The 57,671-nt window shown below is 40.9% G+C and carries 38 protein-coding genes (2 of these 38 cut by a window edge); 19 read left to right on the top strand and 19 right to left on the bottom strand.

Annotation, left to right across the window (positions count from 1 at the left end):
* The 3 genes from pnp to AACH28_RS12320 form a co-directional block, all read right to left on the bottom strand.
* Positions 1–105: the 5' portion of a polyribonucleotide nucleotidyltransferase gene (gene pnp, locus AACH28_RS12310; protein WP_075991035.1), read on the bottom strand. It extends 2,082 nt beyond the left edge of the window; the window shows 105 of its 2,187 coding nt (coding positions 1–105); its start codon is at positions 103–105; its stop codon lies off the left edge, out of view.
* Between the two features lie 625 nt (positions 106–730).
* Entirely contained in the window at positions 731–1,009 is a 279-nt protein-coding gene (rpsO, locus tag AACH28_RS12315; RefSeq protein WP_046674145.1) for a 30S ribosomal protein S15, read from the bottom strand.
* A gap of 105 nt (positions 1,010–1,114) precedes the next feature.
* Complete coding sequence (locus AACH28_RS12320; protein WP_312350820.1) at positions 1,115–2,326, bottom strand: heparan-alpha-glucosaminide N-acetyltransferase domain-containing protein; 1,212 nt, start codon at positions 2,324–2,326, stop codon at positions 1,115–1,117.
* Between the two features lie 228 nt (positions 2,327–2,554).
* Here AACH28_RS12320 and AACH28_RS12325 point away from each other — a divergent pair, with 228 nt between their 5' ends.
* The 8 genes from AACH28_RS12325 (at position 2,555) to AACH28_RS12360 (ending at position 17,887) form a co-directional block, all read left to right on the top strand.
* Positions 2,555–3,718 (top strand): ROK family transcriptional regulator, encoded by a 1,164-nt coding sequence (locus AACH28_RS12325; RefSeq protein ID WP_312350819.1) that lies wholly within the window; start codon positions 2,555–2,557, stop codon positions 3,716–3,718.
* Between the two features lie 53 nt (positions 3,719–3,771).
* On the top strand, positions 3,772–6,996 hold the full coding sequence (locus AACH28_RS12330) for a SusC/RagA family TonB-linked outer membrane protein (protein ID WP_312350818.1): 3,225 nt from the start codon (positions 3,772–3,774) through the stop codon (positions 6,994–6,996).
* Between the two features lie 11 nt (positions 6,997–7,007).
* On the top strand, positions 7,008–8,588 hold the full coding sequence (locus AACH28_RS12335) for a SusD/RagB family nutrient-binding outer membrane lipoprotein (protein ID WP_312350817.1): 1,581 nt from the start codon (positions 7,008–7,010) through the stop codon (positions 8,586–8,588).
* A gap of 485 nt (positions 8,589–9,073) precedes the next feature.
* Entirely contained in the window at positions 9,074–10,237 is a 1,164-nt protein-coding gene (locus AACH28_RS12340) for an ROK family protein (RefSeq protein WP_120333534.1), read from the top strand.
* A 23-nt stretch (positions 10,238–10,260) separates the two neighbouring features.
* Positions 10,261–13,581 (top strand): SusC/RagA family TonB-linked outer membrane protein, encoded by a 3,321-nt coding sequence (locus tag AACH28_RS12345; RefSeq protein ID WP_341833051.1) that lies wholly within the window; start codon positions 10,261–10,263, stop codon positions 13,579–13,581.
* Between the two features lie 4 nt (positions 13,582–13,585).
* A complete protein-coding gene (locus AACH28_RS12350; protein ID WP_120333536.1) occupies positions 13,586–15,178 on the top strand; it encodes a SusD/RagB family nutrient-binding outer membrane lipoprotein in 1,593 nt (530 codons plus the stop codon).
* 75 nt (positions 15,179–15,253) lie between these two features.
* The gene (locus AACH28_RS12355) at positions 15,254–16,690 is read left to right on the top strand and encodes an alpha-L-fucosidase (RefSeq protein WP_341833052.1); all 1,437 of its coding nucleotides are present in this window, start codon (positions 15,254–15,256) and stop codon (positions 16,688–16,690) included.
* A 162-nt stretch (positions 16,691–16,852) separates the two neighbouring features.
* Positions 16,853–17,887: a sialidase family protein gene (locus AACH28_RS12360; protein ID WP_341833053.1), complete on the top strand. Its 1,035-nt coding sequence runs from the start codon at positions 16,853–16,855 to the stop codon at positions 17,885–17,887.
* Between the two features lie 221 nt (positions 17,888–18,108).
* On the opposite strand, the gene AACH28_RS12365 is transcribed toward AACH28_RS12360, so the two are convergent.
* From AACH28_RS12365 to AACH28_RS12375, 3 genes are all read right to left on the bottom strand, one after another.
* Positions 18,109–20,472, bottom strand: a complete 2,364-nt coding sequence (locus AACH28_RS12365; RefSeq protein WP_341833054.1) for a glycoside hydrolase family 3 N-terminal domain-containing protein — start codon at positions 20,470–20,472, stop codon at positions 18,109–18,111.
* A gap of 406 nt (positions 20,473–20,878) precedes the next feature.
* On the bottom strand, positions 20,879–21,373 hold the full coding sequence (locus AACH28_RS12370) for a hypothetical protein (RefSeq protein ID WP_341833055.1): 495 nt from the start codon (positions 21,371–21,373) through the stop codon (positions 20,879–20,881).
* Between the two features lie 93 nt (positions 21,374–21,466).
* Entirely contained in the window at positions 21,467–21,691 is a 225-nt protein-coding gene (locus AACH28_RS12375) for a hypothetical protein (RefSeq protein ID WP_341833056.1), read from the bottom strand.
* A gap of 299 nt (positions 21,692–21,990) precedes the next feature.
* Here AACH28_RS12375 and AACH28_RS12380 point away from each other — a divergent pair, with 299 nt between their 5' ends.
* Both AACH28_RS12380 and AACH28_RS12385 read left to right on the top strand, forming a co-directional pair.
* Complete coding sequence (locus AACH28_RS12380) at positions 21,991–22,674, top strand: carboxypeptidase-like regulatory domain-containing protein (protein WP_341833057.1); 684 nt, start codon at positions 21,991–21,993, stop codon at positions 22,672–22,674.
* The gene (locus tag AACH28_RS12385) at positions 22,607–24,382 is read left to right on the top strand and encodes a TonB-dependent receptor (protein WP_341833058.1); all 1,776 of its coding nucleotides are present in this window, start codon (positions 22,607–22,609) and stop codon (positions 24,380–24,382) included. The genes AACH28_RS12380 and AACH28_RS12385 overlap by 68 nt, the downstream gene beginning before the upstream one ends.
* A gap of 144 nt (positions 24,383–24,526) precedes the next feature.
* On the opposite strand, the gene AACH28_RS12390 is transcribed toward AACH28_RS12385, so the two are convergent.
* Positions 24,527–25,219 carry an outer membrane beta-barrel protein gene (locus tag AACH28_RS12390; protein ID WP_341833059.1) on the bottom strand — a complete coding sequence of 231 codons (693 nt, stop codon included), beginning with the start codon at positions 25,217–25,219 and terminating at the stop codon, positions 24,527–24,529.
* A gap of 256 nt (positions 25,220–25,475) precedes the next feature.
* Between AACH28_RS12390 and AACH28_RS12395 the strand changes: the two genes are divergently transcribed.
* From AACH28_RS12395 to AACH28_RS12410, 4 genes are all read left to right on the top strand, one after another.
* Positions 25,476–28,676 (top strand): TonB-dependent receptor, encoded by a 3,201-nt coding sequence (locus AACH28_RS12395; RefSeq protein ID WP_341833060.1) that lies wholly within the window; start codon positions 25,476–25,478, stop codon positions 28,674–28,676.
* Positions 28,677–28,768: 92 nt separating this feature from the next.
* Positions 28,769–30,472 carry a RagB/SusD family nutrient uptake outer membrane protein gene (locus tag AACH28_RS12400; protein ID WP_341833061.1) on the top strand — a complete coding sequence of 568 codons (1,704 nt, stop codon included), beginning with the start codon at positions 28,769–28,771 and terminating at the stop codon, positions 30,470–30,472.
* Positions 30,473–30,474: 2 nt separating this feature from the next.
* Complete coding sequence (locus AACH28_RS12405) at positions 30,475–32,403, top strand: heparinase II/III family protein (RefSeq protein ID WP_341833062.1); 1,929 nt, start codon at positions 30,475–30,477, stop codon at positions 32,401–32,403.
* 45 nt (positions 32,404–32,448) lie between these two features.
* The gene (locus AACH28_RS12410; RefSeq protein WP_313671908.1) at positions 32,449–33,705 is read left to right on the top strand and encodes a glycoside hydrolase family 88 protein; all 1,257 of its coding nucleotides are present in this window, start codon (positions 32,449–32,451) and stop codon (positions 33,703–33,705) included.
* Between the two features lie 68 nt (positions 33,706–33,773).
* Here the strand turns inward: AACH28_RS12410 and AACH28_RS12415 are convergent, their stop codons facing one another.
* Together AACH28_RS12415 and AACH28_RS12420 are read right to left on the bottom strand one after the other, a co-directional pair.
* On the bottom strand, positions 33,774–35,876 hold the full coding sequence (locus tag AACH28_RS12415; protein WP_341833063.1) for a polysaccharide lyase 8 family protein: 2,103 nt from the start codon (positions 35,874–35,876) through the stop codon (positions 33,774–33,776).
* 84 nt (positions 35,877–35,960) lie between these two features.
* Positions 35,961–37,268 (bottom strand): sulfatase-like hydrolase/transferase, encoded by a 1,308-nt coding sequence (locus tag AACH28_RS12420; protein ID WP_341833064.1) that lies wholly within the window; start codon positions 37,266–37,268, stop codon positions 35,961–35,963.
* 149 nt (positions 37,269–37,417) lie between these two features.
* Between AACH28_RS12420 and AACH28_RS12425 the strand changes: the two genes are divergently transcribed.
* On the top strand, positions 37,418–38,065 hold the full coding sequence (locus AACH28_RS12425; RefSeq protein WP_341833065.1) for a hypothetical protein: 648 nt from the start codon (positions 37,418–37,420) through the stop codon (positions 38,063–38,065).
* Positions 38,066–38,081: 16 nt separating this feature from the next.
* A complete protein-coding gene (locus AACH28_RS12430; RefSeq protein ID WP_341833066.1) occupies positions 38,082–39,161 on the top strand; it encodes a Gfo/Idh/MocA family oxidoreductase in 1,080 nt (359 codons plus the stop codon).
* Positions 39,162–39,271: 110 nt separating this feature from the next.
* On the opposite strand, the gene AACH28_RS12435 is transcribed toward AACH28_RS12430, so the two are convergent.
* The 10 genes from AACH28_RS12435 to AACH28_RS12480 all read right to left on the bottom strand — a co-directional run bounded on the left by AACH28_RS12435 (position 39,272) and on the right by AACH28_RS12480 (position 53,871).
* Positions 39,272–40,516 carry a YdcF family protein gene (locus AACH28_RS12435; protein ID WP_341833067.1) on the bottom strand — a complete coding sequence of 415 codons (1,245 nt, stop codon included), beginning with the start codon at positions 40,514–40,516 and terminating at the stop codon, positions 39,272–39,274.
* Positions 40,517–40,533: 17 nt separating this feature from the next.
* Positions 40,534–42,054, bottom strand: coding sequence for a RagB/SusD family nutrient uptake outer membrane protein (locus AACH28_RS12440; RefSeq protein ID WP_341833068.1), 1,521 nt, complete (start codon positions 42,052–42,054; stop codon positions 40,534–40,536).
* 136 nt (positions 42,055–42,190) lie between these two features.
* Positions 42,191–45,442 carry a TonB-dependent receptor gene (locus tag AACH28_RS12445; RefSeq protein ID WP_341833069.1) on the bottom strand — a complete coding sequence of 1,084 codons (3,252 nt, stop codon included), beginning with the start codon at positions 45,440–45,442 and terminating at the stop codon, positions 42,191–42,193.
* Between the two features lie 138 nt (positions 45,443–45,580).
* The gene (locus AACH28_RS12450) at positions 45,581–45,901 is read right to left on the bottom strand and encodes a hypothetical protein (protein WP_341833070.1); all 321 of its coding nucleotides are present in this window, start codon (positions 45,899–45,901) and stop codon (positions 45,581–45,583) included.
* Positions 45,902–46,022: 121 nt separating this feature from the next.
* A complete protein-coding gene (locus AACH28_RS12455) occupies positions 46,023–46,397 on the bottom strand; it encodes a hypothetical protein (RefSeq protein WP_341833071.1) in 375 nt (124 codons plus the stop codon).
* Between the two features lie 124 nt (positions 46,398–46,521).
* A complete protein-coding gene (locus AACH28_RS12460) occupies positions 46,522–47,277 on the bottom strand; it encodes a hypothetical protein (protein ID WP_341833072.1) in 756 nt (251 codons plus the stop codon).
* A 14-nt stretch (positions 47,278–47,291) separates the two neighbouring features.
* A complete protein-coding gene (locus AACH28_RS12465; RefSeq protein WP_075991007.1) occupies positions 47,292–47,945 on the bottom strand; it encodes a hypothetical protein in 654 nt (217 codons plus the stop codon).
* Entirely contained in the window at positions 47,929–48,618 is a 690-nt protein-coding gene (locus AACH28_RS12470) for a hypothetical protein (protein WP_341833073.1), read from the bottom strand. Before AACH28_RS12470 ends, AACH28_RS12465 begins: the two co-directional genes overlap by 17 nt.
* Positions 48,619–48,634: 16 nt before the next feature.
* Positions 48,635–52,132: a DEAD/DEAH box helicase gene (locus AACH28_RS12475; protein ID WP_341833074.1), complete on the bottom strand. Its 3,498-nt coding sequence runs from the start codon at positions 52,130–52,132 to the stop codon at positions 48,635–48,637.
* Positions 52,129–53,871, bottom strand: a complete 1,743-nt coding sequence (locus AACH28_RS12480) for a hypothetical protein (protein WP_341833075.1) — start codon at positions 53,869–53,871, stop codon at positions 52,129–52,131. The genes AACH28_RS12475 and AACH28_RS12480 overlap by 4 nt, the downstream gene beginning before the upstream one ends.
* 575 nt (positions 53,872–54,446) lie before the next feature.
* Between AACH28_RS12480 and AACH28_RS12485 the strand changes: the two genes are divergently transcribed.
* The 3 genes from AACH28_RS12485 to AACH28_RS12495 form a co-directional block, all read left to right on the top strand.
* Complete coding sequence (locus AACH28_RS12485; RefSeq protein WP_341833076.1) at positions 54,447–55,526, top strand: S41 family peptidase; 1,080 nt, start codon at positions 54,447–54,449, stop codon at positions 55,524–55,526.
* A gap of 27 nt (positions 55,527–55,553) precedes the next feature.
* A complete protein-coding gene (locus AACH28_RS12490; RefSeq protein WP_341833077.1) occupies positions 55,554–56,645 on the top strand; it encodes a DKNYY domain-containing protein in 1,092 nt (363 codons plus the stop codon).
* A 367-nt stretch (positions 56,646–57,012) separates the two neighbouring features.
* On the top strand, positions 57,013–57,671 hold the beginning of the coding sequence (locus tag AACH28_RS12495; protein ID WP_341833078.1) for a hypothetical protein. Its footprint extends 805 nt past the window's final position; only the first 659 of its 1,464 coding nucleotides appear in the window; the start codon lies at positions 57,013–57,015; the stop codon falls past the right edge of the window.

The raw sequence follows: 57,671 nt of genomic DNA on the forward strand, positions 1-57,671 counted from the left end.
TAATACTACAGCCCCATCAGCCTGTTTTGCCAATTTCCCTGTAGACAATTCGATCTGGGTGCCATTACCCATATCGATGGTCGTTTTAATTTCGTTGTAATTCATTTAATCTTGTTTGCGACATGCTTTTCATCTTGTTGGCAGCATGCCAATATTTTAAATACATTAGATTTCAGCACAAAGGTAAATTAAAATATTAAGATTAATGCAATTCACAGCAGGCTAAATCATCAAACCCTCGGAATACGGTAGCAATTGCCCCAGTCTGTCAGCCAATGAATCGATTGAAGTCTTCTCAAGTTCTCTTACTTTTTCGAAAAAGGCCTCCAAAGGCCGATCATTTATAAAGAGGAATCTAGCCTATTGCGCAGTATAAAACAATATAAGACAAATATAAAACATGGCTATCATTTTCGGAGATTCCTCGGTGCTTCTTCGGTACTTGTTCGGAGCTTGTTCGGTACTTCTTCGGTTGGAAGCGAAGAAATAGCGAGCAAGCTCCGAGGAAAAAGCAATTAAATAAAGACTAAATAGTGAAACTGAAGTAAGGGATAAATAGGCCAATGTCGTCCGCTAACCTAAGAAAGTCCTGAACAACTACAAAAGGCCATGACGAACAGAAAAAGACCATGCTGACGCGAAAAATACAATAACAATTCGGGCACGATAAACACAATAAAAAAAGCCATCCAAAAATTGGATGGCTTTCTTAACACCTTTGTATTAAAGCTTATTTGATAATATCACGTAAACCTAGACCTTTAATGATCGCACGGTAACGGTTGATATCTTTTTTGTAAAGATAAGCTAATAATGAACGACGTTTACCTACTAACATTTGTAGGGCACGTTGTGTACCGAAATCTTTTCTGTTTTTTTTCAAGTGCTCAGTTAAGTGAGCAATTCTCTTAGTGAATAAAGCAACTTGACCTTCAGTAGATCCTGTGTTTGTAGCTGATCCAGCAAATTCTGCGAAGATATCAGCTTTGTACTCTTTACTTAAATACATTTCCTGAATAATATTAAAGCGTTAAAAATTTTATTAATTGGCTGCAAAGATAGCAAAAATCTTCGGTTGCCAAAAATAATTTAATAAGCAAAGGTTCAGCTACTACTAAACCTTTACGTAGATTTTCTTCTTGTCCAACCAATAGCAGATTACCCACATCAACGTTAAGAAACATAGCGAATAAACAAAAGAACCAACTTCTGGTATCCCAGGCACTTTCGCGCACACATATTTATAAAACCAGGCAAAAGCGTCGAGGTATTTTTGTGTACCATCTTCTTTTACACCATCAGGAATACGGAACAATCCTAAGAAGCGTGGTAGAATACCGCTCAATACAAAGATGAATAACGGATTTTTACCAAAAACATCAAAAAACTGTGTCAATTTATTTTTGACGCCCTGCACTTCAATAAACCAGATCATACCACCGAGTGTCATGGTTGCCAAACCTGTTGTATAGAGCACATAGGAACTCGTCCATATTTTTTTATTGATCGGAAAACCCAAGGCCCATATCCAAGCCAGTACGACCAAAATAAATCCGGTCACAAACATTCCCGCCAGCAATTTAAAATGAGGTTCACTTGAGGCCGGTACTTTGGACCACAGCCAATCCACCTGACCTTGCTTTTTAATAAATACACCAACTAAATAGCCAAAGACGACCTGAACAATTGTCGGCAAGGTACTCATCAGCCCTTCAGGATCAAATGGCACCCCCTCCCCTTTGTAAACATGCGGCAAACCTAGGATTGCTATATCATACTTTGTACCGAACCAGCCCTCCAAGCTATAGGGATCTGCTCCTCCGGCTATTGCACAGATTGCCCAATAGAACAACAGTATGATTGCTGAGATCCAGATGATGGTTTTTTCTTTAAAATAATAAGCTAAAATCGAAGCAAAACAATAAGCAACTGCGATGCGTTGGAGTACACCGAAAATCCGGATTCCCCGGCTCGGATCCGTTCCGTCTACCCATTGCTTAAAAACCAGCTCCGCACCATCCCATTTCACAAAAGGCCACCAATTGATGAAAAGTCCAATCGCAAAAATGAGGACCGTCCGTTTAATTACTTTTTGCCAAAATACTGCAGGTCCCGCCTCCTGTAAACGAGGTATAACAAAAGACATGGCATTACCTACTGCGAAAAGAAAAAAAGGAAAGACCAGGTCTGTAGGTGAACATCCATGCCATTCTGCATGTTTTAGCGGTGCAAACATATGAGCCCATGTCCCCGGATTATTCACCATAATCATCAGTGCCACAGTAGCCCCACGAAAGACATCCAAGGAGTAATAGCGTTGTTTCATAATCAGATTGTATAATTAAAAGGTAAATATAACGTATTTAACCTTCATTTTTATGCGCAATCCACAATTTAATGGCATAAACAGGAAGGCAGATTGTTAAAGAAAAAATAAAAAAAACAAAGCGTAGCGGCAACTTTTTAAAGTTTTTTAAAAAGTATTTTGATCTTATATACGATTTAACATATCTTTAACAAAAGTTTAATCAACTTTTAGAAACCACACAAACTGATGGAAAAAGAAATACTGAAAATCCTTTATTTTGATTCTGCGCTTTCTATTGCAGAGCTGGTCAAAAAACTCGCCAAGAGTACACCTTCCATCACAAAAATAATCAATCGTTTACTCGAAGAAAAGATAATTGTTGAATGTGGTTTTGCGGAATCCACTGGTGGAAGACGTCCTTTACAGTTCGCAATTAATCCAGCGCTGAATTTTTATATTTTAACGATTTCAGCCGATCAGCATTTCTCTACATTTACCATTACAGATCTCAATCAGCAAAAAATCATCGAACACCGCGATATTCCTTTAGAATTAAAGGCTAGCAATTCTTCTGATTTACTATTGGGTGAAATTGAATCGATTTTAGAACTGTCAGGAATCAATAGAAATAAAATAATTGGCATTGGTCTTAGCATACCAGGATTTGTAAACTCCGAGTTAGGTGTCAATGAATCTTATCCCCATAATCATCCGCTATATCGCATAAAAGATAGCATAGAAGCAAAATATCAGCTATCTACTGTCATAGAAAACGACTCCAGATGTATCGCTATAGCAGAGAAAGAATTTGGGGCGGCTAAAGGTATTGATCATTCGCTGATTATCAACTTAAATTGGGGTGTAGGATTGGGTATTATTATTAATGGCTCTGTTTTTAAAGGAGAGTCTGGTTTTGCGGGAGAATTTAGCCATATCCCACTTTCGGATGACAACACCTTATGTTCTTGCGGAAAAAGAGGGTGCCTTGAAGTGGAAGCGTCGTTGGATGCTGCCATTCGAAGAACGGAAGCTGATATCCAAAATAACGAATATTCAATTTACAGCACCTTTGTAAAAAGCAATCTCAACAAAATAGATGCTCTAATTGAGGCGTCGCATGTAGGGGATCAAATTGCGATCAATAATTTAGGAAAAATAGGTTACATGCTGGGTAAAGGCATATCAACACTCATCCATATTCTTAATCCAAAACAAATTATTGTCAGCGGAAGAGGTGCAGAATTAGGAAGGATTTTGAATCCGCAAATACAAATTGCCATCAATGAATTTTGTATCCCTGAGATTGCAAAAACAACGAATATCCAGATGTCAGCTTTAAACAAACACGCACAAATCAAAGGCACTGCAGCAATTGTAGTCGAAAACCATATCAATAAAATTTTAATTTAATAAATAACCACACTAATCATTTACTTATTGTAATTCATACTAATCATTAAAAAATGAGTCTATTTTACAAAAAAGCAACAGGTATAGCATTGTGTACGCTATTTAGCGCCACCTCGCTTTACGCACAACAAACCATTACTGGTACAGTAACAGACGCGAAAGGTCCTGTTTCAGGAGCGACAGTTTCTGTTAAGGGTACTACCAAAGGAACCCAAACAAATGCAAGTGGAGCCTTTACGATTCAAGCCGCTCCGGGAGAAGTATTACGTATTTCTATTGTCGGTTACCGCACGCAAGAAATTACGGTTACTTCTGCTAAATCGATTAAAGTCTCCTTAACTGAGGATGCTTCAGCATTAGATGAAGTTGTTGTAACTGCGATGGGTATCAAGCGCGACTCTAAAGCCCTAGGATATGCTGTAAGTACCATCAAAGCAGAGGAAATTACCAAAGCGGGAAATACAAATATAGGGTCAGCCTTATATGGTAAAGTGTCAGGAGTAAAAATAACAACGGCACCTGGCGGAGCATCAAGTGCTGTGAATGTTCAAATCCGTGGCATTAACTCCCTAAATTATCAACGTCAACCGCTATATGTTGTAGATGGTGTAATTATCCGTAATGATGAACAATATGGAACTAAAGGAGCCAACAACAACAACTATTGGGACGATCAACGTATTCGTGGTAATGGTATGTTAGATATTAATCCTGCGGATATTGAAAGCATGTCTATTTTAAAGGGGTCCGCTGCAAGTGCACTATATGGTTCTGATGCAGCAAGTGGGGTTATTGTCATCACAACAAAAAAAGGAATTAAAGGTAGAGGTTTAGGCATTGACTTTAACTACAACGGTTCTATCGAACGTGCCGCATTCTTACCTAGATTCCAAAATATTTACGGTCCTGGTTATGATGCTGCAACAAACATCGCTAATGGTGCCGATGCCGAAGGTTGGATAGCAGATAAAGATTCGCCCTCAGGAAGACGTCCATATTTCCGCTCATATGGAAACTTCGGACCTAAATTCACAGGTGAAGAAGTAAGATGGTGGGATGGTACGACCAAGAAATACGAAGCCCGCGAAAACAACTTCAAGGACATATTCGATTTAGGTTACAACTCGAACATCAACTTTGCCATTTCCAATCAAACTGACAAAGTGAACTATCGTCTGAGCGGTACGCGCATGGATTACAAAAGCACCAGCCCAGGTTCAAAACAAAGCAGAAACACATTCAACCTAAACAGTACGGTGAAGATGCACGAGAAATTATCACTAGATCTCGTCGCTAATTATACAAACACAAAAACACATAATCGCTCTGCCTTACTTGGACAAGTATTAGGCTCCTATGGGGGATTTTTCAGCCGCACAGAGGACATGTCGGTATTAAAGGAAAAGTATCAAACTTCCGATGGTTATAAATATTCGGCTGTTGGTACTGGAAGAGACGAAGATTTCAAATATTCCATTCGTCCTTACAATTTATTAGACTATTTCTGGTCGCAGAAGAAAAATAATTACGACGAGACAGAAAATCGTTTGTTAACAAGTGCTACATTGAATTGGAACGTAGTAGACCACCTTAAATTAAGAGGAAGAATTGGTAATGATTTTACTTCAGCAGCCATTACGAACCAACAATACAATGAGTATGCTACACGTTATAACTCGACATCCAATAGTTCTGGTGGGTTCTCAACATCAAAAGGACTTTATTCCATATTATATGGTGACGTGTTAGCCACCTACGCTAACAAAATTAATAGTGACTGGGATTATAGCGTAAGTGCCGGCTTCCAGTCACGGGAAGAAAATTATGATGACCAATCATCAACAACACAAGGTGGCCTTGTAAAAGAAAATTGGTTTAGTATCAGCAATAGTTACGCTCCCGCGACAACAACGAATGAACGAAAGAAAAAAATTAAATATGCTTACTTCGGAATGGCCAATATCGGTTATAAAGGCTTTGCATATTTGGATGGAACCTATCGCTCGGAGTATTCGTCAACCATGCCTCCTGGCAATAACAACTATAAATATGGTTCGGTTAGCGGAAGTTTCATTTTTAGCGATGCTTTAGGCTTAAAATCTCAGAATTTCAATTTTGGTAAATTACGTGTTTCCTATGGTATTGTCGGAAATGATGCTGGAATCTATGTTGCAAATGTAGCAAACAGCCAAAATGCTATTGCCACAATCAATGGTTCTGTCCCTTCTTTAACTTATAGTGGCAGCTATGGTAATTTGGGCCTTATGCCAGAAATGAAGTATGAATGGGAATATGGCTTGGAATTGAAATTCTTAAAAAACAGATTAGGTTTAGACGTCAGCTACTATGACAACTATATTGATGATCAAATTTTAAATCTAACAACTGAAGCATCTGCCGGTGCAACTTCTCAATGGACAAATGTTGGGCGTATTTCAAATAATGGTCTTGAAGTTTCGTTAACAGCAACACCTATTCAACGTGAGAATTTCAGCTGGAATACCCGTCTAAACTATTCTTTCAATCGCACAATGGTAGATAAATTAAATAGTGGGGGCGATATGTTAACGTTCTACAGTGCGGATGAAAACTCCCTTAAAGTGGTCGCTGAAGTCGGTAAAAAATTAGGTAATATCTATGCCTACGATATTGCCAAAGACGAACATGGAAATAACCTAATATCTGATGAAGGCTATTATGTTATTGACAAAACGAAGTACAAATATGTAGGGAATATTTTACCAAAAGCAATTGGTGGTATGACCAATACTTTCAATTACAAAAATTGGTCATTGGATTTTACAGTTGATTATCGTCTTGGAGGTAAAATGGTTTCTGAAAATCAAAAATATGCTATGGGTACTGGTGCCTATGAAAACACCCTGGAGTACAGAGAAACTGGAGTTACTTTGGATGGTGTGAATCAAAATACGGGTGCTAAAAATAACGTGCATTTGAGTGCAGCAGAATACTATATGAACACTTTCGGATGGGGAGCAGACTCGTGGACAGAAAAAGGAGCAGTATACGACAACTCGTTTGTCAAAATGCGAGAACTGTCTGTTAGCTACCGAATTCCATCCACTGTTACTCAAAAACTCAAATTAAATAACGTGAGAGTTTCTCTATTGGGTAGAAATCTATTCTACTTCTACAGAACTCTGAAAAATATTGATCCAGAATCACCAGTTGGAAATCAGTGGTGGTCACAAGGTGTAGACGTGGGTTCCAATACAGCAACAAGAAGTTTTGGTATATCATTGAATGCTAATTTTTAACCTTATTAATCATGAATAAGTCATTTTATATATTATTATTTTTAACGTTATCAACCCTTGGATTTACAGGTTGTAAATCCAAAATGGAAGATGCATTTAACAATCCCGATCAAACAACAGAGGCTAGCATTCCGGGGTTCTTTGCGGATTTGTTAAACAACGATAGAGTTCGCCCATCATATTGGCATTACAGAACATTTATTCTATCCAATCAAGCAATTTATACGCAAACCGTTTCATTTATACCGGGAAATACAATGTATCAACCTGGAGACAGCTATTCCTATGGTTATTGGACAGATTTTTATGCTCCCGGAGTACTTGGTGTCTATAGAAAAATGGAAGCTGCATACAATGCCTTAACACCAGAGAATAAAGCCAAAGAAGAAATTTTCCTTCAAGCAGGTAAAGTTGTTCTTTACGATGAAGCATCGAAACTAATCGATAATTTTGGAGATATACCATTTTCAGAAGCAGGGAGTTTACCATTAACGAGCATTGCTAAAAAAGCCAAATTTGATGATCAAAAAGAATTATATTATTCTTTTATAAATGATCTAAAAGCAATTAACACTTATTTTAGTCAAGCAGCTACTACTGGTGATTTTTCAAAATTCGATATTTTAAATAGTGGCGGGATTGACAAATGGAGACGTTACACGAACTCTTTACGTCTACGTTTGTTAATGCGAATTTCTAATGTAGATGAGAGTAAAGCTAGAACAGAAGTGTTAGAAATGTTGAACAATCCATCTACTTACCCTCTTGTAGACGGTGCCGCTAACGCAAATTACCTACCTGGAACAACAGACATTTTGCTTCAACCACTGACAACGAATACGACGACATTGCGTGATGCATTAACAGAAGGAAATAATCAATACGCAACGGATTATATGTTAAATAAAACAATGAAACCTGCTAATGATCCCCGTATACCTGTATTCTACGACAAATTTGGTGTAACTAAAGATAAAGTATTTACACCGAATAAGGACTATAATGCCATGCCTATCACCTTTACGGAGAACGATATCTTAACAAACTATCAAAAATATGCTGTATTAGATTCGGCCACTTTCTTTGATAATGCAAAACTACCTGGCATCGTTGCTACTGCCTCTGAAACAAACTTTGCAAAAGCGGAGGCATATCTGAGATGGGGAAGTGACACTGACGCAAAGGCGGCCTATAATCTGGCACTTAAACAGTCCGTTACGTTTTACTATTACTTGAACAAGCTAAATATTTCAGGTATAAAAACAGAAAATAAACCTAGTGACGCTACGATTACTAATTTCGTAGACAATTCAACAGCCACTTATAGCGGAACTTCAGCTGCGAAATTAGAATTGATTTTAACGCAAAAATGGGTTCATTATGGATTTTTACAAGCGCAACATGCTTGGTCAGAATATAGAAGAACAGGTTATCCTAAAATCACTGTTTTGACAGCTGGACTTGCTAACTATGCTACTCCGCCATTAAGACTTCTTTATCCGACTGGGGAAATTTCTGTAAATTCTGAAAACTACGAAGCTGTTCGTTCGAAAGACACAAGAACAACTAAAATCTTCTGGGACGTCAAATAAATAATCGCATATTAAACGAATAAAATCTCGCGACAATTGCCCTTAGATTTATGAAAGAGCCTGGTATTTCCAGGCTCTTTTATTTTACCAGTATATCAAACTATACGGACAGCAATAAGCGCTACATCACTAAAAAAACACCTATTTAACGAGATGATATTCGAAATTTTTCCCTAAAATATCATTTAAAATTATAGCAATTTCGTTACAATAGCCCACCAACCTTTCTTCTTTAGATAAAAAAAAGAGCCTTCTTTTGACCAAAAACTCATTATCATCAAATTCTTTTTAAAAATTTTAAAAAGAATTTTGAACTTAACACAAAGTGTATTTATCTTTAACATACAATGCTTATAAGAATCTAAACATATTGATCAACTATAAGCAAGTTACTATGAAAGACCAAGCCAGATGAAATGATTTTTATCGGCCATTATTAAACTTAGAGAAAACCAATATTTATACTAATACAATTGAACTAAATTATGGGCGGCGAAATTTTGAGAATTTTGTATTACAGACCGATGCAACCGATTGCAGATATTGCAAATTCTTTATCGAAAAGCATCCCCTCTGTCACCAAGCAGATCAATGATCTCTTGACAAGGAATGTTGTTGTCGAAAAAGGTTATGCAGCATCCACCGGTGGAAGAAAAGCCATACAATACATGCTTAATGAAAATTTACAGCAAAGTATTATTAGCGTGTCTATCGATCAATTTTATACATCCATATCTTCTTCAAATCTTAAGGCTGAAACAATTTCGTCGCAGAATAATATTCCTATTGACCTTAGAGATAAGGAGGCAACCGCGTCCATTCTGGAGGCATTAAACAATTTTATTATTTCCAACAACATTGACATTACGCAAGTAATCGGTATTGGAATAAGTATGCCCGGTTTTGTTGATTCGGAAACAGGTCTCAATGAATCATACAATGAGGATTCGCCCTTATATAACATTCGAAAACTATTTGAACAAAAATTTAAGGTTCCGGCCATCATTGACAATGATTCACGTTGTATCGCCTTAGCGGAACGAAAATTTGGTGAAGCAAAAGATTCATCTCACTCACTCGTGATCAATTTAAACTGGGGAGTAGGCTTAGGAATACTCATCAATGACGATATCTTCAAAGGAACCTCGGGTTATGCCGGTGAATTTAGTCATATTCCACTTTCAGACACATTAACCTTATGTTCATGTGGCAAGCGGGGCTGCCTTGAAGTGGAGGCATCCATTAGTGCGGCCATTCGAAATACCGAACGGGACATACAAAATGGGGAATATTCCATTTACGATAAACTAGCCCATGAACACATCAATAAAATCGACGCATTAATTGAAGCTGTCCAAATCGGAGATCAAGTAGCGATCAACAACATTGGAAAAGTCGGCTATTTGCTAGGTAAGGGAATTTCGACATTAATACACATTCTAAATCCCGATAAAATAATCATCAGTGGCCGTGGCGCAGAAATCGGGGATATTCTGGCACCTCATATTCAAGTGGCCATTAATGAATATAGTATTCCGAAAATTTCAAGGAAGACAACGTTGGCAATTTCCACACTGCATAAAAGGGCACAACAAAAGGGGACAACTGCCTTAGTCATCGAAAAATATATTACTAACATAATTAACTAACGTTTTTAACAAACACCTAAAACATGAGTCTATTTTACAAAAAAACTGCAGGATTGGCGCTATGTACACTTTTCAGTGCTACATCGCTCTATGCGCAGCAAAGCATTTCTGGAATAGTTTCAGATGCTAATGGACCAATTTCTGGCGCCACTGTCTCCGTAAAAGGAACCAGCAGGGGTACACAAACTGGCGGCAATGGATCTTTCACAATCCAAGCTTCAACTGGTGAAACTTTGCGTATCTCCATGGTGGGCTACAAATCTCAAGAAGTTGTGGTTGGTTCCAACAAAACAATTAATGTAAGCTTAACCAGTGATCAATCTAACCTTGAAGAAGTTGTTGTTACCGCCATGGGTATCAAAAAAGCACCTAGAGAGCTTGGTTATGCCATGAGTACGATTGATTCCAAAGAACTAACAAAAACCGGTTCACCAAACTTTGCGGGGGCACTGTATGGTAAAGCACCGGGCGTACGCATTACAACTGCTCCAGGTGGAGCGACCTCAGGGGTAAATATCAATATCCGTGGTATTAACTCTATCACAGGAGGTTCACAACCATTAGTCATTATTGATGGGGTACCTATGCGCCAAAATAAATTTGATAACTCCAATTATTGGGGCGACCAACGTGCTCGTGGTAATGGCCTTGAGGATTTAAACCCTGAGGATATCGAAACAGTATCCATTTTAAAAGGAGCCTCAGCTGCTGCATTATATGGATCTGAAGCAATGAATGGTGTTGTCCTTATCACAACAAAATCAAATAAGGGTGGTACAGGCTTTTCAATTGATTTTAATGCAAACTATACACATGATCAAATTGCTTACCTACCCAAATTCCAAAATGTACGTGGGCCAGGTTATAGCTTAGCTTATGCAAATGGAGGACAGGCAGAAGATAAATTTTTCTATTATGGTGCTGATCGGGCTGTAGATGGAGTTACAAGAGGGGTTTTACCTGCAACGGTAAACTTCGGACCTAAATTTGACGGTTTACCAACGGTGACCTGGGACGGTAAAGTGCGGCCTTATGAAGCTCAAAATGCTTATGGAAAGTTTTTCAATAATCCCAACAACACATCTCTTAATCTCGCCTTAGGCCACGCGACAGAAACGTCAAATGTTCGTTTCTCCCTTACTCGTCAAGATAATCAGATGACGTCGTTCGATTCGTATAACAAAAAGAACATCGTCAATTTTAACTCAACATTTAAATTGTGGAATAAACTAACAACCGATGTTGTGGTTAATTATATCAATCAGCATACGCATAACAGACCTTTTATGACGGACCGCTTGATTAACAATTTTACGGGGATGATTTCGACTTTTGACAACCCAGACTGGTATGCAGATCGGTATCAAACGAGTCTAGGATACAAATATGTAACAGGAACAAATCAAAGTCTTACCCCAGGTGAAAATCTAATCCACAACGGATATAAAGTCGATGTATTAGATTACTATTGGAATACGCGAGCTAAAACAAGTGACGAATATTCAAACCGCTTAATTGGTTCATTTACCAACACTTACCAAATAACAGACGACTTATCTGTTCGTGCTAGATTCTCTGCTGACGTTACATCAGCACGATTTGAAGACCGAAGCCCTAATCGCTTCCCATTACTTTACGGTTTTGACACCGAATCAGGATTTACGACAAAAAATCAAAATCAAAACATTTATTATACCGACCTCCTTGCGTCCTATAAAAAGCAAGTTAGTAAGGACATTAAGTTAGGAGCTGCAGTAGGCTATACCGCGACAAAAAATCAAGATTTTTCGGTTAGTGGCTGGACTAACGGTGGATTATCTCAACGCAATTGGTATGATCTATCAGCCTCTGTTAATGATTCCAGAAGCTCACAAGCTAGAATTTGGTCATTAAGAGATGCGACCTTTGGAACTTTAAATTTTAGTTTTAAAGATTATTGGTATGTAGAGGGCACATTACGCCGTGAGCTTATTTCACAGATGCACCCAGATAACAATGTTTTGTATTATCCATCCGTCAACTCAAGTTTAATCTTATCTGATGCGTTTAAACTTCCGGAAATCTTCGATTATGCGAAATTAAGAGGTTCATGGGGAATTGTCGGAAATTATCCCAATATTTTCCAAAGTGCCTTGAGCTTTTCACAAAAAACACTGGGCGATCAAGGAACAGGATCTGTGATTTATACACAGGTTCCAACATCCGGCTTCGGAAATGAGCGCATTAAACCTGAGACCAAGCATGAAATCGAATTTGGTTTAGAAACTAGATTGTTAAAAGGCCGATTAGGATTTGACATTACTTATTACAATGGCCAAATCAAAGACCAGATCCTAGATTTTTCTTTACCAATGACGACTGGCGCTAGCTCTATTGTTGCAAACGTAGGTACATTACGTAACAAAGGATGGGAATTTGTTGTTAACGGTACTCCAGTTCAAAGCGAAAACTTCAAGTGGAATACAACCGTCAACCTTGCTTTCAACAGAAACAACGTAGAGCAATTAGCGGGCGGTGCAACCGAATTAGAGCACCGATTTATTGATGGTGATGCGGCTAAGATTATTTCCAGAGTTGGAGAGCCGTTGGGTGATATTTACGCGCGGCCGGTAAAAACAGATGATCAAGGACGAATGGTTGTTGACGCAAATGGTTTATATCAATTGGATAATACAACGTATAAAAAAGTTGGTAATGCCATGCCTAAAGCAATTGGTGGCTTCATCAACTCCTTTAGTTACAAAAATTTCACTTTGGACGCTCTAATTGACTTCCGCTGGGGAGGACATATTATGCCTACCGGTATCAACTGGATGAAAAGTAGAGGTTTGCTAGAAGAAACCTTAGAGGGTATGGACGCTGAACATGGTGGATTGAGCTACTACTTGTCCGGAGGAAAAGGAATCGCTACCACTGGCTCCACTGGACCTAACGGAGAAACGGTTTATCATGATGGTATGTTATTGGATGGGGTTTTATTAGATGGTACTAAAAACGCGAACATCATCTCGCAAGCGACCTATTTCAATTCAACCTATAACTGGGGTGGCCCACAATATGGTGGAAACTCTCGTTATGAACTTTATGTAGAGAAAAACAACTATATCAAGATGCGTGAACTTTCGCTCGCATATAGGCTTCCGAAAGATTTCGCTCGCAAGTTAAAAGCGAAAAACATCAGTTTATCGGCCTTTGGAAGAAACTTGTTCTTCATCTACAGAACGGCTAAACACCTCGATCCTGAACAAATGACAGGTGGTTCACACTGGTCACAACAAATTACCAATGCTGGTTCAGGTCCAGCAACAAGAACTTATGGTTTAATGTTACGCGCAAGTTTCTAAAATTATGAAAATCAAAAAACACATCTTACTTGCTGGTCTATGTGCCGCGGGTATTACAGCAATAACCTCATGTAGTAAATCATCTTTTGATGAGTTATATAGAGATCCAGGAAAAATAAGTGAAGTGTCAGCCGACAAACAGTTTGCGGGAATTACCTATTCCTACAGAGAACTGGTTGTCCCAAGTTACTGGAATTACTTTGTTATCCTCCGATCGACTGCTAATCGCTATGTTCAGGCTACGGGATGGGCAAATGAAAATAATCAATTGATACCTGGAGGTGCTTCTACCCAGGATCGTTGGAATACTTATTATGCAGGTCTTGCACAATACAGAGAATTTGAAAAAGTATATACAGCACTGCCAGAAGCAGAGCGAACTCAGCTACGCATATTTTACCTTGCAGCGAAAATTTTCTTTTATGATCAAACGCAACAGGTTGTTGATTTACATGGAGATATCCCTTGGTCGCAGGCAGGCATGTTGAGTACCAATGGTGGAAATTATCCGAGCTCGTATGCTAAATATGATACTGCAGAAGATATTTATAAAACGATGCTGGATGACCTAAAAGCCATCAGTACCGAGCTTAATACGCTGCCAGCACTAACTTCAGGTGTTTCTACGTCTTTTAAAACACAAGATTTAATCAATAAAGGTGATATAACACTATGGAAAAAATATTGTAATTCCCTTCGCTTACGTATGTTGACTCGCGTAAGTGCTGCCTCAACATTTACAGCAAGAGCAAACCAAGAGTTGGCCGACATCATTGGAAATCAGTCAACCTATCCATTAACTCTCACCAATGCTGATAATATTGACATTAGTGTCTTCAATTCGGGATCCGATATCAATGCGAGAGGATTTAGAGATGGTTTAGAAAGCTGGAATGCCAATATTGCCGGGAAAGTGATGATTGACAACATGGTTTCAAAGGCAGATCCGAGGTTACCATTTATTTTTGAACCTGGACAAGGTGCAAATGGGGCCTATATTGGACTAGATCAGTCTTTAACGAGTGCAGAACAAACTGCTTTGATTTCCGGAACACCAGCTAATCCGAGTAAGATTGCCATCTATAATCGTTCTACTTACTCGAGAAATGAATATTTTCCAGGGTTACTGATCACGGCATCGGAAGTCAATTATTTACTGGCTGAGTATTACAACAGGACTGGAAATAATGCGGCTGCAAAATCAGCTTTCGAGCAGGGCATAAAACAATCCATTGCACTATTCCCTGCGATTAGGGCATTAAGCAAAGACAATACGACCACTGCCGCAGCGCAACCAACAGATGCTCAGATTAACACCTATATCTCAAATATTGGATGGGGAACAAATAATATTCAATTAATCGCTACTCAAAAATGGTTGCATTTCAACGTTATTCAACCTTTACAATCCTGGGCAGAAGTAAGAAGATTAAATTACCCAGTATTTACCTTTAGAACAGAGGTATCCGATATTCAAAAAACTGTACCAACGCGATGGAATATTCCAGCAACAGAAGTGAATTTAAATGGAACAAATTATGACGCTGTAAAAAGCAAAGATAAGCTTGATACCAAAATCTTCTGGGACGTTAATTAACGTAATTAATTACATCTATCTATAAGAAGGCCACCTAAGGTGGCCTTCTTTTTATCATTTTCACTATCTTTATCCATGCAAAAACTAAAAACCATTATATCTACTGCGCTGATCGCTTCAAGCGCAACACTAGCGTTTGGTCAAGCACACAACGTATCTAATGGCTATCAAAAACCGACAGATCCCTTAGTAACTGAAAACCTCGAACAATGGCAAGATATGAAGTTTGGTCTTTTCATGCACTGGGGTACCTATAGTCAATGGGGAATCGTTGAAAGCTGGAGTATCTGTCCTGAAGACGAAGGCTGGACCCAACGCAAACCCGAACATGGTAAAACTTATTTTGAATACCTCAAGAACTACGAAAATCTACAGACCACCTTTAACCCTACGGATTTCAATCCACAAAAATGGGCCGATGCCGCAAAAGCTGCCGGCATGAAATATGTTGTCTTTACAACAAAACATCACGATGGATTTGCCATGTTCGATACCAAAGAGTCGGATTATAAAATTACATCCTCCAAAACGCCATTTTCGACAAACCCAAAGGCAAATGTGACCAAAGAAATCTTCAATACTTTCCGCAATGACGGTTTTAAAATTGGGGCTTATTTCTCCAAACCGGACTGGCACTCGGATTACTACTGGTGGTCCTACTTTCCGCCAAAAGACAGAAATGTAAATTATGACCCTAAAAAATATCCGGATCGTTGGCAAAAATTCAAAGATTTCACCTACAATCAAATCAACGAACTGACCTCAGCATATGGCAAAGTTGACATTCTTTGGTTGGATGGTGGCCAGGTGCGCCCCTTAGAAACCGTTGACAAATCTGTTGACTGGCAACAGACCATCAAAATGGATCAGAATATTGACATGGACCGCATTGGTGGCATGGCAAGGAAAAATCAACCCGGCATTATCGTTGTCGACCGTACGGTACCTGGAAACTGGGAAAATTATGTCACACCTGAACAAGCGATTCCCGAACATCCCTTGGATATTCCATGGGAAAGTTGCATCACCATGGGAAATTCGTTCAGCTATGTGCCCAACGACCAATACAAACCGACCAAAAAGATTGTTGAAACATTGGTAAAAATCATTTCCCGCGGTGGAAACTACCTATTGAACATCGCCCCTGGTCCAACAGGAGATTACGATCAGGCAGCATACGATCGCTTGAACGAACTGGCAGCCTGGATGAAAATCAATCAAACCGCCGTTTTTGCAACACGTACGATTGCTCCATATCACCAAGGTGACTATTACTACACTAGAAGCAAAGACAATAAAGTGGTCAATGTATTCCATCTTTCTGAAGGCGATAATTACCAACAACCCAATGAATACGTCTTTCAAGTACCTGATAACTTTAACGTAAAGAAAATCGCTATTTTGGGTCATAAAGGTAAATTGGACTGGTCTCAACGTGGTAACCAAATTACCTTGAGAAGCCCTAGTACACGATTTAGCTATGCTACTGCAATTCAATTGCAAAGCAAATAATATAAAATTCCGTGGGATATAATCCAACGGAATTTTATCATTTAACGAGGTCATTTGTTTACCGATCACCGCCTGAACATCTCAATATTCCCAAAGCCTCTGCTCAGGAATAAGAAAATAAGACATCAACAAACTATGGGGTTTTTAAAACCTTAAATTCCAATGAAAAAAATCAACCTATTTCAACTATTTATCCTTCTTTTTCTATCCTCGTGTGCAACGTATAAACCGCAGATCCTGGTATCAGAGCAAATTTTTAAAACAGGCCAGGTTCCATTCCAACAATGCCATGCTTCCACGATTCAAGTCATCGGAAAAGACAGTTTATTGGCGGCCTGGTTTGGTGGTACGCACGAATCTAACCCCGATGTTGTTATCTGGAGCTCACTGTATAGCAACGGGCAGTGGCAGCGTCCTGTACAGATTGCAGATGGTATCCTTGCTGACAACCGCTTTCCAACATGGAATCCTGTCTTCTATCAATACCCGCACAGTGACACCCTATCTTTGTATTATAAAATAGGGCCCAATCCCAGAGAGTGGAAAGGCTATATGAAACATTCGCTGGATAAAGGAACGACCTGGTCTGCAGCGCAGCAGTTGCCTGAAGGTATATTGGGGCCTATCAAGAATAAACCGCTCACCTTGACAAACGGACTGCTTCTCTCCCCTTCCAGCACGGAGTCCAAAGAAGAAATCTGGAAAGCACACCTGGAAATCAGTCACGATCATGGTCGTTCCTGGTCCATCAGTACGATACGTCCCGATACCAGTATTCAGGTTATTCAGCCAAGTGTGATCCAACACGCGGATGGACGCATTCAGGCGCTCTGTAGAAGTAAAGAAAATAAGGTGATGGCCGCATTCTCAGCAGATGAAGGCCTTACCTGGGGGCCCTGGCAAGCCACAAACCTGCTCAATCCCAATTCAGCCACCGACGCCATCCGTTTAAATAATGGTTTATTTATGATTGTCTTCAATCCGGCCATCGCTGGCAACGACTGGTGGGAAGGACGCACAAAACTGCATGTCGCCATATCAAAGGATGGCTTACAGTGGAAAGATGTCCTAACCCTTGAAGATGGGGTAAAGAACGATGAGTATTCTTATCCGACAATTATTCAGGACACAAACGGTCTTATCCACATCACCTATACCTGGAATAGGAAAAGTATCAAGCATATTGTGCTCAGGTAACTTTCTTGAACAGAAACAGTGCCAATAGATCCGACTAAGACACCAAGCTATCGGTACAGCAAAAAAGAGATTGTCTGGCATTTAATATAAATCACTATGGATCTAATATTCGAAATAATACAGCAGTTTGAAATGGTACAGTAGGTGGTTTCAACTCGCAAGATATAAAATGGGGCGGTCCAAAAACATTGGACCGCCCCACTTTATATTTTTGTCTAGGATTAATAATCCTTTGTTAAAACCGTTTCTCCCTTCAACCGGATATCATCGGAAGATGCGCCGACCAAAAGTTTAAACCTGCCTTTTTCTGTCTTCCATTCGTTTCCTGCATTCCAAAGTTTGAGGTCCTCCTTGGTCAATTGAAAAGAATAACGTTCTTTCTTTCCTGCGGCAATGTTTTTACGCTCAAACCGCTTCAACTGCATCACCGGTGTCACCACCGAACTTACTTCGTCCACAACATACAGCTGAGTGACTTCATCGCCCGCCAATTTGCCATTATTTGCCACGTCGAAGGACACCGTACACGCAAAATCATTGTCAGCTTCCTTCAATGAGACCTGTAAATTGGAGTAATCAAAGCTACTGTAGCTCAACCCATAACCAAAAGCATACAATGGTTTGGCCGACATTTCCACATAATCGTGATGTTTAGGTTTTGTATGGTTGTAATGTACAGGAAGCTGGCCGACCGAACGAGGTACCGAAATCGGTAATCTTCCAGCCGGATTATAGTCACCGAACAATACATCGGCAATAGCCAAACCTCCCTCCTGTCCCGGATACCAGGCATTCACGATCGCAGGCACGTGTTCAGCCGCCCAATTTAAGTTCAATGGTCTTCCCATAATCGTAACAAGTACAACTGGTTTTCCCGTTGCCTGTATCGCTTTCAGCAACTTGATCTGATCGCCCATCATATCCAGGGAAACGCGATCAAATCCTTCTCCGCTCTCCATATCACTTACTGTATTGGGATCAACATTGGCTGCTCCAGTTGCTTGATACGACGTTTTAAAATCACGTGCACTCGAACCACCCAGAACTAAAACCACCGCATCGGCCTGCTTTGCAGCTGCGACGGCGGCAGCAATATCGGAATTGCTTGTATCACGGATTGCACAACCTTTCACATAATCGACCCTGGTACTGTTACCAACTGCCGCCCGTATTCCGGTCAACAGGGTCTGAACTTTCCCTTCAGCTTGTGGAGCCGTATAATCGCCCAGCTGATTATAGGCATTGTCGGCATTCGGTCCTATAACGGCTATGCGTTTCAACGATTTACTTAAGGGTAAGATATGCTGATCGTTTTTAAGCAAAACAATCGACTCGCGGGCCACCTGTCTTGCCACCGTTTTATTTTGTGCCGTAGCGACTTTTTGGGCTACCAACTTTTCATCCACATAAGGATGATCAAAAAGCCCCAGATTGAACTTCATTCGCAGTACATGGGCCACTGCTGTATCAAGAACAGCAGGTTCAACGAGCCCCTGTTGTACAGCCTTAAGCAGATTTGAACCATAACCAGTCCCGCTTAGATCGACATCCAATCCGGCATGTATACTTTGTGAAGCCGCTTCTTCTGCAGTCGCTGCTGTTGCATGCCCTCCATTGAGCCCTGATATACTCAATAGATCCGATACGACAAACCCCGTAAATCCCCAGTCTTTACGTAGAATGTCTTTTAGCAACCAGGGATTGGCAGAGCAGGGAATACCATCAATGCTATTGTATGCTGTCATAACCGACCCAGCTCCTGATTTTACAGCACGCTCAAAAGGCGGCAGGAAATATTGTCTGAGGCTTCGTTCTCCAAACGATACGGACTCACCATTGTGACCGCCATCTGGAGCAGCATAGGCTACAAAATGCTTTAAAGTTCCTATTATCTTATCACGCTCACCTAGCTTCTCACCCTGAAAACCACGGATCATTGCAGTTCCCATCTGACCGATCAGATAGGGATCCTCCCCATAGGTCTCTTCAGTACGCGACCAACGTGGATCTCGTGCTAAATCTAATACAGGACCGTAGCCGTTTTTACCGCCCACAGCATAAGTCTCCATGGCGATTGTTGATGCCATATCCTGAATCAACTGTGGGTTCCATGTACTCGCCTGTCCGATCGCAGTAGGGAACACTGTTGCACCAATCGCCATATGTCCGTGTGGCGCCTCCTCAGACAACAACAATGGAATCCCTAGTCGAGTACTATCCACCATATAGCGTTGGATTGCATTTGTAGCGCGCGCAGCTTCTACAGGGCTCAGGCCATTCAGCAAGGTTTTCTGTGTCCAAGGATCGGCACGTAAGGTTGCCCATAACAATCCGATATGCTGTTCTTTTACTGCCTTCCGCAATTTATTGCTGATTGTAACCTGCTTTCCGTTTTTGCTATACATTTCCCAGCCCAGCAATTTACTCAATTGCCCGACTTTCTCTTCCACAGTCATTCTTCCCAATAGATCACTTACCCGTTTTTCAATTGGTATTGTACTATTCTTATAGGGCAATTGCTGGGCTTGAAGTTGTGGGCAGAGCAATGTCGCCATTGCCGCCATAAGTAATATACGGACTTTCATAAGTGGATTATTATTTATCTAGTTTTCTTCATTAATTGGATCCGGTTTTATTATTTCACATTATCTATGCAACCGGTTTCCAAACCACTAAATTAACGATTTAGCCTAAATAATCAAGTTAAATTTTGATTCCCATTTCTTTTAATAATCATAGGGCGGCAGCATTGGTTTGAACAGCGTTCATCTAAACAACCTAACACAGGGTCTACTTTATGTATTGAAGTAGAGGAGAGCAAATGGCAAACATCCACGAAATTCATTCTTGCACGTTAGGCAACAACAAAACAGGTAGACAAAGAAAAAACTAATGTGAAAGATTCAATTGCAACTTCATCAAAACAGAATTGAACAAAAAAATAAAGACGGCAAGCCGTCTTTATTTTGAATGTTAAAGGAAATATACTACTTATTTTGTTGCAGCCGTTCGCTTACCTTGAAAATAATATTCAATTGGTAGTACGTATGCTGCAGGATTATTATCGCGCGAGATTAATATGAGCTGATCACCATCAAGCTGTACCTCATAACTTTGGTAAGGATCACTATCAGCAAACTTGATACTTTTCTTCTCTTTATCATAGGTAAATGCGCGATGCTGTCCTTCAGCAAAAATCAAACGTTCAAATGTCAACTTATCATCCTCACATAGTTCTTTACCACGATTGACAGTGAACTTATTCGCTGATTCAGAAAATGTAAACGTATACACATTATCCTTTTCACAATCTTTCGGTTTATACTTATGCTGCTCATTTGTTGTCCCTTTCGCAGACACGATAGGGCTCCATTCAAAACTTTCCAGCTGTTTTTGAACATCCATAGGTACGGTCACTTCATTTTCCTTACTGCAGCTCGTCAGTAAAAAGAGAATAGCAAAACTTCCAGTAAATAATTTATTCATTACGGTTTCCATTAGTTATATCTTGATGACGATCATTTTACCATTATCGCTACAATAAAATCAAGCATTTTTAACTAAACAGATAAAAATAGACTAAGAGCCGGAGAGCACTTCGCGCCACAAACTAGGGTGATCTGTTTGAATAGGACGTACAAAAGGATATTTCTCCAAAAAAGATCGATAAGCTTTCTTTCCCTCCTGTTCTACTTTGTCGTCATATTCCCCCAAACTATTCATCCAAAATAAATGTACTCTGCTATCTGAATACACCCAGCAGCCTGTTTGTAGAAAAGCATCCCAAAAATTGTTAATAAACATGTTAACTTTCTAGTATAGAACAGATCTTTTGTTAAAAACGTAGCGGACTTCCTATTTTTTTACAATTAGGCATTTAGGGCAAAATAGCCCAACCAAAATGTTAATAACAATGTTAATTAACTTGTAATCAACAACCTTTATGTTAACAACTACTTATCAGCAAAACCTATAAAATTTCATGTAATGACATGTGAACTTAAGTTGAATCATGCATATTCGCGGCGTGAAAAATAAAAAATTAGGTAAAAGCTAAGGGTAAATTGAAAGTCGGCTGTCATAAAGATAAAAACTAATCTTTTATGAAACTATCGCCAATCTTACTTATTGGATTATCGCTTCAAGCAGGGCTTACATTCGCCCAGCAACCAGCATCGCCAAAGCAAAAAAATCAGGTTGTGACCGAAACTGTCAAAGGAACCGTGATAGATAAAAATACCAGATTACCACTTACAGGTGCCACAATTGTTATTTCATCCAGTCATGGAACAAAGTCTGTAAGTACAGACGCACAGGGCATATTTCGGCTGCAGCAAGTTCCAGTTGGGCGTCAACAGCTTCAAGTTCGCATGGCCGGATATAAACCAGAAGAATTTACGGAATTACTGATCACCAGTGGTAGGGAGAATATGGTTAATGTGGAAATGGAGACACAAACTAATGCATTAGCTGAGGCTATCGTCTACGCCAATGCAGGGAAACAACCGCTCAATCAGATGGCAATGACGAGTGGACGTTCCTTTTCTCCTGAGGAAACAAATCGTTATGCAGGAGCTTTTTTTGATCCCGCCCGTATGGCACAGAGTTTTCCAGGTGTCGCTGCCGGCGGCGATGACAATGAAATTATTGTTCGCGGAAATTCCCCCAAAAGCTTACAATGGCGACTTGAAGGTATCGAAATTGTAAATCCCAATCATTTTGGGGCCGAAGGCGCTGCGGGCGGCGGAATCAGACTTTCCCAATACCATGGTATTGGGAAAGTCTGATTTCTATACCGGTGGACTTGCCGCGGAATACAGCAATGCAACGGCTGGTGTTTTTGATCTTAAGTTTCGTAAAGGAAATACCGACAAACGCGAATACACGTTTAACGTTGGAGTTCTGGGCGTAGGAGCAACGTTAGAAGGGCCTTTCAAAAAAGGAGGTGATGCCTCCTATTTGATTAGTTATCGCTATTCTTCCTTGAGCCTCCTTGAAAAAGTAGGTGTAAAAGTTTCAGACACAGGCGTCCCAAAATATCAGGATCTTTCTTTTAATTTTGTATTTCCCACAAAAAAGGTCGGAACTTTTTCCTTATTCGGCATAGGCGGCTTAGGAAAACTCCAACAAACTGCTGAACGTAATTACGAAAAATGGGAGGAACGGACAGATGCCCAGGATCTGGATGTAAAATTTAATGCCGGAAGTGCCGGAGTAAAACATCAGTACATTGCGAACGACAGATTATATTTTACAAACATTGTTTCCATGTCCCTTAGCCGTAATTCCAATAGCACCGATACATTAACACGGGACTATACTTCCAGCCTATATCACAAGGACAAATTTACGAATACGGCTCTTCGTTATGCAGGTACATTAAACTATCGTGCCAACAATAAAAACACAATTAGAGCGGGCTTAAATGCAAGTTTATTACATTATGACCTCTATGCGCTGTCCTACGACACCGAGCTAGCGGCATTGACAGAGCGGATTAATGAGACTGGAAATACAAGTACTTATGATGCTTTTGCACAGTTAAAAACAGTATTAAACGAAAAATTGACGCTCAACACCGGCGTACATACAAATTACTTTGCGCTGAGCAAGAGCTGGTCTATCGAGCCAAGATTTGGCCTTACCTGGCATGTTGCCACAGACCAAACGATTTCCTTTGGAGCCGGCTTATATAACCGACTGGAGCCCTTGGCTTATTATTTTGCCAAGAGTAGCGATCAAACAAGCCTTGAGCCAAACAAGCCTCTTTCGCCAACGAAATCTGCTCAGGCTGTTATTGGCTATGAAAAGAACCTAAGCAGAACACTCCGGTTTAAGACAGAAATCTATTATCAGCATCTGTATGATGTCCCAGTATCTACCGATTCCGACATCAACTTCTCCCTACTCAATGTATCGGATATTGCAGCCATTGGTACATCAAACTACCGTCAGCTTGTCAATAAAGGAACCGGCAAAAATTACGGCATTGAGCTCACGCTTGAGAAGTCTTTGAGCAAGGGCTATTACTTCATGGCAACGACCTCCCTTTTTGATTCGAAGTTCAAGGCGCTTAATGGTAAAGAGTACAATACCACATTCAACACACGTTATGTAGGAAATTTGCTGATGGGGAAAGAATGGACCGCGGGAAAGAATAAAAATAATCTGTTCGGTCTGAATGCCAAATTTATTTATGCCGGCGGAAGAAAATATTCCCCTGTTCTAGAAGAAGAATCGCTTCGTTTAGACGAAGAAGTTATTGACCAAGATCGCATCAATACCCTGACTGCCGATCCCTACGTACGTGTTGATTTCTCATCGAGCTATCGGGTTAACCGCAAAAAAGTAAGCCATCTGTTTATTTTGGATATTCAGAATCTACTTAATAGAGAGAACACGGTAGGCATGCACTATAATTTCAGCAAACGCATCATTGAACCCCAAAAATGGACTGGTATTATTCCAACCATTAACTACCGGATTGAATTCTAATTCGCAAGAGTAGCAAGTACAACGGAAAGATTTATTTCCAGTCGTTTGTCTCCAGACAGCAGGCGCTGAAGGCAAACGACTGGATTGATGAGACGAACTCATACTTCCAACAACGTCAACTAATTATTCGCCGTTTTCAAGTCACTAAAACCGATAGCCAACTGAAATACCCAAAGAGCGGTTACGTATAGCATTCCCGGATTTATAATCCCCCCATTTGGATTCTAAATTGGCAATTCCTTTCTGAAATTCTATGCAGACAAGATAATGTTCCCTAAAAAGATAGTTCACTTTTGCACGAGCGCCATAATCAAAAGGTCTCCCAAGATTATAGCTTCCATATTCACCTTCACTGGCGTCGTTCGTAAATTTAATATCGCCCTCCTCACCAATGGCAATATCACCTAAGTGGACAGGGCCTGAGGTTTTCCATTTCCCACCTAATCCATAACCGATATAAGGGCCTATACCGACCTCCAGTTTACCTGCACCAATCGTAGCATTAAAAACAACATCGATAGGCATTTCGATATAAGACGTATGTGCTTTAAAATCCTTACCCCAGCCTATAACATTTCCCTCATTTCGTTCAAATCCACGTTTAGCGAATATAAAGGCCGGTTCTAAAGAGAAATTATCGCTGAGGCGTAATGTGGGACCGAGTCCCAAATACAGGCCTCCGACCGCGGCCGTGCTGGCCTTATCGCCCGCTTTATTTTTAGCATCCACATTTGAAAAGGCGACTCCGGCTTTTACATTCCATTTTGTCTGTGCATAGCCTGCATATGCTCCAAGTGACAGACATAACAATAACGCGGTTTTTTTGATATTCATCATACGAAAAGAAATAGGTTTACATAATTTCCTTATTAAACGACAATCGCTTACAGACGCTACACTGACCTTTGAATTATTGATCCAAATACTCCCAGCAGGCATACCTTTCTAAACAGATATTAACCAAAAATCTTTCGATTTTTAGGCAGGCTGTTACGAAAACGATTGCGAGAAAACGTCCTTATTGTTCTCTATCAATACTGTAAATTCACTTCACAGAAAATTCATTTTTCAGACCAATTAAATCTAAAAGCCTATGATCAAGATCAAGAACACATCCGTTTCGACGAATCGTTGGATGTATCCGGCAATACCATTATCCTGCTTGTTGGTCGTATCTAGCCTGACAACACAAGCGACTCCATTTGCACCTGTTAAGACAAACAGCAAGCTTTCACTGGCCATGCAGCAGACAACCATTCGGGGTAAGGTTTTAGACAAAGATGGCAAAGGCATCGCCAATGTCACCGTTCAGATTAAAGGAACGAATCTAGCAACATCGACCAATGCAAGTGGTTCATTCGAAATCAAAAGTCAACAGAACGACGCAACATTGGTTTTCACGAGCATCGGTTATAAGAGTATCGAAACGAAGGCACAAGCTGGCAGCCCGCTTACGATCACCTTGGAGAATGAGTCCAAGGGACTCGACGAGGTTGTTGTTGTCGGTTTTGGTACACAGAAAAAAGAAAATGTAACCGGTTCGGTCTCTTCCATCCAGATGTCCGAGGTTGTGGAAAGCAGACCTGTAACCTCCTTGTCAGCTGGTCTAGCTGGACAGGCGCCGGGATTATATGTTAATCAGGGCTCAGGCAGACCGGGCAGTGATGGGGGAACACTACGTGTTCGCGGACAGGGAACACTCAATAATGCCAACCCACTTGTCGTGATCGACGGTGTTATTGGCGACATGAACCTGATCAACCCGCAAGATGTTGAAAGCATATCTGTTTTAAAAGATGCTGCTTCAGCGTCAATTTATGGTTCAAGAGCCGCAAATGGTGTTATCCTCATTACAACGAAAAAGGGTAAATCGGAGCAATTTAAAGTTATTTACAACAATTATTTCTCGAGTCAAAAACCATCCAATACCATTGGAATGGTTTCCAACTATGCCAACTATATGGAGCTGATCAATGAAGGCTATCGCAATGGCGATCCAAATGCTAAGCCCATATTTTCGCAGGAAAAAATCGACCTTTGGCGCCAGGACGCTGGACAGGATCCATTGAAATATCCCAATACGGACTGGGTTTCGGACCTTTTCCAGAACAAAATCAGCCAAAACCACAACCTTTCCTTTACCGGAGGTAGTGACAAAATCAAATTCTTTGGCTCCTATGGTCTCCTCAACAACCCTGGGATCATCGAACAGGCAACCTATAAACGTCATACCGGACGTATCAATCTAGAAGCGGATGTAAAACCCTGGTTAACGTTGGGAGCCAATATCAATGGTGTCGTTTCCAAAACAGATATTGGTACCAACATCATCGATGACGTATTTACTTTTGCCGCAGCAAGTACTCCAGGAATGGTACTGCGTGCGCCAGATGGAAGATTTGGTTCGCCAAACAATCCGGAAGATGACCCGCAGTCCAACAACGTACTTCACCGCCTTTATGCGCAGAAAGGTAACATCAACAAAAACCGCTTCGTGTCGCGCTTTTACGGAAAACTGAAACCCATCGAGGGACTTTCCATTGAAGGATCATACACCTATACCTATGACGATGATTTCGTCTATTCCCAACCCGTGTTCAATGACCGGTGGAACTTTTTGACAAATACAATTGCCTCAGCGGGTACAGGCCGTTCGTCGGTAACCAACGAATCGATCAAATCCTACCGCTATTACATGGATGGAATTGCCAAATATAAAAACAAGCTCTTTGAGAAACTGAACTATGAAGTCATGGTGGGCGCCAGCCAGGAGTATTTTAAAGATGGCTGGTTTGCGGCATCCAAACTCGATCTTGTAGATCCGTCGCTGACCGTTCTGAATGCGGCGACTATGGATGCCTCTGCTTCTGGCAATATCACCGATTGGGCGATGCGTTCGTTTTTTGGTCGGATCAACCTATCCTGGGATGACAAATATTTGTTGGAAGCCAATCTACGGACGGACGGTTCATCGCGTTTTATGAGCGGAAAAAGTCGATGGGGAACTTTCCCTTCAGCGTCCTTTGGCTGGAAGGTTTCTTCAGAAGATTTCTATGACATCAAATGGATGCCCAGCTTGAAATTCCGTGCATCGTATGGCGCCTTGGGTAACAATGGAACCTCCGATGAGTCTTTCCGCAAAAACGCCAACATCAACAATTATGAATATTTGGCGCTTTATAATCCCACAAACTATGTATTAAATAACCAGCTCTATGTGGGCTTTGCGCAAACAGTGCTGAGTAATCCTTTCTTGACCTGGGAAAATACCTATATCCTGAATGCTGGTTTGGATTTTGACCTCTTCAATTACAAACTGGGCGGCTCGATCGATGTCTTTAACAAAGTAACGGACAATATCTTAATCAATCTTCCCGCTCCGTTGGTTGTCGGAAATGCAACAATACCACGCACCAATGCGGCCAAAGTACGTAATAATGGTGTCGAGCTGAATTTAACTTACCGCGATAAAATTGGCGATAACTTTAAATTCAATATTGGCGGCAACTTTACCTTTATTGACAATAAAGTAGTCAAGTTTAAAGGCAATGACAAGTCTATCAGTGGTTCCAATTTGCTTCAAGAAGGTTATGCCATCAATACCCAATATATCCTGTTAACCGATCGCATATTACAGACGGATGCTGATATGCAGCTCGTACAGCAGATGATCGATAATGCGCCAATCGATCCGAATACCAATCAAAAAGTCAATCCATTCGCATCCTATGGTACACCTAAAAAAGGAGATCTTTTGTATAAAGACACCAATGGTGATGGCGTCATCAACGACAATGACAGGGTTCCGGTAGGCCATGGTACAGCGCCTCGCATGACCTATGGTTTTAACATGGGATTCGATTATAAAGGATTTGATTTCTCGGTCTTCTTGCAAGGTAACGCGGGCAACAAAGTGGTCTGGACGGATGGCTATTACACACCTACTGTTCGCTGGGGCTACCAGATCAATCAGGAAATTGCTGATGGCCGATGGACTGAAGGTGCTACAGATGCTAAATTCCCACGATTGCTGCCTTATACAGATACAAGAAATACCAAAAACAGCGATTTCTGGTTACAGAATAAGGCATTCGTCCGTGTAAAAAATATCCAGCTGGGCTATACAGTTCCAAACGATATTACGAAGCGGATACAGGTGCAAAATCTACGTGTTTTTGCATCGCTTGAAAATTTCTGGACCATAACCAAATATAAGGGTTTCGATCCGGAGGTTAGCGGCACCAACTATCCAACCATGAAACAGGCTGTTTTTGGTGTGAGTTTATCCTTTTAAGGAGAAAGGTGTGCGACAGAGGATATGTTCCCGACCTGTAACAGATAAATTATGAACAAAAGTTGAAAAGAGCTTTTAATTAATTAAACCTCATGAAAAAGATTTCACTACTCATAGCCGGATGCATTGCTTTATCATCTTGTTATAAGCTTGACACGACACCATATAGTCAGGTAAGTGCTAGCACATTCTGGCAAAATGAAGACCAGGCCTTAGCTGGCGTACTGGGCTGTTATAATGACTTAAAAAAAGAAGCCACCTTCGGCTTACAATTTTCTTACGATGGACTTACCGATATTGGCCTGGGCTATGATCCTCCGGGCTTGGGCGAGGTGATCAGCGGAACGTTCACCGACCGTTCATCTATTATTGTGGATAGATGGCAAGCAGCCTACGATCTGATCCAACGCTGTAATCATGCAATCGCGCATATCCAGCCCATGACCATAGACAAGGCCAAACAGGAGGGCTTTATTGCGGAAGCGAAGTTCTTACGTGCGCTGATGTACTTCCAGCTCACCAATCTCTATGGCGCCTTACCAATATACGATGAAACTGTCGACTTGAACAAAGATTTCGCTGATCTTAAAAATAGTCGCTCTTCTGTAGAAGATGTCAATAAGTTTATCCTCAATGACCTGAACTATGCAATTGAGAAATTGCCGGTAAGCTATGATGCCAAGTATTATGGCCGGGTCACCAAAGGAGCTGCGTATGCTTTGAGAGGAAAAGTAGCCCTTTACAATAAAGATTGGGCTGGAGCAATCCGGGATTTTGAAGAGATTGTTTACAACAAGACCAACACCTATGGTTACAGTTTAAATACAAGCTATTCCGCGTTATTCACCATGGATGGCGATCAATCGCCGGAGATGATTTTTGCCATTCAGAATATGGGCGGCACCGGTTTCCCGTATGGCATGCCAATGGCCTTCTATATGGGAACGCGCTCAACCTTTGGTAGTGACTGGAACAACTGTTTGCCGAGCACACGCCTTGCAGATCGTTACGAAAACCGTGATGGAAGCCCTTTTAACTGGAACGACTATTTCCCCAACTATACAACGGATAATGCGGTCAAAAAACAGGCGATGGAGTCGACACAATCAGGTGGAACGCTAACCAAAGTACCTGATACAGCAAAACTGCGTCAGATCTATGCCAATCGCGATCCTCGGATGAATCAAACCTTGATCGTACCTTATTCACATTACTTAGGATGGAATGCAAACAAAGAAAGAGATATGCAGCTGATATTGGCAACCGGTGTAAACGAAAACTTTGGTCAGATCCGCAACAATCGGGGTTGGTACACCTATCTATGGCGGAAATTTGTTCCTGAAGGGAACCTAAAAGGCGCCATTACCGATCGCGCACATACACCGATCAATTTCCCTATCATACGCTTGGGCGATGTACTTTTGATGCTTTCCGAAGCGTACAACGAGTCCAATCAATTGGACAAAGCGATTACTGAGCTTAACAAAGTACGTACCCGTTCAAAAATGCCGGCGCTAAATAGTGGCAGTTCATTTTTGGCAGTCGGTAGTAAAGCAGATATGAGTAAACGTATCCAGCACGAACGGGCCGTAGAACTAGCAGGTGAAGGATGGCGTTATTTTGATCTTAAGCGCTGGAACCTCTTAGAAAGCGTTTCCAAAGACTACATCGAAAAAAGTATTACCGGAGACAATCTCGTCACCCGGGGTTACCAAAGCCGTCATAAGCTTTGGCCAATACCAGGACAAGAGATTGAAATGAACCCGGCATTACTACCACAAAATCAAGATTGGTAATCATGAGAATGTATGTAATTCTATTTCTTTTCCTGAGCAGTTTTTCTTTCCAAAGACTGCTAGGAAAAGATCTGAACCTCCTGACGGGCGCCTTTAAGCAGGATAACTTGAAAGCGAGTCTAGGAAATGACAAATCGTGGGTCCCCTATCCGGCTTATTCGGATCGGGCGGCCTGGGATAAGCTGATGGCTCCTTTTAAAGACCGTATAATCAAAAAGGGAAATGAGGCCCTTAGCTACCAATGGCAAGTCGTTAAAGCAACAGATTATCTCGAATATGAGCGTTCAGGCAACCGCAGCATCATGGAAAAACCCATGAATGAAAATTGTACTGCACTGACCAACCTACTGTTGGCGGAGCTTGCAGAAGGACAGGGGCGCTTTGTTGACCAAATCCTAAACGGTAGTTGGCAATTGACAGAAATGGCAACATGGTCGCTCTCGGCACACCTTGGCGCCTTTCAGTCCACCAAACGGTCTCTACCGCAAGAACGAACACAAGTAGTCGACCTGATGGCCGGTGATGTAGGCTCCCTCCTCTCCTGGGTTCATTATTTCTTTCGCGATACATTCAATACAATAAACCCCGAAATCAGTATCCGTCTTAAACAACAGATTCAACAACGCATTATACAGCCCTACCTAGACCGCAACGATATGTGGTGGCAGGCATTTGAACTCAAGGAAACACAGCTGGTCAACAACTGGAATCCATGGTGTAACTTTAATGTCCTTACGGCCTTGCTTTTGATTGAAGACAATCCCGATATTCAACTGGCGGGGATTTATAAGACGATGTCTTCTGTGGATCGCTTTATCAACTATGTCAAAACAGACGGTGCCTGCGAAGAGGGCCCCTCCTATTGGGGACATGCTGCGGGTAAGCTGTACGATTATCTGAAAATACTTTCGCTGGCCACCCAGGGTAAGATCAATATTTTTGATAAACCTGTAATTCGCGATATGGGCGAGTACATCGCACAATCCTATATTGGCGGCGATAAATGGGTCGTTAATTTTGCCGATGCTTCGGCAAAAGGTGGCGGCGATCCGCTGTTGATCTACCGTTATGGACAGGATGTCAATAGTAGTGAGATGATGCAATTTGCCCGATATATGGAAAATACCGGCGACAAAACTGCAAATTTCAAACCTTCAAGGGATATTTTCCGTGCCTTCGAGGACCTGAGATGCTATCCGGAATTAGAGAACGTTACCGCTGCGCTCCCTCAAAATAATGCGAAGTGGTATCCGGAAACACAATTTATATATCTAAAAAAGGGTCCGTTTTTCTTTGCCGCCAAAGGTGGTTTCAATAATGAAAGTCACAACCATAACGATGTCGGGAGTTTTATCTTATACCAGGACCAACAACCACTGTTCATTGATGCCGGTGTTGGCACCTATACAAAGAAAACATTTAGCGATGACAGATACAGTATCTGGACGATGCAGAGTGCTTACCATAATGTTCCGATGATCAATGGAGCCGACCAATCTTTTGGAAAGGAATATAAAGCTGAACATGTGGCATTTCTGCCTGCACAAAATAAATTCCAGCTTGATATTGGAAAAGCATATCCGAAGTCGGCCAATGTTGAGCACTGGAATAGAAGTTATACCCTCGTACAAAATGGGCTGGACATTCAGGATGAGTTTAAAATCACAGGTCCTAAGCAGGCCAATATCATTCATTTTCTGGTTGCTCAGGAACCAAAAATTGGCAAAGGGGAAATCCTCCTCAATAATGGGCACGCCACCTTGCACTTTGATGCGGGTCAGTTCACAGCGAGCTACGATGTCATTCCTCAGGATGACCCGCGTTTGAGTCAAGTCTGGGGTAAGGAACTTTATCGCATCAAGCTCACAGCTAAAAGCATCAAATCTACTGGAAAATACACCTTTACGATTCGCCAAAAGGCTATAAAATAAAAGGAATCGAAATTATTATGTAACTTACTAAGAATATAAGCCGTTATGAAAAAAAGAAAACCTGGTCTAAAAGCGCTTTTTGTTATCGCTTCTAGTCTGATCGCATTGAGCTTTACGGATCAAAAACCAAGCTTTATTGACACAAGTTTTAAAGCAGCAGAAAAGCAATATCAGTTCTTGGAACAAGCAGCAGAAAAGCAGCACAAGTTCCCGCGTACATTGAGCCCTTCGGGACAATTGGTAGGCACAGACGAATGGGATTGGACCGGCGGTTTCTTCCCAGGATCACTGTGGTATATCTACAACCACACCCATAACAAAGACACCGAAGCTGCTGCGATCAAATGGACGGAGGCGCTTGAAAAAGCCAAAGACCTTGATCAACATCATGATATTGGTTTTGTGATGTATTGTTCCTATGGCAATGCCATCAAATACCTCAACGATCCCAAAAAGGTTGCCGCTTACAAGGATATCCTCATCCATTCCGCTAATACTGCGCTCAAGCGTTATAATCCGCAGGTGGGCGTCATCAAATCATGGAACGAAAAAAAATCTTGGGACGGCAAGACCCTATGGAAATATCCAGTCATTATCGACAACATGATGAACCTGGAAATGCTGTGTTATGTGTCCGACTTGACGGGAGATGCCAAGTACAAGGATGCGGCCATCAGTCATGCCACCCAAACCATGAAAAACCATTTTCGTAAAGACTACAGTACTTACCATGTTGTCGATTACGATGGCAATGGCCATGCTATCCATCAACAGACCAACCAAGGCTATGCCGACAATTCAACTTGGGCACGCGGTCAAGCTTGGGCTATTTATGGATTTACCATGATGTACCGGGAGACCAAAAAACCAGAATTTCTTAAAACGGCAAAAGCGGCGGCAAAGTTTTACATGACCCATCCGAATCTGCCAAAAGATAAAATTCCGTATTGGGACTTTAATGCGGGAAAGCCAGGCTATAAATCGGATGCCGATTTTTCCTCCTTGAAATTGAATTTTGTTCCGCGCGATGCCTCAGCTGCAGCCATTGTTGCGTCTGCACTGATTGAACTCTCAACATTGACCACGGGTACCGAAAGCAAATCCTATTTGACATTTGCTCAGGAAAGCCTTCAAACATTATCAGGAAGCACCTATTTTGCCAAATATACGACCAATGGTGGTTTCTTACTGCAACATAGCGTCGGAAGCTTACCCCATCATTCGGAAATCGATGTTCCGCTGACCTATGCAGATTATTATTATCTGGAAGGTTTGACACGGTTGGAACAACTCAAAAAATAAAAAATACCAAGGGGAGATATTTAACATCTTCCCTTGGTATTTTTATAAGCTTTCCAATTGTATTCGGATTATTTCTTCCCGATAGTGATTCGGTTGCTTACAGTACTTCCAGCGTACTCGGCCTGTGGAAGCGAAAGCTCCAACGATTGATTTACTCGAAGCTGTTTATTGACAAGCTGAACCTTCACTATTTTGGCTTTTTGCAGTGGGTCTGCTATATCAAGCTGAATCTTTTTAGGTTCCAGCAGGTTCAGTTGCATGATAGCAGGTTGATCGAGCTTAATAGACCAATCGCCAACTTGGTACGTTCCCGCTTGATAACAAACCAGCTGTAGAATCCCGCTCCCTTTATGCTCCACGGCCTGTATATCCGGAGTATTCTGCCAAATTTTTATGCGCTGCATTACTTTTTTATCAACAGTTTTGGTGCCAGGCAAAACAATATAGGCATAGCTCGCATTGTTCGGAGCAACAGCATGATCAAACCAGAGCTTGAAGACCTTTCCATGTACAGCATCTTTGGAACGGGAACGGTTGATACGATACCAGGAGCCGACCTGATCCTTTGTTGTCAATCCAACGTTCATCGCTGTTGGAAAATAATACAGGACATTATTATGGGTTATAAATTCGCCTTTTTTGACAATTCGCTGTACTGAATCGAGCATCGACGTTTCCTTTCCATTCCAGACAACGGGTCCATTAAGCCAGGTTTGGTTTAAGGTTGTTACCACAGCTTCTGGCGCTGCACAATGAATCCCAGCCCCCAAACAAACAATTTCCCGATCGAAAAAGAACCAGGCTTTTTGAGCCTTGACCCCGTCGTAATCGACCGACATAGCTGAAGCCCCTGTCTTATCGTTGCTTACGCCGCCTGCAAAGTTATTTGCAGCAAGTGCTCCCCATTGTTCTTTCAGCTCCAGGTCGCCCGGATAATCGCGCGTTGTCGTTCCAGGAATTTTATCCCATTCCCATACAGGCATAATGTTATAATATTCCGGTCCAAACACCTGAATATTGGTCGCACCATCTGACATATTACGACCAAGCATATTTTCTCCATTTCCAGACTCCGATTTATTGGTACGGCTACTGGCCAATCGAACATTAAAATGAAATTGCTTACGTAAATGAGTGGTGTAGTCACCTTTCCAGTAATGACGGTGGGCCTCGATATTTTCGGCGTCAAAAGGCTGCACACTATCCAATTTTGCCAGCGCTTTATTCCAAACAGCATTTTTAGCTGGATCGATCAGCTTCATTTGTTTTAATATGGCTGTCTCCTGTGTCTTTTCCAAGATATTGGGGCGAGAGATCCCACGGCCATGTACATTAAAATCAATGTAGCGCGAACGTATAATTGGCAGATATGTTTCTGTGAGAAAACGCTCAAAAAGATCCAGTCTCTTTTGGTCAACAGCATAAGGCGTCTCACGCACATAAGCCATAACTTTTGAAATTCCTTTCAGGAACTCTTCCCCATAACCCGCAATATACAATTGTGGACCATGTTGTAAGTAAGAAAAATCGTATTGAAGTCCCTCCTTGCCATCCACGAGCTGTATCGGAAAAAGCAATTGATCCATTGCCGCAGCCAATAGATTAGCATCTTCCAAGATCAATGCGCGATAAAAATAGTGCATAGCAATATCACTTTTATTCGCTCCTGTTTTTGTGTAAGGATTCCCACGCTTCATTAGCTCAACAAGTGGAGTCTCTACTGTTGTAGGCATTTTTTCCTTTCCAAATTTCATCAGGATAAGACAAACACCGATGGCCTTTGGGGAAGCGATTTCGTTATGCCACCAATTCGAAGATTCAAAACGATTATTCGCCCAATATTGTGCCGCAAGCAGGATTTTGTCGTAAAGTAATTTTTGTTGATAAGATGCACTTTGCGGAGCTACATAAGCAACAATAAGTGTTCTTAGCCGATCCAAGTGCTCTCCCGGAGGCCAAAGCGAGATTGACTTACTGCTATAATCGATATCAGCCCAGGTACCGTCCGCACGCAGTTGATTACATAGGCTTCGTGTTTTATCTGCCCCGGGTAATGGACCACTTAACTCATCATCATATACATGCTTTTTAATGAGCACAAAAGTATCCCGGTTCTGCGCCTTTGCCATAACCAAGGCAAAGGACAATAAAAATATAATTAGTCCTTTCATCTGTTTTTTAGTATGCATTATTTAGGGGTATTGGCGTTCAGCAGCACGTCCCACAACATCCAAACGGTGTTTCATCAGTTGATTTTAATCATTATCCAATACGGAGCTCAGCCATTTTGGATTCTCCATTCCCTTTTCCCATTCGGTCAGTTTTTGCAGCATCTTTTTCACACGCTCAGGATACTTCGTGGCCAGATTATACTGCTCACGAAGATCATTCTTGAGATTGAACAACAATATCGGATCATCTTTGACAACAATCAATTTCCACTCCTGGTGTCGTACAGCCCGTGCAATCCCCCGGCGCCAAAATAAATAATCATGCCCTTTTTTTTCTGCCGTATACGAAGTGAGCAAACTGATGCCATCGATTTGCTGCCCAGGGATTTTCTTACCTTTTATTGCGTCGATACTGGTGGGTAAAATATCCATACCCGATACCATGGCATCGGATGTTATCCCTTTCGGTAGCTTAGCCGGCCACTGCATGATAAGCGGAACCCGAATTCCACCTTCCCATTTTGACCCTTTTAAACCACGCAATTGTCCATTGTCTGCGCCATTATTTGTTGCCGCACCATTATCATTCATAAAAATGATTAAGGTGTTTTCATAAAGTCCTTCTTGCTTTAAATGGCTGACCAAACGCCCAATATTTTCATCCATATTGTCCAGCATCGCCAGATAAGCCCTTCGCAATGGATCGGTTACATTTTTATACTTTTCAATGGTCTTCAGTGGTGCTTCGACGGGTGTATGCACAGCATTGAATGCTAAATACATAAAAAAAGGCTGGCTTCTATACTGCTGAAGATACGCAATTGCTTTATCAGTCAATGTTTCTGTCAAATAATGAATCGTATCTTCAGGGACTACACGTCGATCATCATAAAGAAGCTGCGTTGGCTTCACAGCACCATGGACTGGGAAGTAAGGCCGATCGCCACCAATAAAACCATAGAAGTGATCAAATCCACGTTTAAGCGGATTAAATTGTGGACCATCCCCCTGATGCCATTTGCCGATCGCCACTGTTTTATAGCCATTGTACTTCATGAAATCAGCAATGGTGGCTACCCGTGTATCCATTCCGATATCTTCCAGTGCAACACCTGCAGTTGGACGTTTTGAAATATTATGTTCAAAACCAAAGCGCTGCTGATAGCGACCAGAAAGTAAGCCCGCGCGAGAAGGAGCGCATACCGAAGCCGACGCATAAGCCGACTGAAAACGCACCCCATTTTGTGCAAGTGCATCAATATTTGGGGTGTAGACCTCCTTGCCGCCGTAACAACCAAAATCATCATAACCTCCATCGTCGCTCAAGATGACAATAACGTTAGGATGTTGCTGCCCAAATACAGGAATCTCAAACGTAAAGAGTATATTCACAAGGGTTAATATACTATAGCACGTAAATCGGTAGAACATAACATTAGATTTATCCTTAAATGTATCGTTAAATGTATAGGATTTTTTGTTAAAAAACCGCAAACGATTTCGTTAGACTATTATCAGAAGATTAAAAATAAAGGTCAGTGATGAAAACAGCTGAAAAAAAATTGGTCGGTACACTTGCGCATTTTTTGGTCAGTGATTCGGATGGCACTGCATTAAGCTCGTTTTTGTCTTCATTGACCTATCATCCCAGTACCATTAGAACCGAACTCGTTCAATTGTTAAACAAATGGCAAGATAAAAAGGATGACTTAATATTTCCTGCGAAGGATCTATGGACGGATTTTAAGCAACTTGTGGGGAGCAATCCCGATCTCGGCGTGGCTGTGGTTGATGGCTGTAACATTAACGATATTGCAAGTTTTTACGAAGAAATCAATGCCGTCTACATGTCCAGCGAAAGCTGGAAGATAGGAAGCCTAGACGGCTTTGACGACCTGCTTTACGGTGGATTTGGGACCTTCAAAGACGCAGCTTCACATTGCATTGTTTGGAAGGATATTGTACATAGCAGGACGTCATTGGGCCTTGAAACAACTTTGGCCTATTATCAGGGAAAGCTTGGCGCACAATCACCTTTCAATCAAACGCATTTTCAAAAGAAACTCGATGAGCTAAAAGCTGGCCGTGGAGAAACCTATTTTGACATTGTTGCCGATATCATCCGATCGCACCGCAAAGTAACCTGGGTTTACAAGGGGTATCCTCAGAACAAATCGGTATATTTATAATGACTAAACTTAACATATGAAACATCTTATCCGCCTAGTTTTCCTGCTCCTATTCTTCCAGCAAACCGCACTGGCCAGTGAACGACTTAAAGTGGCTGTTGCAGGGCTCAACCATGATCACGTATTCTTGCTTTTAAATTTATATAAGGATAAAAAAGTCGATATTATCGGTATTGCCGAACCGAATCAAACCTTATCAAACAAAATACGAACGCAGTATAATTTACCTGACGCAATCTTCTACCATGACTTACCCAGTTTATTGAAACATGTCAAACCGGATGCGGTTCTTGCCTACAATCCAACCAATGAGCATATCGACGTCGCAGAGACCTGTCTCCCGCTCAAGATCCCTGTCATGGTAGAAAAGCCTCTTGCGACGACTCTTTCTGACGCAAAACGTATTGCATTTTTGTCCAAACAGTTCGAAACACCCTTTTTGGTAAATTACGAAACGACCTGGTATAAAAGCAATCAACAACTGAAGCAGCTGGTCGACAAGGGTGAAATTGGAAAAATCACACGTATACTTGTAAAAGACGGGCACGAAGGACCTAAAGAAATCGGCTGTAGCAATTACTTCCTCTACTGGCTTACTGATCCGAAAAAAAATGGTGGCGGTGCAATCATGGATTTTGGTTGTTATGGCGCCAATCTGATGACCTGGCTCAAAAATGGAGAAAGGCCAATTTCAGTGACGGCCTTTACACAACAGCTCAAACCCGAGGTTTATCCAAAGGTAGACGACAACGCCACCATCATACTGAGCTACCGTGACGGCAGCACGGGCATTATTCAAGCTTCTTGGGCTTGGCCATACAGTGTTAAAGATCTGCAGGTGTTTGGCACAAGGGCTCAGCTCTACGCCAAAAATGATAAAGAGCTCTTCAAATACAAACAACAGAATGATCCTACGAATGTACCGACTACGGTCCCCTATTTTGAGAACCATATTGCCTATCTGGAACAGGTCCTGAAAGATGCTATGGTGCCGGAAAACGATCTTGGATCGATCCATAATAATGTCACGGTAGTCGAAATCCTGGAAGCGGCAAAACGCTCGGCTAAAGAAGGGAAGTCCATTCTATTAAAATAAAAAAGGTCCGTAGCTTGCACTGCTACGGACCTTTTTCATGCACTGCCATTAGGCAATAGACAAAGCCGATCTGTTCAGTTAATAGACCAGCAGCTGGCCCAGTTAGTCGGCTAGGGGTCTAAGGGTTCATCTGGATCGATCGTATAAGCCTCTTCTTTTGCCTTGAACTCGATGATCACATCTGAAATTCGTCTACCCAATGTATAGGGAATATACCCCAATTCACGCATGCAACGATCGCCCATCTTTTCCACCGCATCAATGTGCACTTTACTACTGTTAACGATGGCGTATTTATCTTTTGGAAAACCATAATTTAACAGGATACGTACGGTATTACGCAAATTTGTCGTGGTATGTCTCGCATGTGGATCAATCAATATTGCCGCTTCGGGTACTCCCATTACCTCAATCAGATACTTTTTCATTTCTATTGCCTCAATAAAGTACGTCTTATAGGGATGTACTTTACCGCCAGACAACACAATAAAAGGGGCTAATTTTTCAAAGTAGCTTCGGGCTGCCATCCGCGCACGTAACATTCCACCAGGACTAATAGGCTGTCCATACAGCTCGGGGCCTGCACCTAAGGTCAGTAACAGACTATAGGGATAGCTTGCGAAATCGGTATTTTTGACCGCTTCATAAGCTTTCTTGTTTTCGAGTTCAATCAGCGGCTCAAGTTGTGCCGCGTCCCACCGCTCATTAATTTCCAACAAGCGTACAGCAGTCATCATGGTCATAAAAAATGCCGTTTTATGCGTTGGAATATCTTTTCGGATGTCTTGGCGAACATCGTCCAAAAGGTGAAGGTAGGCCGTACGTTTTACATCGAAAGAGATCGAATCTATTTTGGGGTAATTGGGACTTTTACCTCCTCCATAGACGTCCACGACATAATTCATTGCCTTTAAATCCTGTTTCAAGGCTTTCGTAAAATAGGCCTTTGCCGTTTCATGATGCAACACACCATAGGTCATTGATGGAATAAGACTCGCCTGAACAAGCTGGTCCAACTTCTTGTTATGACCAATTTGCTCCGCCAGCTGCTCTGCCAACAGGTCGATTTCGTTATCCTGCCATTTGAAAGCATTCAAATAGCACATGAGATCGGCGCAGCTAGCGCTGTTGTTAAAACGTTCGAACCGTTTTTCCAATACCTGTGCTATCGGCTTGGAGCTGACGAGCTCCTGTATAAGGGCAGAATCTTTTAAAAGCAAATAGGATGCATAATAATTCTTCTTGATCAGCCAATCCTGTGGACCAATAGGCATATTGTTTACCTGACCTTTGGAAATATGCATACAGCATATTCCCAAGACAAGTAACAAGATTTTTCTGATATTCTTTATCATATCCATTCGATAACAGATTAATAACCTGGATTTTGATACATACGTGTCGGATCCAGCTTATATTCATCAAAAGGAATTGGATAGTATCGATCTTTTGTCGAAATATTGGAGATTTTAGCATTTCCATAATCAGCCTGGCTTTTCGTTTTGAAATAAGTCACCAGTTCCTGTGCATTGTAATTACGGATGAGATCAAACCAACGTTGGTTTTCAAATGCCAGTTCCACACGGCGTTCATGCAATATAGCCTCCTTTAAAGTTGGATATTTACTGCGGTAAGCCGTATTCAACATGGAAGCAGCATAGGAAGGCAATCCGGCACGTTCACGTACTTGATCTAACAGCGCGATAGCTTCCGCATCCTTACCCAGATGATACTTGGCCTCGGCCAACAACAGCATCACATCCGCGTAACGGATCAAGATCCAGTCGTTTCCGCCCCAACCATTGGTACCGGCAGCGTCACTGTTATCCCTAAATTTGGTTACAAACCAATCGTTAACCTGGGTATTTGTTGCAAACTTCACAGAGAAATCTTTTCGGATATCGCTTTGCTCGTAATCTTTAACCAAATCTAGTTTTGCCACTTCACCCGCACCGGTCGAGTTATAGCGTGAATTGATGTTTTCTCCCCGTGCTTGATAATTACGGGCAATACTTGAGCTATAGTTTTGGTCTCCCTGTTTATACTGAATCTGAAAAACAAGTTCTTTACAGCTATTTTTCTTGGTCACATCGAAAACATCCGCATAGGGGATTTCGTTCAGTTTACCAAAAGTTCGCATTTGGTAGGCCGCATTGAGGTACTGTTCTGCCTTCGCAAAATTTTCTACACTCCCCGACGTCTGCGTCGCTCCCAACGTTAAGTATACTTGACCCAAAATTGCATTAATGGCCGATTTAGATGCTCTACCAATGACGTAATCTTTCTGTGTATTGGGAAGATTGCTGGACAATGCCTCCGTCAAATCCTTAATGATCTGTTCGTACACAACCGACTCTTTTTGCCGAAAAGCCAATTCATTTGCTTGCTCTTTACTGGTCACCTGTACCGTAGATAATGGAATATCTCCGAATTTACGTACCAGATGGAAATATAATAATGCACGAACGAATTTCGCTTCCGCAATATACCGTCCTTTTAATTCAGCACTTGTAAAAGTCACATCGTCGACATGTGACAGAACCACATTACAGCGACTGATTGCCGCATACATAGCAGACCAATGTGTCTTTAGATAGGTATTACTCGGCAGCAACGAAAAGTCATTGAATTGAAAAGGCTCCCCAGCATTGGATTGGTTATCATTACGTCCTGAATTATCCGAACGTTCTTCGTTATATAATGTACTCGATTCCCCGATCGTGCTTCCCGAACGAAGTGATTGATAGAGGCCGTTGACAGCCAAAAGCACATCATTTTCCGACTTGAAGTAATCATCGATCGTGACGGCATTGGGATTTTTCTGATTTAAGAAATCTTTGGTACATGAAGACAATGCCAACAAAACAAAGGGTAATATATATCTTTTTTTCATCCTGTTATTTTTTTATTTTTCATCAGCCTACGTAACTGCAAATCGCAGTCCTTAGGATTAGTTTTACAATACTAGAGACTATCAAAACGAAGGTTTCCTTGATATTCCCACGCATAATAGCTCCTTGATCCTGCAATTAGAACGTTACTTTCACACCAAGGTTATACGATCGCACCAATGGATAAAGTCCATAATCCACGCCTGGAGTTAAGTTGCCGCGTTGGTTATAATCCGGTTCCGGATTGTAGCCTTTGTATTTGGAAATCGTAAATGGATTGTCCACTGTAGCATAGACCCTCACGCCAGAAAGTGTTAACTTTTCTGCTAGGCTTTTGGGAAGATTGTAGCCCAAAGCAATATTTGTCATCCGCAAGAATGAACCATCCTGCAGATAAAAATCAGAAAGACGCGTACTGTTACTTTGCGTACCGCCACGCGATGCACGGTATACTTTACCATTTCCCGGATTTTGAGCCGAACGGTAGCGATGTGCGACATCCGCATATTGATTGCCGGAACCTTCCATATTGTAGAGGTAATAATCATAGCCATCCAGCACTTTATTCCCTTGGGAGCCATTAAATGATGCGCGTAGATCAAATGCCTTATAGCGTGCGTTGACGGCAAAGCCATAGGTGAAATTAGGATGCGGATTGCCGATCACACGTTTATCGGCATCATTGACGATACCATTGCCGTCAACATCTTCAAAATAAAGATCTCCAGGTTGTAGCGGAGTTGTTGAAGCTGCGGAAGGTGCGACAGTTTTATAGTTTTCCTCCGTGGCAACACCCAAAACTTTAAAGCCGTAGAACATACCAATTGGACTTCCTTCTTGTGTAATATGCGTTAAGTAGGAGCGTTCAGCACCATTCGTCAAGATGGTAGAAGCCCCACCAAGATCGAGCACTTTATTTCTGTTGACATTGATATTCCCGCTCAATCCTAATTCAAATTCATTTTTGCGAATCAATGTTGCATCAATCTGTACATCAAAACCTTTATTCTGCACCTTCGAATTTGGCAAATTGGTCAAGATTGTTGTTGATCCAGATACAGCGGAGAGTGGCTGGTTGAATAATAAATTGAAGGAACGGCTCAGGTAGAAATTGGTCATAATGTTGAGGCGGCCTTTCAACAAACCGAGATCCAGACCGGCGTTGTATTGCGAGGTTGTTTCCCAGCTCAATTTTGGATCAAGTAGATTGCCTGCCGTATAAGAGGTCTCTACTTTATCCCCAAGAATAACACCTGCTGGTGAGTTGATCACGGATATCGCATTGTAATCACCAATATTATTATTTCCACTACGTCCCCAGCTCGCTCTCAGTTTGACAGTCGATTGTTGCCCTAACCAATCCGTATAAAACTCCTCTTTGGAGAGCGTCCACCCTCCTGACACCGACGGGAAAGTTCCCCATTTGCTATTCGGGCCGAAACGGGATGAACCATCGGTACGGATGGAAGCTGAAAGGAAATATTTAGAATCAAAGCTATAGTTTACACGACTAAAGTATGACTGGAGCGTTGTAGTACGTTTGAACGTATCGTCTTTTAGTAATTGGAAATTGGAAGGGTCTGCTCCTTTATCCGTAATTTCCCCAATCGCATTATTATTAAAACCGTTGGCTCTCACACCTTGATAATCGTAATCTGTTCGTTGAGCCGAATAGCCCAATAAAGCGGATACCTGATGTTTACCACCAAAAGTCTTGTTATAGTTTAACGTTGTTTCGACCAATTTGTCCAATTCATTTTTTGTCTTGGCATCTGCATAGGCAGCAGAAATTGCCTGCGGTGAAAACGGTTTGTTGTTTCCATCGGATATACTTGTTGGACGGAAATAATCATACTTCTCGTCGTAAGTAGACAATCCACCGTTTATTTTAAGATTTAGGCCATCAATAATGGAAAAATCTGCAAAGGCGTTGTATACCCCCCTTTTTCCACGACGGTTGTTTTTAATCTCTGTAACATAAGCCAGTGGATTTTCTGGATTCTGGATACCGTAATTGTTCGCCGAAAGATCAGCCATCAGGTATTTAGCATAGGTTCCATCATCATTATAAACTGGCAATGTCGGCAGATAGATTAATGCTGCCATAGACGGACTTCTATCGTAGCGCCCAGTAGTCACCTCATTATTGTCGTTATACGTGAAGGAAACATTAGCACCAACGGTCAATCTCTTGCTGACTTTGCTATCGATATTGGCGCGGAAATTAAAGACCTTTTGATCCGTCCCGAGCATGATCCCTTGTTGATTCTGATAAGATCCACTTAGGAAATAGCGATTTTTTTCGTTACCGCCATAGGTTGATAGATTATGACGTTGGAAAGGTGCATTACGGTATAAGGCGTCCTGCCAATCCGTATCATATTTTGCTTTTTTTGCTGTACCAGACGCAAAGTCATAGTAGTCTTCAGGAATACTTACTGAGCCGGCATTTCCAACATTGGCAATACGTGTTTTATTATCATCAAAGCGTCTACTGTCGCTCCAGGCGATCCCTTTCGTAGCCAGAAGGTCTTTATACGAATTGTTACGACCATCAATCAGGAGATCAATAAACTGTTCCGAATTTAGAACATCGATTTTCTTGGAAAGCTGACCAAAGCCCCCCAATACTTCGTAGTCCACATTACTTTTACCTTCCTTGCCACGCTTGGTCGTAATCAATACAACACCACCAGCGCCACGGGAACCATAGATCGCTGCAGAAGCGGCATCCTTTAAAACATCGATAGACTCAATATCATTGGGGTTGATATTGAGATTGTTCCCTGCTGGATAACCATCAATAACGTACAATGGATCCGAACCAGCATTAATCGATCCCATACCGCGAACACGCATTTTGGTCCCATCGTATGGAGCACCACTTGTTTGCATCACCTGTACGCCTGCTACCTTACCAACCAACGCCTGGGATAACTTTGGTGCGCTCAAATTGAGTTCCTCGGCCTTAACGCTGGCGATTGCGCCCGTGACATCCGACTTTCTGATCCGCTGATATCCGATAGAGATGGTCACCTCTTCCAGTGTGTTCTCGTCGGTCTGTAAGGAAAAGATCTGCCCATTGGATTGGGTAACAGCTTGCACAAGTCTGCTATACCCAATAAAAGAAATACTGAGGTTATCACCCATTTCGGCTTCGATCTGAAAATTTCCTTTTTCGTCAGACTGAACAGATTTTTTACTTTTCAAATTTTGAACGGTTGCTCCGGCGACAGCATTTCCTTGAGCGTCGAGGACACGGCCTTTGACGATCCCCTGTACATGCGTAAATTGTGACGTGGTTAGTGTGAGCGATTTGGCTTGAACAGCGGGTGAGCTCGCTGCAATGGCACATAACAACCAAAAGACATTGTTGGCTTTAAATTTCATAAGTAGCGCATTTGATTTATGGGTACAAGATTACAAATGCTATATGAAGGAAGAGTCAATAAAACATTAACAGTTTTTAACTAAACCGGGTTAGCATGCTATAAAAACTTAACAAAAGGATAACAAAAAACCTAAGATTTATTGCTTAGGCTTCCCCTTAAAAACACTATAAATCCATAAAATCAGAAGATATAAAGTAGCAGCAAAAAGAATATTGCCGATCAATTTTAGAGGTTCAAACTCATGGTATCCGACTTGCTCATTAAGATCAAGGCTATAGCCGCTTCCCTCTCTATAGAATATCCATGGAAATCCTACCGTTAAATTGCCATCGACATCCAGCTCATTGTGATAGAAACAAACTGTCATAATAGCAAAAATACCAATAGTACCAACAAGCACTTTGAATAATGCTGGCACTATTGATGTTTTACGTTGTTCAGGTTTTGCATGCATCATTAAATATAGCAATTCATTTTGATTGCATGTTATAATCACTATAGGTACCTTGGCATTGACTAGCTCGTTCTACACATTTTGATCGTCGTATTTTACAAGGTTGATCAAACTTAACATAGATTTATGCTGTATCCTTCCCATCATCTCCTTTCATGATAAGATGGATGCGGTCCTCTAACACTCTTTTATGCCAAGCATCCAATAGCGATCTTGTTTTTCCGACAAGGTCTCCCCCCTCATTCGTCTCCATCATTTTCACCCACTCTTCTGCAAATTCCCCATATTCAACGATACTATTTTCGGACTGCGTATATTGGATCAAATATTCCATCGCAAATACATTAGCCCAACGGTCGGGGTGTATTGGATCACACATATACTCAGCAATGTCAATCTTATCAATAAATTCCTGTACAACTTCTTCCGGTGTGAAATTGAACAGGTCGCAAAATTGTTTAAACGCTGGCGTTAATTTAATATTTTCTAATGTTTTCATTATTTATTTAATTTAAGAAGTCATCATTTTTTTATCCTAGTTACCTCTATTTAACCGCTGTAAGATTACGCCATCTTCATCAAAAGACAAGTTGTTTCCCGAACTTTCCAAAGGTTGTTTATCACTAAAATTCGTCATCCTTAGTTTCTAGAAGATTATCTAGCCAGACGTGATAAAGTGCAACTCTTCGATCAAGATCCCGATAGAAAAAATAGCGTTTATTAAGCTCCTGCAAATCCATTATAAATCGTTTAAAAAAAGATGTATTACGATATTCCCAATCAATAAGGCCGCCGTAACCGTCATGGACACGATGAATAAATCCCAAAACTGGATTATAAGTGGCTTTATCGAGGTGCATTGCAGCTAAAAAATCAGGTGTTGAGGCCTGCAGCATCATGGTATTGATATAATGCGATGGATGAACGGAATTCATCATGCAGGTCAGCAGAAAATCCTTACTCAATTTAAAGTATATGTTTTCATCTAAATAGATTCGATCTTTAAGCATTACCTTTTTAGCAAAAAGATCATAAAGCTGCGCAGTAATAATACGTCCTCTATTTCTACGTTCGCCGGTACTATAATTTCTATTGACTGCTAATTTTACCTGACGTCGCAATAATTTCATCCCCACATCCCTGTCATTATCTTTGAATTCGATCTTCAAACGATTATGGTCTTTAGGAATTTTATCGTTGATAAAACGTATAGCCCTAGTCGCAATATTATAGCTCGAATTATCTTTAAAATTCTGATCTATAAAAGAGTAATGATCCAAAAACAATTGGATAAAGGCTGGTACAGCGATACCAAAAAGCTCACATATTAACCGAAAATTTCGTGGTACCTCTAAAGGTGCTCCTATTATATCTTCCATATTTTTAATATCTTTTATTTATGTGCGATATAGCGGAAGCCAAAACTCTTGGCTTTAGTTTTCCGCAGCGGTGCACTCCCTTTCTTTCCTACGAACACGCCAATTTCATGCATCAAGCTTTTTATGCAAATTTTTTCTCCCAGATACTTTTCCGCATAACGCCATAGTTCAAGCGGTGTTCTATATTTCTTAAAATAATCCATCTCGATAAGCTTACCCAAAACGATTTCCACTACCATGCAATCGCATGCGAACTGTTCAGCTTGGGCTGAATCTTCTACCCTGATTTCCTCCATTAATTGAAAAAAAGTCATGGTTTCAACGGAATTGATAAAATATTCCATTTGATAGTATCGAATAGCCTTTTCTTCCCAAATCGTCAACTCAAACTGATAGCTAGATTTATTGTCAAATCTACTGATATCTATACCCCTACGATTAAATACCCAACTGAGATGCACCATAACTTCAAGATTTCCGGCTGGGATTTTAAGTTCTTCCATTTCCTTAACATAGGTTTGCTCTTGTCCCATTAAGAAAGCCATTTCTTCACGGGTAAAACCGCAGCTGATCCGATTTAATATCAGGAGATAAATAATACCCGCATAGTACATGGAAAATTCTGCGCGAAATCTCTCTCTGCCAATATCATTAATTAAATTTTGCATGCTCCTCCTTTCGATCAACCGGATAAAAAGAATACCTTCCTTCCACATTTCTGACGACCAACCTGTTTTGCTGAATGAGTCCATACGGCACATTTTTCAAATGCCTTGGATAAATCTGGAGATGAACCTGTTCCGTTTCCTTAACTTTCCGAAACAGTTGCCAAGGAGCTGCACCATGCCCAAAGAATTCCAGACCCAATAGCCCTTCAATCTTTTGGCGCACATGTAACATCGCATCCGATTCAAGCTGGACATCTTTTTCAGCTTTCCATTCCTCAAATTGCAATGCAATTGAAGACTTTTTTTGCGAGACAAACTGCCAAGGAATTTCGATAGAATAATGCCACCTGACCTCGTCCTCTTCAATATGAAGACGGACGAGACGTTCTTCGGTAACTTCATATCTTTCGCGATGGAATTCCATCGGTTCAATGCATGAGCTCATGTATATTCGATCCAGCAAGATCGATTCCTGGGTCAAAAAACTTCGTACCTGATACATTTTTTCAAAGTCTAAATACGCATGAGCTGGTCTACCAACCAAGAACGACAGTTCTTCAGGTCTCCAGCCCTTTTCTATCCTCCGTTTTAGATAGGTGTACCATAGTTGAAAGTCGTGCGAATACATCATTCCCCCAGAGGATGCTTTTTGTGGAGATACTTTTTTGGTCATTATAGTGTACAATTGGTTATTCAAATAATTTAAGCAGCTCATCTTTACTGATCGATTTCATTAGATTGGTCTCATCTAAAATCAGTCCTTCGGATATTCGTTTTTTACTTTCTTGAAGGGCTAAGATGTGCTCCTCAACGGAATCCCGACAAACAATCTTATAAGCCATCACATGCTTTTCTTGCCCTATTCGATAACAACGATCTATCGCCTGTGCTTCGGCAGCAGGATTCCACCAGGGGTCCAAAATATAGACATAGTCGGCAGCCGTTAGATTTAATCCTGTTCCTCCCGCTTTAAGGCTGATGAGAAACACCCGGCATTCGTCCTCGTTCTGAAATCTTTCGACCGCATTTTGCCGCTGATCTTGATTCATCTTACCATCAAGGTAGGCATAAGCTATTCCCTTATTTTCGATTCGTTGAGCCACCAGCTTAAGCATGGAAGTATACGCCGAAAAGAGAAGAATCTTATGATTTGGAGCTACTTCATCCATGATCTCATCAATAAAATCCAATTTAATAGATTCATGACCGAAGCCGCCATCTTTCATCAGAATGGGGGAGTTGCAAAGCTGCCGTAGTTTTTGCAGCGCCTCGATCGCTAAAAATTTGGATTTCGTGGAATCAGCGCTATTCAGATTATTTTCAATCTCTCCCTTGAATATTTTTCTGACCTTATCGTATATTTTCCTTTGCTCTGGAAGCATATCCATATAGAGAATTGTTTCGGTCTTTTCAGGAAGGTCCAAAGCAACCTGTTTTTTTGTACGCCGAAGAATAAAAGGTTGGATCATCTTTTGGAGGCTAGAAGTCGTCTCTTGAACCATATCTACCTCTTTGACACCCTTATATGCCTTATTAAAATTTCGATAATCTCCAAAGAAACCAGGATTAACTAAAGACATTTGCGCATAAATATCTTGTATACCGTTTTCAACTGGCGTTCCTGTCATCGCTACACGGTAATCGGCCTTAACCATTGACAGCACCTCAAAACGCTTCGAATTACGGTTCTTGACGGCTTGGGATTCGTCCATAATCAGATAGCTAAAGTCTAAACTGGTTAAATACGCCGCATCAGTCAACATCGTTCCATATGTCGTAAGAACTACAGTGCCTTCCTCTTCAAAAATAAATGCTTCCCGGTGTTTCCCATGATAGATTTCTATTTTTCGATAGGGGGCGAACTTTTTATATTCATTTTCCCAATTGAACAAAAGAGAGTTCGGGACAACCACTAAAGCAGATTTTCCTGTAGAATGCTGTTGATAAAAGTATTCCAGCACTGTTATAATCTGCAATGTTTTCCCTAAACCCATATCATCAGCCAAAAGGCCGCCCCACTGAAATTCATTCAAAAAAGTGAGCCAGCTAAAACCTACCTGCTGATAAGGTCGTAATTGCGCTTTTAAGCTTCTAGGGATTTCCAAAAGAGGGATTTCATCCAAAGCTGCGAGTTTTTCACGACGTTCCCGAATACTGTCCTGAATAATTTTTTTATCTATTTTATCCAAAACCTTCTGCATAGACACAAGTTGAATTGTATTTAAGACAAAACAATCTTCTTCTCTTCTTCCTCCTAAAAACAATGGCCTGAAGATTTCTCGGTCAGCGCGGCGTATAATGCCAAAAGCCCCTTCAGTAAGAGTAAAAACTTTATCTGTTCCCATAATCAAATCCTCAAATTCATCCATTGAAATTGTGTGTCTTCCAAATTTCGGCCCCAGTAGAATTGAACATAGGTTATTTTCCAAACGGATATTACGTACAGTACAATTTAGAGGGAAAGGATAGTATGCGCTACCTTGCTGAAGATGGTCAATTTCTAACGAAATTTCATTGAGAGAGCAGCTTTCCATGAAATCAAATAGCCAAGTGGTATTTTCAATTTCTTTCAAAGGAATCAACCAGTTATTTTCTAATGCTGTCTCCTTAAGAATCGGATGTTGTGTTTTAACAAATTCCTGAAAAACCTGTTCTTCGAGCTTATCCCTTTCAAAATATGCCAATTGATTCTGTCTCTCCCCTAAAATCAAATTGCTACTGGAGTTTAACAAAAACCTACCCTCTTTCTCATATTCGGCAAAAGCCGCTATACAAAGGAATTGGTCAATTACAGAAATAGTAGCTATTTTTTTAAACGGCTTAAAGACTTGAGGAATTGTCATATTTTCCCCTACCCTATTTAAGATGACAAGTTCCGCTATTTTTGATAGGGGTATCAGATAATCGTTTAAGAAGGCATGATAATTCTCTTTAAAGACAGTCAATCTATATTTCCATTGTCTAAACTTTTGCAATACTCCAGCCTGGGTCAGATTATCAATAAATAAAATTTCCTCGTTAGATATTTTCAGAAAGAAACAATTTTCATCCCCCAAAAACTCAGGACAATCTATTAGCTGGTTTCTGTAATAGAGACAAATTCGCATTTTCAGATATTGATCCTGATCATCAATTTCGACTTTGAGCTGCAAATTCCCCCGTGCTTTAGTTAATGTAGCGGCACCCAGCACGCTCGAATTTTTCAAATTAATCTGATGTGCAAATCGATAGCGTTTAAATGTTTGGGCAAAACGTAATTTAATTGGAAACGGAGGATCCTCCAGTAAATCACGCCATATCTGTATAATTTCCCATTGTTTCCGCTCGAAGTAGTTGATATCTTCACTGATTAGATCCTTCTTCTCTTCCCGAAGTATTTTATCTTCATAAAGGAGGGCGGCAAATCGACGACTGAACAATTCCAGATACTGATCATAAGAATTTAAAGACATCTTCAAGTTACTTTCGTCCAATAGATAAGAGTGCGAAAAGGAACGAGAGCGTTTAAATTTATAATGAAAAGGAAAAAAAACAGGCAGACCAAAAGCGGAAAAATTTATTGTAACAAAAAAACATACTTCATCGTTTCGCTTTAAATCGAGATATCCTTCCAAGTTACGTGCAGGCAGACGAAGTCCATTCTCATAATCATTAGTAGCTAAACGATAAAATCGTCCATATTCATTATTCATTTCTACAGTTAACTCCGCATAAGAATAGTTCTCACAGACCTTAAATGGCACGATCTTTTTCTTCCATGGTGGCAAATTGTTGATTTCAGCCCGATATAGGCCCTTTAAATAATTTGGGCAACTATCCAGTAATTTATTCGATAACAGGGTTGCTTCGTGTACGCAAAGCCCTGCTACATCGTCGCTACAAGAACAATTAATGCTGAGGTGTTCCGTAGTCAGCTCGACTTTAACCGTAGTACCCGAGAACTTTTTTAACTTAAGTTCATATTTCGGTGGATACGGTCGGACCTGAATAACAATATTCTCTCGTTCCATAAATGGAATCTCATCATCAGCATAATATTTGCTCAGGTAGCGCGGAGTCATTCTCCCTATAAATCCATCTTCCCAAGGAATTACAAGAGGTTCACTAGAATTTCTTTTTGGAAGTATTTTTTCGGCTGAACGGATCTTAGCATCCGTCGTAATGCAGTTAAAGCCAATTCCCATCATATCACTTCGTTTAATTTACCTTCAGATTTCACTTCCATATATTTTATACTTCGGTCGCACAAATCGACAAAGAAATCTGTAATTTCTCTCGCTTTTGACCTAAAGTAGTCCATATCAAGCTGAGCTAATTGTGAAGGAAGCTCATAGACCCGCCCTTTCATCTGTTTTAATAACTCTGCATTCAATATTTCTTCTACATCACCTCTAGCGGTAAAAAACTCCTTCACCTTTTTATCACAGATACAGGTCCAGTCCACCAGATCGGCTATCGTCACATTCATTGGGGCATAACCGATCCGTAGGTAGAGATAACTGTATAGTCCAATTGAAGTCAATTGATTTAAAAATAATACAGCCAATTGTGGACTAGCAAGTCCTTCAAAAGCAAATACACCTAGCAGATCCTGCATGAGTTTTGAATTGCGTGTCCATGAAATGGATGTCTTAAACAATGTATCATGCCAATTGATCGGAGAAACGGAATACGTCGGTTTATAACTCGGACGACGGTAAACAACAACAGATTCATTCCAGATGGTATGGGAGAAACGGCTGCCCAGATCCAGTTTTGTTGCCAGGAAATCTGTACTCATAAAAGCTACAATTGCAGTAACTCCACCATAAACGATTTTTCGAAAATGACAGTGACCTATTTTCTTTTTTATTACTGCAAGGTAGATTTCTGCCTTTTCATTTTCCTGCGGTGGAAAATGAAAAAGTCCTTTCCCATGCGCATCGCTGACGTAATAATTGAGCAGCATCATTTGTTCGGGATTATTCTCCTGACGAATCTGAGCCAGCACATGAAGTATATCTGTCTCATACCGCTCCGGCCAAGGAAATGCATGAAACTGCGAGGCCGTAGCATTCGATAATGCAGCGTCCTTCGCCGCCAGATTACCTACTGCAACTTCGACGTTTTTATTCGCGACTTTTTGTTCCGCTATTGCCAACAATTTTTCATAGCCCGCTTTAAGGCCTTCCATAAAACTCAGGTACAGCTGTTCAATCGTATAAAGAACAAACTTGCAATGCTCATAAAGCCAGGAGGCGTCAAAGGCGGAGATTTCGAGGTCTTTATTTTGCTTCACCGCATCAAAGGCACTGTCCAATAATCTAAAACGTTTCTTTTCTTCCTCATCCTTTCCGACAAGGGTCTCCCTTAACATGGAAAAATGTTCATTGAGGCTTTTAATTCTGTTGCTAACATGATGTACATTATTGGCTTTTCCGTCAATCATTAGCTGTAAAAAACGCAAATGATTTTCCATACTTTGATGTAACATAAATACAGCCCTTTGATAGTTCACCTGCTGACCAAATGTTTCAGCCCCCTGTAGGAATCCCGCTGAAATAGGCAAGAGCTTCTGGTAATATTCATCAGCTATTTCTAGGACACTTTTTAGTTCTTTCGCTTGAAGGGGTGGGTTCTTTTTGCTACTAGCCTGATATATGGTATTTTCGGGTAGGGAGGCATAGGAATAATACAGGCTGCCCACTTTGACTTTACTGAGCATTTCAGCAATTGGCACCAGCTCAAAGGAAATATTCTTCTGGTCCATTAAACATAATTCCACAATAGGTTTTAATACCTTCGGTGAAAGCCCGCTCACATGCTTGAGCGCAAGAAGCAAATGATAATGATCCTGCCCGAGAAACTGATATTTAAAAAGATAGGCACGATCGAGATCCATACGCTGAGAAAGCCGATCGATAATTAATTGGCTATTAATTTCCATACTAAATGATTTAAGATTAAAAATTTGGCACAATAAATTACCCCAACAGATCAGACTGTTACAGATCATTATTGCAAATAATCAATACTTTATTGTAAAAAAACAGTATTACAACCAAGGAGACTAAAGAGGGGTTAACACATTATTACATATAGACGTTCGCCCCTTGGCTTTTCAGGAAATACCAGCATTTAAATCAACATGTATTCAAATCATTCATTTAGCGAAAAAGTGTTTCACCGTCGCTGGCAATATAGACAGAGAAAACACTTTGTTTTCCCATGAAAAGAAAAACAAAATAGAATACATTAATATAGTTTATATATACAAATATATAAATAAACAAAACCAAATCAAAATATTATTTATCATTAAAGTTTAAAATAAAGGATACCGGCCTGTACATAGACACACGACCATTTATTTCCAGCTTTTACACATTATAAATATATGCTGCGAATTGTAAACAACTCACGAATCAATTATATATTTCTACTATTTTTAGGCTATTCAATTATTAAGCTATCAGAAAATACGCTATTTCTTTAATTGCATTAATTTTAACAACGATATCCATGACCAATACCAAATTATTCCTCATCTTTTGTCTTGTTTTCTTTGTTCGACCAATATATGGTCAAATCACCTGCAACTGTTCACAGGCACTTAAGCAATTAATTGTAAAAATAGAGAGCGAGTACCCTGGTTTTCCAGAAAAAACCAAGCAGAATAAGGACCTGTACCAAGCTAAAAAAAATATATTGACGAAGAAAAGCTTGCTGGTTTCAAATGGAAGCTGTATGGGACTTTTGCAGGAATATCTTGACTTCTTCCAGGATGAACACATTGTCTTAGATGATCTTTCCAAAAAGAAAAATGCTCCACAGACAAGTACCGAAAACCCAAAGGCAGAACCAGAAGAGGAAATAAGTTCAAAATCGATCAGTCCCGATATATTTTATATTAAGATCTCAAGCTTCGGGTACGAAAACATAGCCCCTTTCAAAGAGCTGATCGAAAAAAACAAAGAAAAGATCGAAAGCAGTAAAGGACTTATTATAGATGTACGAAACAATGGTGGTGGAACGGACGATGTATACCAGCCCCTATTGCCCTATATCTTAACTAACCCGATCCGGATTATGAGTGTTGAGTTTTTTGCGACACAAACCTTAGTCAATGGGTTGCGTGATTATGCCATCAAGAATATCAAGCAGGATTCTCTGAATGAAGTAAAAAGAATTGACGAAGATCTGCGGGAATACAGGGAGAATATCGGAAAATTTGTACTGTATGGTGACAAGAAGGTGATCATAGATACGATTGCTATTAATAAAAAAAGTCCGCAACAGGTCATTATCCTAGCCAATAGAAATGTAGCCAGTTCAGCGGAGAATTTTTTATTCAGTTCCCGCCAGAGCAAAAAAGTAAAAATCATGGGAACCCCGAGTATGGGTGCCCTTGACTATGGCTCTATACGTGAGTTCAAATTTGGTTGCGACAACTACCAGCTCCTTTTGCCAACCTACCGATCTACCCGTTTACCGCAATATCCGATTGACAATATAGGTATACACAGCCCGATATCTATATGGATGAATCCATTTCAGACTGGATCAATTTTGCGGTGCGTTACATCAATGAATAATCAATAATTGCGATAAAGTATAACGTTGGCGAGTATGAAAAATATCTTAAAAATGGGAATAATAAGTGCTTTGATAGGCCTGCTCTTTTCCTGCAAAGAGCAAGTGAATCCTTTGTCTGAAGATTACTACAAAAAGAGCGGTGCGATTTATTTTATACCGGGCGGAAACGGCTTTGAACGAGGTTCGAGAAAGATGGTTGCCGATCTGGCAAGTTTTGCTGTGATCAAAGAGGTCTATGCCCGCGATAAAGATCACGTCTATTTTATGGGATGCCCGCAAGAGCTGGTCGATGTAAAGACATTTCAACTGAAAAACAACATTCCAATCGATCAGGAGCATGTATTCAAGTTTGAAGGTTTTGCTTCGGCTACTTCAACGTGTAGCCAAAATCAGCTCACCATTATCGAAAGAGCAGATCCTGCAACTTATACAACATTATATCATCAACTTCCAGCACTAGCTAAAGATAAAGCACATTACTTTTATAGGTATCAACCGCTGAACGTCGACTATGCTTCATTCAACGTAGTTAACAGTAATTTTGTAAAAGATAAAAATCAGCTTTTCGTAGTAACAGACAAAGCGATTCTTCCGCTCCACTATAAAACAGAGAACGTTAAGGCTTTCAATATAGCCTATCTACTACTGAATGACCGAATACTGCTCTACTACGAGCCTTATCAAAACATCGGCATACGGGAGATCGAACTTCCCTCGTCAAACAACATAAAATTCCTCAATGAGAAAATGGTAATCATTGACCAATTGGTGATTATCTCGGGTAAGAAATTTGGATACTCAGAGGTTGATGCAGATAGCTTCGAGCTATTGGAAGGGGCAAATGGAAAAGTCCTGTGGTCGCGCGACAAAAATCATGTCTATTACGAGCAACAATTATTTGCCGAAGCAGATCCGAAAACCTTCGAGGTTCTCAAGTTCGCTGTAGCGAAAGATGCGAACCACATTTTCATTGGAAATAAAATATTCAATGGCCCTGATGTAAAAAGCTTCAGAAAGGTTGATAAGTCGCGAGTAAACCATGATTTCGAAGATGACCTGGGCAACAAATACTGGTACCAAACCAACAAAGGGGAGGTTATTTTGGTTCCGGTTACTAAAAAGTGATCACACTAATCGGCTCAACAATAAGCGAAATTTGAGCCGATTAACCAATTTAATCGGCTCAACCCCAAAATTAGCGCTGCTCCTTCCCGATATCATCTGTCCAACCAACGGTTAATATTACACGCCAACAGGCTATAACTTACAATATACGGTATTCCATTTCACTTTCATTACACTAAATCTCTCCTGATTGCCGCCAAGATAATCACTGAAATCGGCTATTTTTCCAAAGCTTGTTTTCCACTACTTTAGTTTCTAAACCAAGGGGGTTCAGCGCGTGTACGATTTGCAATTCGGACTCAATCAACACGAGCAACTGCAACAACATGAGAGCTGCAAACAACCAGGTTCAATTAATTGAAAAAGGATGATCAAATCATTATTGCTAAGTATAACAACTATGCTATGTATCACAGCATGTGCACAGGAATCCGCCATAATCACAAAAAATGACCGGGTTAAATGGATTCCCTATCAAACCAAAAACAAGCAGTTTGTCTATGTCGACAGCGCATTCCAGAAGAAGCTATCCCAAGAGTTCCATTGGGCTCAGCCTTTCACGTCCACAGGATATGCACTGGTAGCCAATGAAAAGGATCAAACGGGGATCATTAACAGCGAAGGTGAATTTATCGAACATTATTCCGACACAGATTTACAGCTCTTAGACCTCAAGCAGCTGACTCTTCTGATGAAACGCCAGGAATATGAAAAGAAATTGCCCTTCTGGAAATGGGACTGGAATATCCTAAGCAGTTATATCAAGAAAACAGCTACTTATGTTAAGCTTGAAATACGGGTATTGGAAAGTAATCAGGTCCTGTTGAAAAAAGATATTCCTTACGATGAGAACGAGTATAACCTTGCAACTTACCCCTTAGACGATAAGTACCTGATCCTCAATGGAAACCTATATCTGCTAAAAGATCAAAAACTTAAGAAAATAGAAGAACACATTGAAATGCCCTTGGAAAACGGTCGTTATATTCCAGCATCAGCAAACAGTTTTGCCATCCTTGATATCAA

The sequence above is a fragment of the Sphingobacterium thalpophilum genome (genome assembly GCF_038396785.1).
GTDB lineage: Bacteria > Bacteroidota > Bacteroidia > Sphingobacteriales > Sphingobacteriaceae > Sphingobacterium > Sphingobacterium thalpophilum_A.

What these genes read in the sequence shown, in the direction of transcription:
- rpsO (WP_046674145.1), bottom strand. Translation starts at nt 1,009, where the DNA reads ATGTATTTAAGTAAAGAGTACAAAGCTGATATCTTCGCAGAATTTGCT.
- AACH28_RS12320 (WP_312350820.1), bottom strand. Translation starts at nt 2,326, where the DNA reads ATGAAACAACGCTATTACTCCTTGGATGTCTTTCGTGGGGCTACTGTG.
- AACH28_RS12325 (WP_312350819.1), top strand. Translation starts at nt 2,555, where the DNA reads ATGGAAAAAGAAATACTGAAAATCCTTTATTTTGATTCTGCGCTTTCT.
- AACH28_RS12330 (WP_312350818.1), top strand. Translation starts at nt 3,772, where the DNA reads ATGAGTCTATTTTACAAAAAAGCAACAGGTATAGCATTGTGTACGCTA.
- AACH28_RS12335 (WP_312350817.1), top strand. Translation starts at nt 7,008, where the DNA reads ATGAATAAGTCATTTTATATATTATTATTTTTAACGTTATCAACCCTT.
- AACH28_RS12340 (WP_120333534.1), top strand. Translation starts at nt 9,074, where the DNA reads ATGGGCGGCGAAATTTTGAGAATTTTGTATTACAGACCGATGCAACCG.
- AACH28_RS12345 (WP_341833051.1), top strand. Translation starts at nt 10,261, where the DNA reads ATGAGTCTATTTTACAAAAAAACTGCAGGATTGGCGCTATGTACACTT.
- AACH28_RS12350 (WP_120333536.1), top strand. Translation starts at nt 13,586, where the DNA reads ATGAAAATCAAAAAACACATCTTACTTGCTGGTCTATGTGCCGCGGGT.
- AACH28_RS12355 (WP_341833052.1), top strand. Translation starts at nt 15,254, where the DNA reads ATGCAAAAACTAAAAACCATTATATCTACTGCGCTGATCGCTTCAAGC.
- AACH28_RS12360 (WP_341833053.1), top strand. Translation starts at nt 16,853, where the DNA reads ATGAAAAAAATCAACCTATTTCAACTATTTATCCTTCTTTTTCTATCC.
- AACH28_RS12365 (WP_341833054.1), bottom strand. Translation starts at nt 20,472, where the DNA reads ATGAAAGTCCGTATATTACTTATGGCGGCAATGGCGACATTGCTCTGC.
- AACH28_RS12370 (WP_341833055.1), bottom strand. Translation starts at nt 21,373, where the DNA reads ATGAATAAATTATTTACTGGAAGTTTTGCTATTCTCTTTTTACTGACG.
- AACH28_RS12375 (WP_341833056.1), bottom strand. Translation starts at nt 21,691, where the DNA reads ATGTTTATTAACAATTTTTGGGATGCTTTTCTACAAACAGGCTGCTGG.
- AACH28_RS12380 (WP_341833057.1), top strand. Translation starts at nt 21,991, where the DNA reads ATGAAACTATCGCCAATCTTACTTATTGGATTATCGCTTCAAGCAGGG.
- AACH28_RS12390 (WP_341833059.1), bottom strand. Translation starts at nt 25,219, where the DNA reads ATGATGAATATCAAAAAAACCGCGTTATTGTTATGTCTGTCACTTGGA.
- AACH28_RS12395 (WP_341833060.1), top strand. Translation starts at nt 25,476, where the DNA reads ATGATCAAGATCAAGAACACATCCGTTTCGACGAATCGTTGGATGTAT.
- AACH28_RS12400 (WP_341833061.1), top strand. Translation starts at nt 28,769, where the DNA reads ATGAAAAAGATTTCACTACTCATAGCCGGATGCATTGCTTTATCATCT.
- AACH28_RS12405 (WP_341833062.1), top strand. Translation starts at nt 30,475, where the DNA reads ATGAGAATGTATGTAATTCTATTTCTTTTCCTGAGCAGTTTTTCTTTC.
- AACH28_RS12410 (WP_313671908.1), top strand. Translation starts at nt 32,449, where the DNA reads ATGAAAAAAAGAAAACCTGGTCTAAAAGCGCTTTTTGTTATCGCTTCT.
- AACH28_RS12415 (WP_341833063.1), bottom strand. Translation starts at nt 35,876, where the DNA reads ATGAAAGGACTAATTATATTTTTATTGTCCTTTGCCTTGGTTATGGCA.
- AACH28_RS12425 (WP_341833065.1), top strand. Translation starts at nt 37,418, where the DNA reads ATGAAAACAGCTGAAAAAAAATTGGTCGGTACACTTGCGCATTTTTTG.
- AACH28_RS12430 (WP_341833066.1), top strand. Translation starts at nt 38,082, where the DNA reads ATGAAACATCTTATCCGCCTAGTTTTCCTGCTCCTATTCTTCCAGCAA.
- AACH28_RS12435 (WP_341833067.1), bottom strand. Translation starts at nt 40,516, where the DNA reads ATGATAAAGAATATCAGAAAAATCTTGTTACTTGTCTTGGGAATATGC.
- AACH28_RS12440 (WP_341833068.1), bottom strand. Translation starts at nt 42,054, where the DNA reads ATGAAAAAAAGATATATATTACCCTTTGTTTTGTTGGCATTGTCTTCA.
- AACH28_RS12445 (WP_341833069.1), bottom strand. Translation starts at nt 45,442, where the DNA reads ATGAAATTTAAAGCCAACAATGTCTTTTGGTTGTTATGTGCCATTGCA.
- AACH28_RS12450 (WP_341833070.1), bottom strand. Translation starts at nt 45,901, where the DNA reads ATGATGCATGCAAAACCTGAACAACGTAAAACATCAATAGTGCCAGCA.
- AACH28_RS12455 (WP_341833071.1), bottom strand. Translation starts at nt 46,397, where the DNA reads ATGAAAACATTAGAAAATATTAAATTAACGCCAGCGTTTAAACAATTT.
- AACH28_RS12460 (WP_341833072.1), bottom strand. Translation starts at nt 47,277, where the DNA reads ATGGAAGATATAATAGGAGCACCTTTAGAGGTACCACGAAATTTTCGG.
- AACH28_RS12465 (WP_075991007.1), bottom strand. Translation starts at nt 47,945, where the DNA reads ATGCAAAATTTAATTAATGATATTGGCAGAGAGAGATTTCGCGCAGAA.
- AACH28_RS12470 (WP_341833073.1), bottom strand. Translation starts at nt 48,618, where the DNA reads ATGACCAAAAAAGTATCTCCACAAAAAGCATCCTCTGGGGGAATGATG.
- AACH28_RS12475 (WP_341833074.1), bottom strand. Translation starts at nt 52,132, where the DNA reads ATGATGGGAATTGGCTTTAACTGCATTACGACGGATGCTAAGATCCGT.
- AACH28_RS12480 (WP_341833075.1), bottom strand. Translation starts at nt 53,871, where the DNA reads ATGGAAATTAATAGCCAATTAATTATCGATCGGCTTTCTCAGCGTATG.
- AACH28_RS12485 (WP_341833076.1), top strand. Translation starts at nt 54,447, where the DNA reads ATGACCAATACCAAATTATTCCTCATCTTTTGTCTTGTTTTCTTTGTT.
- AACH28_RS12490 (WP_341833077.1), top strand. Translation starts at nt 55,554, where the DNA reads ATGAAAAATATCTTAAAAATGGGAATAATAAGTGCTTTGATAGGCCTG.